We start from the raw sequence: 55,372 nt of genomic DNA, 5'->3' as shown, positions 1-55,372 counted from the left end.
CTCGACGTAGGTGCGCACCAGGGTGTCGGTCTCGGCGGCCGAGAGCGGGTGCGCCCAGCCGCGCAGAGCCTGCAGGCCCAGCACGAGGTTCTCGCGGAGGGAGAGGTCGCCGATGATCCCGTCCTCGCGGCGGTTCTCGCTCGAGTGGGCGATGCGGTGGCGCAGGCCCGACACCGGGTCGGAGATGTGCGCGGGCTGGCCGTCGATCAGCACCTCGCCGGTGTCCGGCTTCTCGACCCCGCTCACCAGCGACGCCAGCTCGGTGCGCCCCGAGCCGCGCAGGCCCGCGAAGCCCACGATCTCGCCGCGGTGCAGCTCCAGATCGGTCGGGCCCACGGCGCCGCGGCGGCCGATCCCGTGCGCGCGGTAGATCGCCGGGCCGACCGGCTGGCGGCGGTGCTCGCGGCGGTCGGAGCCGATCTGCCGCAGCGCATCGATGTCCTTGCCGATCATCTTCGCGATCAGCTCGGCGCGGTCCATGGTGTGCGCCGGGTACTCGCCGACGGTGCCGCCGTCGCGGAGCACCGTCAGCCGGTCGCTGAGGGTGAGGACCTGCTCGAGGAAGTGCGAGACGAACAGGATCGCGACGCCCTGGTCGCGCAGCCTCCGCAGCACCGTGAAGAGGCGGGCCACGTCGCTGAGGTCGAGGCTGGAGGTGGGCTCGTCGAGCACGAGCACGCGCGGACGGTCGACCATCGCGCGGCTGATCGCGACAAGCTGGCGGATCGCCGGCGAGAGCGAGCGCAGCGGCAGGTGCGGGTCGAGGTCCTCCAGGCCCAGCTCGGCGAGCATCTCGGCCGCGCGGTGGTGGGTGCGCGACCAGGAGATGCCGAAGCGGCCGCGGACCTCGTGTCCGAGCATCACGTTCTCGCCGATGCTGAGGTTGTCGGTGAGGCGCTCGTCCTGGAACACGGCCGTGATGCCCGCTGCCTTCGCCTCCGCCGGACCGCTGAAGCGCCGGGCGACGCCGTCGACGAGGATCTCGCCCGCGTCGGGCTGGTGGATGCCGGTGAGCGTCTTGATCAGCGTGGACTTGCCCGCGCCGTTCTCGCCCATCAGTCCGTGGATCTCGCCCGGCACCAGCCGCAGGTTCCCGTCCTTCAGAGCGGGTCCGGAGGCGAAGGAGACGCGGATGCCGGTCATCTCGACGACGGGTGCCGCGGAGCTCCGGGTCGTCCTCGATGAGATCGCCACGTGCCGTCCTCGGTTCGTGTGCGGCGCGCCGTCAGGGTCCGGCGTGCCAGGGGCTGCCGCCGATGATACGCGAGCGCATGCGGCGGGACGGGAACAGGAGGGTCACGATCGGGGAGCGGCCGTGGAGGAGCGGATCACCAGCTCCGTGGGGATCCGGGTGCGCTGCGGGATCTCCTGGCCGCGGATCCTCGCGTGGATCACCTCGGCGACCGTCGTCCCGAGCTTGTCGAAGTCCTGGCGGACCGTCGTCAGCGGCGGGAGGAAGTGGCGGGCGGTGGGCAGGTCGTCGAAGCCGACGATGCTCACGTCCTCGGGCACGCGGATCCCGCGCTCGACGAGGCCGTGGATCACTCCGAGCGCCATCTCGTCGTTCGCGACGACCATCGCGGTGAAGTCGGGCACCGACTGCAGGCTCGCGGCGAAGTCGTACCCGGAGTCCGGGGTCCAGTCGCCGATGACGATGGGGCGCTCGTGCATCCCCCACGACTTCGCGCGGCTGTGGAAGGCGCGCTCGCGGGCGCGCGCGTCGAGCCAGTCGAGGGGGCCGGAGAGGTGCAGCACGTCGCGGTGGCCGAGGTTCCCCAGGTGGTCGACGGCCTGGAACATGCCGGCCTGCTGGTCGACCGAGACGGTGAGGAAGCTCGGATCCTTGTCGCTCTTCACCACGAGCGTCGGCACGCCGATCTCGACGGTGCGGAGGGTCGCCACGGAGGAGGAGCGCGGCGCGATCACGCAGAGCGCGTCGATCCCGAGGCCCATCAGGTGGGCGATCGCGTCGGTGGGGGTCATCTCGAGGTCCGGCCGCAGCGCGACGGAGGTGATCGAGTACCCCTTCTCGCGGGCGGCGCGCTCGATCGCGCGGAGGGTGCTCGACGGCCCGTACTCGGCGCCGCTCTCGATCATCACGCCGATGCGGTCGGTGCGCTGCGTGACGAGGGAGCGGGCGGCGATGTTCGGCCTGTAGTTGAGCTCGTCGACCGCCTCGAGGACCTTCTGGCGGGTCGACTCCTTGATGTTGGGGTGCCCGCTGAGCACGCGCGACACGGTCATGTGCGAGACGCCCGCGACCGCCGCGACATGGCGGAGGTTCGGCCGATCGGCCATGAGAGGACCTCCTCCGCTCCCCGGGCGGGTGAGCCGCGCCACCCCGGCGCGGACGAGGCTCAGAAGGCTCGGCTGCCGGGGGTGGCACCAGCATAGTCAGGCGGGGCCGACCTCCCGGTGGGCGCCTCCTGAGCGGGCGGGCATCGTCCGATCCGCTGCGGCATCCGCCGTGGCGCGGGGCGGGCGGGACCGTCCCGGACGCGTCGCTCTCACTGCGGTCCTCGATGATCGAGGGGGCTCCGGGGCGTCGTGAGCCCTCGCCAGAACACGTCGTGCAGGGAATGCTCGGCGACGAGCTCCGGAAGGATCGGGGCCGCGTCCGCTCCTCGTAGGAGGATGTCGTCCAACGAAGCGATGACGTCCACGACCGAGCGCGGAGTGAACTGCCCGGCGAGACGTTTCGCCTTCGCACGGACGTTGTTGGGCGTGGGGCCCGCATCGATCACGGAGTGGTTCCAGAGCCGGCTGTGGTGAGCGCACCGGTTGCGCAGGTAGACGAGTGCGCGGACCCGGTAGGCGAAACCGGCTCGGGCGACTCCCAGACCGGACGCGACGTCCCCCGCAAGCGATCCTCGTGCCCCTCGCTCGATGCATCTCGACAGAGTTCCGAAGGACCAGGCCTCGACGGCCGACCACACCGGTAGCTCGCCGAAGGCGGCCGCGCCCCTGCCGCCGGGGAGCTCCGTGAAGCGGAGGACATGCCGTTCCCTGCTGCGCTCGATGTCGCGGAGGCACGAATCGACTGTCGACTCCGCGTTCGGAGACTCGGAGTAGAAGCTCTTCTCGAGAGAGCACTCGTACGGGCCGTGCTCACGAGCGATGACATGAGCCGTACGGCTGCGGAGAAGGATCTCGGCACGGGCCAGTCGAGCACGCAGGCTCTGCCGCAGCGCTTCATCTGCGTCGCAGACCGCTCGGACGTCCTCGAACGAGACTCCGTCCGCGAACGAGTCGTCCCCGTCGTGCGGAGCCCGCTGGAACTAGCGGGCGTACCCGGAGAAGCGGTAGTGGTTCTGCGCGGCCAGGTAGCTCGTGCAGGCCTCCCCGTCGGCGATGCCGAGCCCGCGGTCACGGAGGAGCTGGACCTGCTGCTTCCACGACAGGCTCGGTTTCCGTGCCATCGCAGTACCTCGGTGCCGAAGAAAAAGGCCCCTCCCATGTGAGCATCGCGGAGAGGCTTGGGAGGGGGTCGATCGGATCGAATCTACCAGGCGTCCCTCAGCCGTGGTCCCTGCGGCGCCACCCGACCAGCAGGTGGCACGAGTGCTGATCGGACCATCGCCGCAGGACGGAGAGGGCCGACCGCCGCGGCGCCGAACGCTGCGGGTCTTCGAAGGCGCGGGGCGGGCGAGTACTCTCGGGAGCCTCATGGCACGCGACAACGAACCGACCGTCACCCTCACCGATCCGCTCGAGGAGCGCCTGCGCGCGCAGGTCGCCCGCGAGGGGGAGCGCAACGTCGCTCTGCGATCCGCGGCCCTGCTCACCGGCGGGTACGAGGGCGAGTCCTTCCTCCTCACCGTGGGCGGCGAGCACGCCGACGGGATCCTCAAGGGAGCGCCCTCCCTCTACTGGCCCGAGCTCTGGGGTGCCCGCGCGCTCCTCTACGTCTGGGACGACGACGCCGCCGACGCGGTGACCGCCGGACTCGCGAACCCCTCCTGGCGCGTCCGCGAGATGTGCGCCCGCGTCTGCGCCGAGCGCGTGCTGGGCGGGCAGAAGAAGCTGTCCCGCCTGACCACCGACGAGCACCCCCGGGTCCGCGCGGCCGGAGCGCGCGCTCTCGTGGCGGCCGCTCTGGCGGGGATCTCCTCCGGTCGCGACGCGAAGGGCGAGTTCGCGGCGAGCGTCGAGGCTGTCCTGACGGGCATGCTCCGCGACCCGGACCGCGACGTCCGCCGCGCCGCGCAGCAGTCGGCCGATGCGCTGCGGGACGCCCGCTCGGCCTGAGCGGACCGCCCGCCGGCGGTCGAGGCGTCGCGAAGGGCCGCCTCCCGGCTCCGATGACGACCGTTCGTGACGCCTCGGAGCCCCGGGGGCTCAGCCGACCAGGTGCGTCGCGCGCTCGAAGGCGCGCTTCAGCTCGTCGCGCTTGCGGGGCTGGCTCATCGCCCGCTGGCCGGGGCTCCACGAGTCGATGACCGTCGGGCCGTCGACTAGGTACGGCTCGATGTTCTTCTTCCAGCCGCTGGTCGGCGCGGTCCCGGCGTTGACGACGACCCGCAGGTCGGGGAGCAGCGGCAGGAGCCGGCGCAGCTCCATCGCGCCCTGCCGCACCTCGTCCGCGTCGGGGGCGCCGTCGAGCTGCCACGGCACGATGTTCCAGACCAGGGTGCGGGCGTGCAGTCCGACCTCGTCGCGGAGGGTCCAGGTCGAGGCGGCGGTCGCGTCGTCGTTGTCGACCGAGACGAAGCCGGAGCCGTCGGGGCCGGTCGACATCGGTCCCGGGGCCTCCAGCACGATGAGCGCGCGCGCCTCGACGCCGGCCTCGGCCGGGTCGAAGTCGGGCACCACGGCACCCGGATGCCTGCGCATGCGCCGGGCGAGGAGCTCCTCGCGGAACGCCCGGAGGGGCTGCACCGAGGGCTCGTCCTCGAGCAGGGCCCGGCGCTCGTCGAGGGCGGAGCGGTCGCGGAAGCCGTACGGCTCGGTCAGGAACACCCTCCGAGGCTAGTCGCGATCGGCGCCGCCGCGGGAGGCGGGCCTGCGGGCGCCCTCCTGGGTGACCCCGGCAGGGCCTGGCTCGTGCCGCCCCCGGCTCCTACGGTCTGACTGCAGTCGAGAATCTGGACCGGAGGGGGTCACCGTGTCGGACGAGCCGTCAGTGAGCATCGGGGTTCCGTACGTCGAAGGGGGGTCGTCGCCGCAGGTGCTGGACGTGTACAGCAGGTCGGTGTCCCCGGCCGAGGACGCCGCTCGGCCGGCCGTCGTGCTGATCCACGGCGGCGGGTGGTTCCGGGGGGACAAGAGCAAGGAGCGGGCGCTCGCGACGATGCTGGTCGACGCCGGCTACCTCGTGTTCGCGGCGGACTACCGCGAGGCTCCGGACTCGGTCTTCCCGGCCAGCAGGGACGACGTGCTCGCCGCGGAGCGGTGGGCGGTCGCGTCCGAGTGGGCGTTCGACCGGAGCAGACTGGCGTTCTTCGGCGGATCGGCGGGCGGGAACCTGGTCGTGGAGGCCGCGATCGCCACCGGCCGGCCCGCCGTCAGCTGGTCGGGGATGTTCGACCTCCTCGGCATCGTCGAGGCGACCGACGACCTCCCGGCCACGCCGACGACGCAGGACCTCGACGCCATGAAGAGCGCCGACATCAACCAGACCGGCCGGAACGACGCCTTCCTGCGCTGGACGATCCTCAACGAGGTCGGGGGCGACCGCGGGCTGCTCACCGCCGCCTCCACGACGCGCCACGCCTCCCCGGACGGCGGGCCGGTGTTCCTGGCCAACTCGCTCGGCGAGTTCGTCCCCGTGAGCGACGCGCAGGCCATGCAGGCGGCGCTCTCCGCGGTCGGAGTCGCCAGCACGCTGCAGCTGATCCCGGGCACCCGTCACGCCGAGGGGTACACGGAGGCGGCCATCGGCCCCTCGCTCGCCTTCCTCCGCGACGCCCTCCCGCCGGCCCGAGCATGACGACGACGGAGTTCGCCGGAGTCGGAAACGTCTTCTACTTCGTCGACGACCTCGACGCCGCGATCGACTGGTACTCGGCGCGGCTCGGGCGCGAGCCCGTCGTCCGCGGCGAGGCGCTCGTGGCCTACGACCTGGACGGCACCCGCCTGACGCTGCACGAGCGGGACGAGCTGAACCGGCCCGGACCCGACGGCACGAGCCCGTACTGGACGGTCCCCGACGTCGACGCCGTCGTCGCCGACTGGACGGCGAACGGCGCCGTCGCCCACCGCGGTCCGAAGACGGTGTTCACGGGGGAGCGGCTGTGCCAGCTGCTGGACCCGTTCGGCAACCTCTTCTCGGTGCGGCAGGCCGTGCCCCGTGACTGAGGACGTCGCTCCGGCTCCCGCCGCCCCGGCGCAGACGTCCGCGCCGGCGCAGCCGTCGGCCTGGGCGCCCATGGCGATCACCGCCTTCCGCGTGCTGTGGTTCGCCCAGCTGGGCAGCAACATCGGCACCTGGATGCAGACCGTCGGAGCCCAGTGGTACCTGGTCGAGGCGGCCGCGGGCGCGGCGGTCGTCGCGCTCGTGCAGACGGCCAGCCTGGCGCCCTCGATCCTCGTCGCCCTCCCCGCGGGCGTGCTGGCCGACTCGCTCGACCGGCGGCGGCTGCTCATCTGGGGGTCGTCGGCCAGCGCGCTGCTGGCGGCGGCTCTGACGGTCGTGGCGGCGGTCGGTGCGCTGACGCCGTGGACGATCCTGGCCTTCACCTTCCTCCTCGGCATCACCTCCACCCTGACCTCGCCCGCCTGGCAGGCGATCCAGCCGGAGCTCGTGCCCCGGAACCTGATCGCGGCGTCGTCGGCCCTCGGAGGGGTGACGGTGAACGGCGCGCGCGCGGTCGGCCCGGCCCTGGCGGGCGTCGTCCTCTCGGCGTTCGGCGCTCCGGTGGTCTTCGGCATCAATGCCCTGAGCTTCATCGGCGCGGCGCTCGCTCTGCTCTGGTGGAAGCGGCCGGCGCAGACCGGCCTCGACGACCGCGAGCAGTTCGGCGCCGCGCTGAAGGGAGGGATCCGGTACGTCGCCTCCGCGCACCTCGTCCGCCGGATCCTCCTCCGCTCCGCGCTCTTCGCCCTGCCGGCCAGTGCGCTCTGGGCGCTGCTGCCGCTCACCGCGAAGCGCCTCCAGCTCGACTCCAGCGGCTACGGCTTCCTCCTCGGGGCCCTCGGTGCCGGTGCCGTGCTCGGCGTCTTCGCCCTGCCGCTCGCCCGCCGGAAGCTCTCGGACGACGTCGTCATCGGGGCGAGCGCCGTGCTGTTCGCGGCGGGGACGCTCGCGGCGGCCTTCCTGCCCCTCGTCCCGGCGCTGCTGCTGCTGGTCCTCGCGGGGCTGGCCTGGATCGGCACCCTCACCGTGCTGAACGCGGCACTGCAGCTCACACTGCCGCAGTGGGTGCGGTCCCGCGGAGCCTCGATCTACATCCTGGTCTTCATGGGGACCATGGCGGTCGGCTCGATCGGCTGGGGCCTGGCCGCGCAGGTGCTCGGCACCGCGCCCGCGTACGCCGCGGCGGCCGCTCTGCTCCTCCTCGTGGCGGCCAGCGTGCGGGTACTGCCGCTGCTGCCGGGGACGGGCACCGTCGACCGCAGCATCTCGATGTCGTGGCCGACGCCCACGCTGGTGTTCGAGCCGGAGCCGACGGACGGGCCGGTGATGGTGCAGATCTCGTGGACGGTCCGCCCCGACTCCCTCGCGGACTTCCGATCGGCCATGCGGCTGCTGGAGAGCTCCCGCCGCCGGACCGGCGCCTCGCGGTGGGCGCTCTACCGGAGCGGGGAGGAGGCCGACGTGCAGCTGGAGACGTTCATGGTGCCCTCGTGGGGCGAGTTCCGGCGGCAGGAGACCCAGCGGCTCACCGGCCGCGACCGCGAGATCCGCGCGGCGGCGCTGACCCACGCCGACGGCGATCCCGTCGAGCGGCACTTCTTCCCGAGCGCGACGCCCTCCTCCTGAGAGAGGGAGCGGCGGCGAGCCGTCCCCGTGATCGACGAGACGGCCGGCGTGCGAGCGGTGTCTCGGCGGATGTCTCGCCCCGCGTCCCGGGCGCGAGGGCGGAGGTGCGCTGCGGTCAGCCGCCGACGGTGGAGCCGAAGCCGGACTTGCCGGAGGAGCCGAAGCCGCCGGAGAGGGTCGCCTTCGAGCCGACGGTCGAGCCGGCCGGCGCGCGCTGCACGACGTCGGGCTGGGTCGCTCCGCGGGCCGCGAAGCCGCCGGACGCGACGGGCGCCCAGCTGGTCGCCCGCGTCGAGTTCCAGCGCGAGGACGCGAAGATCAGCGGGCCGAGCCAGAAGCCGCCGGCGTAGTGCCCGCGGTACTCGTCGGTCGCCTCGCACAGCTGCTCGGGGTCGTCGCCGACCTCCTCGCCCTGCGCCTGGAGCTGGGCGATCTGCTCCCGCACGTCGGCGAGGCAGTCCTCGCGGCTCGCGTAGACGGGGCGCTCGGCGTTCTCGGGGATGACGTAGTCCTGGCCGTCCGCTCCCGTGGCGACGACGCCGTCGGTCGAGGGGCCGCCGTTCGCGAGGGCGACGGCGAGGCCGACCGCGCCGACCGCGACCGCGCCGCCGATGAGCAGGCCGCGGCGGTTCTTCGCGATGCCGCTGATGCCGACGCTCCGGGAGCGGTGGGGAGCGGTGCGGGTGGCGCCGTCGCCGCGGCCGGTGCCGCCGCTCGAGCCGCCGCTCGGCGTGCCGGAGCCCGCCTCGGGCTCGCGGCTGCCCCAGTCGTTCCCGGAGCTCGGCGTCCCGGAATCGCCGGGGGTGCGGTCGTCGTCCGTCATCGGGTCTCCTCGTCCTGCGGGCGGGCCGCGCGGGTGTCCTGCGGCCGGTCGTGCTCGGGGGCGCCGTACTCGGGCGCGGGGGTGCCGGGCGCGGGAGCGCCGTAGGCGGGGGTGGAGGCGTGCCCGGGGCGGGAGGCGGCCGACGCGGCGTCCGCGGCCCCGTCGCTCCGTCCGCCCTCGATGTAGTGGGGCACGAACTCCGCCAGGTCGCCGGTGATCAGGCCGCTCGTCTCGCGCACGTCGATGCCGGCCGGGGTCTCGCCGACGATCCAGCTGCCGATGACGACGGTCTTCCCGTCGACCCGGGCCAGTTCGGCGCGCTCCTGGTGGATGAAGCCCTCGGCGCCGTAGCTCCCGCCGTTCTCGGCGACGACCGAGCCGTCGGCGTCGAGGACCGTCACGTTCGCGCCCTCCCGGCCCAGGCGCGGCTTGCGCACCTGGGCGGTGCCGGGCAGCGGATGCACGGAGGCGGGCAGCAGGTTCGGGTGGCCGCGGAACATCTCCCACAGCACCACCAGCAGCTGCTTGTTGCTGAGCAGGAGCTTCCACGCCGGCTCGACCCAGCGGGTGCGCTCGCGCCGGTCGAGGAGGAGGCCGCCGAACTGCTCGCCGAGCATCCACTCCCACGGGTACAGCTTGAAGACGTGGCGGATCGGCTCGCCGTCGCCGTCGAGGAAGCCGGCGCCGTCGAGCTCGTAGCGGATGTCCTCGACGAAGGTCAGCTTGGGGTCGAAGCCGGCCTGCGCCGCGGTCTCGGCCATGTAGGCGACGGTGTCGGCGTCCTCGACGATCAGCTCGCCGTCTCCGGAGTCGTGCAGCGACGCGAGGTGCAGCCGGGCGCCCTCGTCGAGGCTCCAGCGCTCGAGGCGGAGGTGGCGCCACTGCTCGACGAGCTGCTCGTGCAGGCTGTTGAACTGGTCGGCGTCGGGCCCCTTCGTCTCGACGAGCCACTGCCACTGGGCCGCGGCGGTCTCGACCAGCGAGGTCGGGGTGTCGGCGTTGAACTCGAGCAGCTTCACTGCGCCCGCGCCGTCGTAGGCGAGATCGAAGCGGCCGTAGACCGTGGGGTCGTCCTCGTCCCACGAGGTGCGCACCAGCTCGTGGAAGCGGGGCGGGATGCCGAACTCGGCGAAGCGGCCCTTCCGCACCACGAGCTCGCACGCCTCCATGCAGAGGTCGAAGAGCTCCGAGGTCGTGCGCTCGAGCAGGTCGATCTCGGCGGGCTCGAAGGAGTACGCCGCGGACTCGTTCCAGTAGGGGCGGCCGCCCTCGGAGGGGAGGTCGTAGAAGCTGAAGCCGATCTCGTCGCAGCGGGCTCGCCAGTCCGGTCGCGGAGTGAGGGTGTGTCTGCGCATGATGTCCGGCAAGTGTAGGTCGGGCGTCCGCGTGAGGGCAGGGGGTGGCGCCGTCCTCCGCGCTAGCCTCGACGGGAGCGAAAGGCCGTGCCATGACCGCACCCCTCCCGCTCGCGGGCGTCCGCGTCCTCGAGCTCGGCAACTTCATCGCGGCGCCCACCGCGGGCCGGCTGCTCGCCGACTTCGGCGCCGAGGTGATCAAGGTGGAGCGGCCCGGCACGGGGGACGAGCTGCGCCGCTGGCGGCTGCACGAGGGGTCCGAGACCTCGCTCCTCTTCCACACGATCAACCGCAACAAGCGCTCGATCGCGCTCGACCTGCGCACGGACGAGGGGCGGGACGCCGTCCGCCGCCTGGTCGCCGAGTGCGACGTGGTGCTCGAGAACTTCCGGCCCGGCACGCTCGAGCGCTGGGGGATCGGGCCGGACGTGCTCGACGAGGCCCGGCCCGGCATCGTGATCGGCCGCATCTCCGCGTTCGGGCAGACCGGCCCGCTGTCGGCCCGGCCCGGGTTCGCGGCGGTCGCGGAGGCGATGGGCGGGTTCCGCGAGCTGGTCGGCGACCCGGACCGGCCGCCCGTGCGCGTCGGCGTCTCGATCGGCGACTCGATCGCCGGGCTGTACGCGGGCTACGGAGTGATGATGGCGCTGTTCCAGCGCGAGACCCGCCGCTCCGCGGGGCTGGATCCGGCACCGCTGGCGGAGCGGGTCGTCGACGTGGCGCTGCACGAGGCGATGTTCTCGATGACGGAGTCGCTGATCCCCGACTTCCAGGCGCACGGCATCGTCCGGGAGCGCGTAGGCGGGCGGATGGAGGGCATCGCCCCGACCAACGCCTACACCTGCGCCGACGGGGCGAGCATCGTGATAGCGGGGAACGCGGACGCGATCTTCCAGCGGCTGATGGCGGTGATCGGCCGCGCCGACCTGGGCGAGGACCCGGCGCTCGCCTCGAACGAGCAGCGCTGGGCCCGGCGCGACGAGCTGGACGCGGTGATCGGCGCGTGGACGGCGGGCCGCACCGCCGCCGAGGCGCTCGCGGTCCTCGACGACGAGGGCGTCCCCTCCGGCCCGATCTACACGGCCGCCGACATCAGCGCGAGCGAGCAGTACGCGGCGCGCGACATGATCCAGGCCTTCGACGTCGAGGACGCCGGCGGCACTCTGCGCGGCGTGGGCTTCCCGGGGATCGTGCCGGTGCTCGGCGGCCGCTCCCTCCCCATCCGCTCGCTCGCGCCCGACCTGGGCCAGGACACCGAGGAGGTGCTGGGGGTGCTCCGGCGCACCGGTCCCGCTGCTCCCTCCGCCGGCGGGGCTCCTGCCGCTCCCTCCGCCGCCGCTGCCGAGGAGGCCGGCCGGTGACCGCGCTCGCCTCCGCGCGCCTGCGAGACGTCACCCTCCGCGACGGCCTGCAGCTCACCGGCAAGCTCCTGACGACCGAGCGCAAGGTCGACCTCGCGCGCACGCTGCTCGCCGCGGGAGTGCCCGAGCTCGAGATCGGCTCGCTCGCGCGCGGCGACCTCGTCCCTCCGATGGCCGACACCCTCGACGTGATCGCCGCGCTCACTCCCGAGGAGCTGGAGCGGTGCTGGGTGTGGGTCGCGACTCCGCGCCACGTCGAGCGTGCGGCCGCCGCGGGGGCGCGCCGCTTCCAGTACTGCTTCTCGGCGTCCGACTCGCACAACCTCGCCAACGTCGGCAGGTCGACCGAGGCGAGCCTGGCCGCGATGCCGGAGGCGGTCGCGCTCGCCGAGAGCGTCGGCGGGCGGATCCAGCTGTGCATCGCCACCTCCTTCACCTGCCCGTTCGAGGGCCCGGTCGACCCGGAGCGCGTGCTCGCGATCGCGCGCGACCCGCGGGCGGAGGGAGCGGCCGACGTGGTCGTCTGCGACACGCTCGGGCAGGCGCACGCCGGCCAGGTGGCGTCGCTCGTCTCGCGCGTGGCGGCGGAGACCCCGCCTCGCGAGATCGTGTTCCACGGGCACGACACCTGGGGCTCGGGCGTCGCGAACGCGATCGCCGCCGTGCAGGCCGGGGCCTCGGTGGTCGACGGCGCGCTCGGCGGCCTCGGCGGCTGCCCCTTCGCACCGGGCGCCAGCGGCAACACGGCGACCGAGGACCTCCTGTTCGCCCTGCGCCCCGACTGGTTCACGCCCGGCGCGCTCGCGGTCCTCGTCGGCGAGTCGGAGGCGCTGCTCGCCGAGCTCGGCGAGCCCGGCCGCTCGAAGGCCGCGCAGGGCGCCCGCTCGAACGCCCCCGCGTTCCCCTGGGCGCTCTGAGCGGATCGTCCCCCGCCCGCCGGTCCGAAGCGTCGCGAACGGCCGCCTCCCGCCGCGGAGGACGACCGTTCGCGACGCCTCGACAGCGTCATGCGGGGTCAGCGCGCGAGCAGCGCGCCGAGGCGTGCGCGCTCGGCGCGGAGGACGTCGACCAGGAGGGACCCCTCGGGTGCGGCGAGCCAGCGCTCCAGGGCGAGGTCGAAGAGGGCGGAGGCCGCGAGGGCGGCGAGGGCCGCGTCCTCCGGCGCGACTCCGGCGTCGACGAGGGCGGCGCGCATGCTCTCGGCGAGGGCGGCCGACTTCAGGAGCTCGCGCTCGCGCAGCTGCGGCTCGGAGCGCACGACGGCACGGCGGGCGGCGATCGGAGCGCGCCAGGTCTGGAGGTCGCCCGAGGCGGCAGCCTCGAGGCCGTGCATCACGAGGTCCATCGGCGCGAGGCCGGCGGGGGCGCCGGCGAGCAGGCGGCCGACGATCTCGGGGAACTCGCGCTCGCGGAGGAAGAGGACGTCGCGCTTGTCCGCGAAGTGGCGGAAGAAGGTGCGGGTGGTGAGCCCGGCGCGCTCCGCGATCGCGGGGACGGTGGTGCCCGCGTAGCCGTGCTCGGCGAAGAGCTCCATCGCCGCCTGCTCGAGGCGGAGGGCGGCATCGGGGGCCCAGCGTGACATCCGCCCAGGATAGCTGACGACACGACGTGTCATCAGGAGTAATGTGACGACACGTCCTGCCATCACTTCCGACTGGAGCCGCCCGTGCCCGAGAATGCCGCCGCCCTGCTGACCGCCCCGCGGGCCGACCTCGTCGTCCGCCCCGCTCCGATGCCCGTCCCCGGTCCGGGGGAGGTCCTGCTGCGCAACGGCGCCCTGGCCGTGAATCCGGTCGACGAGATGAAGCAGTGGACGGGCGATCTGATGTTCCGGTGGGTGCCGTACCCGGCGGTGCTCGGGGAGGACGTGGCGGGAGTGGTCGAGGCGGTCGGCCCTGGAGTGACGCGCTTCGCCGTCGGCGACCGGGTCGTCGCGTACGCGGTCGGGATGGAGCGCGGGCGGCGGAACCGCGACGAGGGCGCCTTCCAGGAGTACACGGTCGTGCGCGAGGACCTGGCGGCGCCGATCCCCGACCGGCTGGGCTTCGAGGAGGCGGCGGTGCTGCCGCTCGCGGTCTCGACGGCGGCGACGGCGCTGTTCCAGCGGGACCACCTCGCCCTGCCGCACCCGAGCGTGCCGGTCCGGCCGACGGGCAGGACGGTCGTGGTCTGGGGTGGGACGACGAGCGTGGGGAGCAACGCGATCCAGCTCGCCGTCGCCTCCGGGCACCGCGTCGCGACGACCGCGTCGCCCCGCAACCACGAGCGGATGCGCGAGCTGGGCGCCGAGATCGTGCTCGACTACCGCAGCCCCTCCGTCGTCGCCGACCTGGTGGCTGCGCTCGCGGGCCACGAGGTCGCGGGGGTGCTCGCGATCGGGACGGGTTCCGGTGCCCCGTCGGTGGCGGTGGCCGCGGGCACCGGAGCGCGACGGGTCGCCCTGGCCAGCCCCTCCGTCTCGTTCGGCTCGCTCCCGCGCCGGCGCGGTGTCAGCGCCGCCTTCGTGCGGACGATGCTGCGCGTGGTCGGCGGCACCGCGGCGCTGCAGATCGCGGCCCGGCGCCGCGGCATCCGCGCCCGCTTCGTCTGGGGCGGCTCGCTGATGACGAACGAGGTGGGGCCGATGCTGTGGCGCGACCACCTGCCCGCGGCGCTCGCCGAAGGCCGTCACGTCTGCGCCCCGGCGCCCGAGGTGGTGGGTGAGGGGCTCGCCGCGCTGCAGCCCGCCCTCGACCGGCTGCACGAGGGTGTGTCGGCGGTGAAGCTGGTCGTCCGGCTCTGAGGGGCGGGTCGCCGCCGCCTGCCCCGCCGGGCCGCGGATCGGCCGCTCCGCCCGCAGCTGCTCCGCCCGAGCCGCGCCGCCGAGTGGCCGTAGCGCCGGAGCCTCGGTATCGTGGCGCGCTCCGACGCGACCCGAGGAGACCCCGTGATCCGCCGCACCGCCCCCGGAGCCGCCGCGCTCCTCCTGCTCGCCCTAGCCGGCTGCTCCGCCGGGTCGTCGCCCGCGGCGTCCCCGGCCTCCACTCCGGAGCCGGTCGGCGGCCTGGGGGTCGCCGTCTCGGCGCTCTGCGAGGCCGGCTCCGATCCGCAGTGCGTCCCGGTCGGCGGGCAGGAGGTCCTCGTCGATCCCGAGGACTTCACCCGCGCGGGCGTCGCCGCGGTCGAGGCCGATCCGAGCACGGGGGTCGTCGACGTCCGGTTCGACGAGGCGGGCGCCGCCCTCCTGCGCCGCGGCTCGCAGGCGGCCATCGACGAGGGGGCCGACGCCCGGCTCCTCCTCCGCGTGGGCGACCGGGTCGAGTCTGCGCTCTCCGTCATGCAGCCGATCGAGGGCGACACCGTGCAGATCGTTCCCGCGGAGGGCGACGCGCAGGGGCTGGTCGACCGGATCCTCGCCGGCTGACGCCCGCCTAGGATCGGCGCATGGCGAAGGGTTTCCGCACGGAGCGCACGCAGGCGCTCCTCCTCGCGCAGCCCTGGGCGCTCTCGCTGGTGAGCGCCGTCTTCGTGGCGGGGATGCTCTGGCTGGCGGCGGACGCGGGCTGGGATCTCGGCGCGGTCGTCGGCGGCGGACGCCGGCACGCGCCGCTGTGGCTGGTGCTCCTGCTCGGCCTGCCGCTGTTCGGCGCCGGAGTGGTGCTCGGCGCGGTCCGGCAGGTGCGGCTCCTGCGGCGGCCGGCGGCGCCGCCCATCCCGAGTCCGGAGGCGGAGCGGCTGCGGCGCGAGGGCCCGGGCTGGCTCAGCCGGCGCGAGGACGAGCGAGCGGCGCAGGGCGGGACCGGGAGCGCGCAGGGCGGCACCGGCGGCACACCGGACGTGATCGGCAGCGCTCCCGGCGGCACGGACGACCCGCGCGACGAGGCCCGCTGACCGCGACTCAGAGGTGCAGCATCCCCCAGTCGATGATCACGGCCAGCGCCGTGTAGGCCGCGGCCACTGCTCCGACCGCCTTGCCCGCGCGGTCGAGGTCGGCCTGCGGGTCCGGACCGGCGTCGGCGACGACCCGGAGCAGCGCTCCGACCAGCGCGATCAGCGTGATCGCCAGGATCCAGACCTTCAGCGACGCGTGCGGGTCGACGTGCGCGAGCGTCAGCGCGACGACCGGCACCGCCACCACGAGCACCGACGCCAGCACCAGGAGGCAGCCGCGCCGGGTGAGGCCGGTCGGCCCGAAGGAGCCGCCGCGCATCCAGGCGCGCACGCGCTGCCTCCGCGACGCGGGCGGACCGCCGGCGGAGTCCGCGTCGGTCGAGGGCCCCCAGTCCTGCGCGGTCGTCATCGCGCGGTGCCGGAGCGGTCGGGAGTCGGGCTGGGCCGCATCGGGTCCTCCAGGAGACGAGGGGGCGCGTCGGACGGTGGTGCCGACCCCTCAGTCTCGGGAGCGCCTCCGGCAGCGGCAAGCGCCTCTTCCGGACATGTCCGGAAGAGGACGCTCAGGCCCGTCCCTGCAGGATCAGATTCCAGTACACCCACGGCAGGACGCGGCGGTCGGCGAGGTAGGTGAGGCGCCGCTCCTTCGCCAGGCCCGTCCAGAAGGGGACGGTCGGCTTCGGGCGGTAGCGGTCGTCGAACTCGGCGAACACCACGCTCGACCGCGAGACCACGAAGGGGCAGACGGAGTAGCCGTTGTACACGCGGGGGAGCGGGCGGCCCTTCTGCGCGGCGACGAGGTTCTTCGCGAGCGTGGTGGTCTGCTGGCGCAGCGCTCCTCCGGACTTCGAGTTGACCGTGGCCGCCGCGTCGCCGAGCCCCCAGACGTCGGGGAACCGCGGGTGCCGCAGGGTCAGCGGGTCGACCTCGACGAAGCCGCCCTCGTCGCCCTCGGCGGCCAGTCCGGTGCCGGCCAGCCAGTCGGGGGCCGACTGCGGGGGCACGGCGTGCAGCACGTCGTACGACAGCGTCTCGCGCGGGCCGTCGGTCGAGCGCCGCGCGCGGTCGGGGCCGGGGAGGGCGGTCGCGCGCTCGTCGACGGCGAGGACGACCCTCCGCTCGGCCGCGTCGACCTCGACCAGCTCGCGGCCGTAGCGGACCTCGATCCCGTACTCCGCCACCTTCCGCTCGAGCTCGGAGTCGATCAGCGGCATCCCGAACAGGGTGGGGGTCGGCACGACGAGCACGACGCGGATGCGGTCGAGGACGCCGGTCGCGCGCCAGTAGTCGCAGGCGAGGTACATCGGCTTCTGCGAGGCGCCGGAGCAGGTGCCGGGGCCGCCGGGCTGCGTGAAGACGACGGTGCCGGAGCGGACCTCGCGGAGCACCTGCGACGCCTTGCGGGCGTACTCGTACTCGTAGTTGGACACTCCGAACGGCGAGTCCATCGCCTCCTGGAGCCCGGGGACCGCGGCCCAGTCCTTCTGGATCCCGGGGCAGACGACGAGCTGCCCGTAGCCGACGGTGCGGCCGGAGAGGAGGGTGACCGTGTGCGCGACCGGGTCGATCGTCTCGACGCGGTCCTGGATCCAGACGACCCCCTTCGGCGTCACCGAGCCCTGGGGCCGGGTCGCCGCGGAGGCGGGTGCTGTGCCGCCCGCGACGTGGGAGAGCATCGGCTGGTAGACGTGAGTCGACCGGGGCTCGATCACCGCGACGTCGTCCACTCCGTAGCGCCGCAGCCGCCCCGCGGTCGAGAGTCCGGCGTTGCCGCCGCCGATGATGAGGACGTCGTGGCGGGCCGCGCCGGGATCGGTCATGGCCTCACCCTAGAGGCGCGCCGGGGCGAGCGGACGGGCTTGCGCAGACCCGCGGAAGGGGGGTGCGCTCGGAGTGCCCCGGGACGGTGATCCCGCACGGCCGCCCGGCTCGCGTCAGGCCGCCTCGAGCGCCTGGATCGCGGTCCTCGCGGTCGCGCAGGGGTAGGAGTCGTACCTGTCGTGGGCGTCGAAGGCGCGGCACTCGGCGCAGCGCAGCCGCACTCCGGCGCCGCCCTCGAGGACGCGCTCGGGGCGGTGCCCGTGCAGGATGACGGCGAGGCTCGCGACGAGGGGGTCGCTGCTCACCAGCGCGCTCCGCAGCGCCTCCGACCGGCGGCGGAGGTAGTCGTCCGCCACGGCGTCGATCGACTGCTCGGGGAGGTCCGGCTCGGGCCAGGAGGCGGGCCGCTCGACGGGCAGGTCGAGCTCGTCGAAGCCCATCGACCAGTCCGGGAAGCGGCGCTGCTCGTGCACGCTGGTCCAGACGGTGACCACTCCCTCGTGCCGCGGGTCGGCGAGGATCCGCGCGTAGAGCGAGCGCACGTCGGACTCCTCGCCCTCGAGCAGCTGCATCACGCGGCGGCCGCGGAAGACGAGCATCCCCGAGACGCCGTGCTCGACGTTGTTGCGGCGGCTCGTCTCGAGCAGCCGGCGGATCTCCCCCGAGCCCAGGTCGCGGTCGAGGGTGCTGACGTAGACGACGGTGAAGACGAGGGAGTCGCGCCGCGGCGAGTGCTCGACGAGGTGGAGCGTCGCGGGGGAGTGGGCGCCGGTCTCGGGGTCCATCAGGGCCGCGACCTCCGGGAACTCGAGCCAGATCAGGTCCTCCGGAGCGCTCGGCTCCACGGCGGTGACCGCCGGGACCGCGTCCAGCCACTGCGTCCGCTGGCGGAGGTCGGCGGCGACCGCCTTCTCGTCGAGCCCGGGCAGGAGGCCTGCGGCGCCGGAGACGAAGAGGCTCGTCGCGGAGTTGAGCAGCAGCGTCACGACCGTCGCGTGGCCGTCGCCGCCGAGCACGGGGAGCTCGACACTGTCGGTGCGGCCGTGGGCGGCGAGCCCGGAGGCGTAGGAGACGAGTGCGTCGGCGACCGCGTCCCCCACCTGGAAGGTCGCGCCGGCGTACTGGATCTGCTTCATGGCTCCACGATGCGCCTGCGGCGGATCCGCGGGTAGGGGTACCGGTGCCGAGTGGAGCGTGCAGGGGTCGCGGCTACTCCCGCCCGAGGAGCACGGAGCGGCGGGACCGCGCCCAGTCGGCCGTCGAGCGGGCCGGCGTCCCCGTGATCCGCTCGACCTCGTCGGTGAGCACGTCGACGCCGTCCAGGCCGCGGCGGGCGACGACGCCGAACTGCCGGCGGAGCCCCTCCGCCTGCCACGCGGACATGCCGGCGAGGCGCAGGAGCCCAGCGAACACGCGGCTGGGCAGGTGCAGGTAGCGGACGCGCCGCCCCAGGCCCGCGGTCAGCTCGCGGGCGGCGCCGGGTCCGTCGAGCAGGGCCGGTCCGGTGAGGACGGGCTCCGCGCCGGCGTGCCCTCCCGCCTCGAGGACGCGCGCGGCGACCCGGGCGATGTCGGCGGTGTCGATCCACGGGATGACGCCGCGCCCCATCGTCTGCGGGAGCAGACCGCGCGAGATCGCGGGCGCCGAGGGCTCGAGGTTCGTCAGGAAGCCCGAGGCGTGGAGGATCGTCGCGGGCAGCCCGGAGGCGCGCACCCGCTCGTCGGTCCGCCAGATCGCGCGGCCCCAGGGGAGCGGCGAGTGCTCGGCCGCATCGCCGCCGGAGAGCTGCACGAGCGCGCGGACGCCCGCCTCCTGGGCGGCGCGGACGGCGGTGGCGCCGTGCTCGGCCTGGCGCGGGGTGGCGGCGGTGACCAGGAAGAGCTGGTCGGCGCCCCGGAGGGCGGCGGTCAGTGCGGCCCCGTCGCCGAGGTCGGCGATCCGCGCGTCGAGGCCGCGGGCCGCGAGGGCCGCCGCCTGCTCGGGCCGGCGGACGATCGCGCGGACGGGCGCGCCGGCCGCCACGAGCCGCTCGAAGGTCTTGCCGCCGACGTCGCCGGTGACTCCGGTGATCGCGATCACGTCGCTCATGATTCCTCCTAGGTATCAACTAACTGATACTCGAAGACTACGCCGCTACGCTCGGTCCATGTCCTCGGAGTTCTCCCTGACCCGCGACGACGTCGACGCGATCGCCGCCTGGACGGTCATCCGCGCCGCCCGCGACCTGGCGAGGCGGGTCGGCGACGCGCTCGCGCCGGTCGGGCTCAGCCCGGTCGAGTTCGGCGTGCTGGCGCAGCTCTCGGCGGCCGACGGGCTGACGCAGGCCGACCTCGCCCGCGCCGTCGGCGTCCGCCCGCAGAGCATGACGGCCCTGGTCGCCGGGCTGGCGGAGCGGGGCCTGCTCGACCGGGGCGCCGAGCGCGGCCGCGGCCGTCACTCCCGGATCGCCCTGACCCCGGCGGGGCGCGACCTCCTCGCGGCCGCCTACCCGCTCGTGCGGGCCGGCAACGCGTGGTTCGGCGGCGAGGAGCGCGCCGACGCCGTCGCGACCGCGCTGCGCCCGCTGCTCGGCGGGCAGCCGGGCCCGGGGCACGAGGTCCCCTGAGTGGAGGGGGCGGGGAGGCGCGGCAGCGGGAGAGGCGGCTCCTCCTCCGAGCGCTCGTGCACACCCGGCCCCCTCGCGGGTGCCACCGGTACCCTGGTGCGGTGCCCCTGACCCTCCCTCCGCTGAGCCGCGCCCGCGCGCGCGCCGCCGCGGCGTACCCCACCCGGCAGCTGCTGACCAAGCGCGCCTCGGGCACGAACGGATGGCTCAGCTCGTGGGGGACGAACGCGCACGGCGAGATCGCCGGCTGCCCGCCGCCGCGCGGCTGACCCGCGACCGCCCCTCCTCCGGAGCCCGCGGCCGCGTTCCCGCGCTCACCCACCCCTCCGGACGGAACCCCTCATGCCGCACGAGCCCCTGCCCGCCGATCAGGCCCCCCACTCGATCTGGCGGGGACTCCGCCAGACCCTCCAGAAGGACACGGTCGGCGGAGCGTTCCTGCTCACCGCGACCCTCCTCGCCCTGATCGTCGCCAACAGCCCCGCGTCCGCGCTCTACAGCGCGGTCCGCGACTTCCGCTTCGGCCCCGAGGCCCTGCACCTCGAGCTGAGCGTCGGGTCGTGGGCGGCCGACGGCCTGCTCGCGATCTTCTTCTTCGTCGTCGGGCTCGAGCTCAAGGAGGAGTTCGTCGCCGGCAAGCTCCGCGACCCCAAGACGGCGCTCGTGCCGATCGTCGCGGCCGTCGGCGGCGTGGCCGTCCCCGCCCTGATCTTCACCGCGGTGAACCTGCCCCGCGGAGGAGCCGCGCTGGACGGCTGGGCGATCCCCGCCGCCACCGACATCGCCTTCGCCGTCGCGGTGATCGCCGTGGTCGGCCGCTTCCTCCCGCCGGCGCTGCGGACGTTCCTCCTCACGCTCGCCGTGGTGGACGATCTCATCGCGATCACGATCATCGCCGTCTTCTACACCGCCGGCATCGACGTGCTGATGCTCCTGCTCGCGCTGGTGCCGCTGGCGGTCTTCGCGGTCTGCGTGCAGCGCGGCGTGCGCGCCTGGTGGGTGCTGATCCCGCTCGGAGTAGCGACGTGGGCGCTCGTGCACGCCTCGGGCATCCACGCGACGGTCGCGGGCGTGCTGCTCGGCTTCACCGTGCCGGTCGTCGCGTCGAGGCGCGCCCGGGTGCGGGTGGGGTCGGACGCGGAGGGGCGCCCGGTCTACGACGGCCTCGCCGCGCACTTCGCCGATCGCTGGAGCGTCCTCTCGACCGCGGTCGCGGTGCCGGTCTTCGCGTTCTTCTCGGCCGGAGTGACGGTCGGCGGAGTCGCGGGCCTGGTCGACTCGTTCCAGGACTCGATCGCCGTGGGCATCATCGCAGGCCTCGTGCTCGGCAAGCCGCTCGGCATCGCCGGGAGCACCTTCCTCCTGACGCGGTTCCGCGGCATCGGCCTGGATCCGTCGCTCCGCTGGGTGGACGTGATCGGCATGGCGTTCGTGGCCGGCATCGGATTCACGGTGTCGCTGCTCGTCGGCGAGCTCTCGTTCGGCGCGGGCAGCGAGTCCGACGACCACGTGAAGGTCGGCGTCCTGGCCGGCTCGTTCCTCGCGGCGGTGATCGGAGGCGCGATCCTCTCGGTCCGCAACCGCCACTACCGCCGCCTGCAGGGCTGACGCCCGGCGGGATCTCGCGGCGCCTGCTGCCCGGGCTGCTCGATCAGCACGCGCCTCCTGCTGGTCGAGCAGCCGTCGCAGGCGGCGCATCGAGATCCCGCGCGGCTCAGCCGTGCAGGCCGTGGACGACCGCGTGGCCGCGGCCGCGGGAGATGAGCAGGCGGTTCACCGGGGTCGTGACGACGAAGGCCAGGGCCAGGGCGCCGGCGAGCGAGCCCCAGAAGAGGCCGGACGAGAGGCCCGCGTCCATCGCACCGGGGATCGCGAGCACCACCGTGTTGTCGACGACCTCCATCACGGCGATCGAGACGGTGTCGGCCGCCAGCGCGATGCCGACGGCGGCGCGCCACATCACTCCGGAGCGGAGCACGCCCCGCAGCGTGAGCGCGTAGCCGAACACGAAGGCGAGGACGATCGAGAGGGCGACCGTCGCCAGGGCGGGCAGCCCCAGGGCGGAGCCGATCACCATGCCGAGGACCTCGCCGATCGCGCAGCCGGTCAGGCAGTGCAGGGTCGCGAGGGCGGCGGCGCGCCAGGTGGTCGGGTGGTGGTGGGCGTGGTCGGTCATGGTGTCTCCTCCGGTTCGGTCCAGGGGGGTGCAACATACCCCCGGGGGGTATATTTCCGACCCGGCCGTCGGAGTCTCCTCCGGCTCCGCAGGCGCGCGAGCCGTTCGCCCGGGCGCGCTACCCTCGCCCCGTGCTCCTCCGAGCACCGCCCCTCGACACCAGGAGCCCCGATGGCCGCCCCCACCGTCCTCTTCGTCTGCATCCACAACGCCGGCCGCTCGCAGATGGCCGCCGGCTACCTCCGCGCCCTCTCCGGCGGCGCCGTCGAGGTCCGCTCCGGCGGCTCCGAGCCCGGCGACAGCATCAACCCGATCGCGATCGAGGCGATGGCGGAGGAGGGCATCGACATCTCGCAGGCCGTCCCGCAGCTGATGACCACCGAGCAGGTCCAGGCCTCCGACGTCGTGATCACGATGGGCTGCGGCGACGTCTGCCCCGTCTTCCCCGGCAAGCGCTACGAGGACTGGGACCTCGCCGACCCGAAGGGCCGACCCCTCGAGGAGGTCCGCTCGATCCGCGACGACATCAGGGCCCGCGTGCAGGCGCTCGTCGCGGAGCTGCTGCCCGCCTGAGCCGGTCGATCCCGTCCGGCCGCGTCAGCGTTCGGCGGGAGGCGGGAACATCCGCCCGACCGGAGGCGGGCCCGCCGGGAGCGCCGCGCGCGCCCGGTGCAGGAAGACGGCGGTCATGACGACCCGGGCGCGGGCCGGCGACGAGTCGAGCGGGCCGATCAGCTCCTCGATCCGCGCGAGCCGGTCGTAGAGGGTCTGCCGGCCGATGCCGAGCGCGGCGGCCGTCGCCGTCTTGCTCCCCCACAGCGACGCGAAGGCCTCGAGGGTGGCGAGCAGCTCGCCGCGCTGGGCGCGCAGGGGCCCGAGCACCTCCTCGACGAGGTCGTCCGCCTCCGGATCGTCCTGCAGAGAGCTCGCGAACCGCTCCAGGCGGTACTGGCGCGAGTCGACGACTCCGCCTGCGGGCGCCCACTCGAGCGCGCCGCGCACCTCCGCCAGCTCCCGGGGCACCCGCTCCTGCCCGCCGAGCCCGCTTCCGACGCAGAGCAGAGCGTCCGAGTCGAGGGCGGCGCCGAGGCGCAGGAGCTCCGTCCGGCCCTCCTCCATCGCGGCGGCGGTGGCGAACGGCAGCAGCGCCAGCAGCTCGGAGCCGACCACGCAGAGCACCGGGCCGGGATCCGCTCCCGCGCCCGTCAGGAGGCGGAGCAGAGCGCGGAGCCGCCGGTCGTCGTGACCGGTGTCGGCCCGGACGCCGAGGTAGCGCTCCCGGGATCCGGCGCCGAGGCGGCCGAGGAAGGCGTCGATCTGGAGGTCGGCCGCCGGGTCCGCGCGCTCGACGGATGCGATCGCGAAGAGCTGGGCGGTCAGCCGCTCGGTGACCGACGGCGGGCGGTGCCGGAGCACGGCGATCGCGAGGACGTCCGGCGCCCGGTCGAGCGCGACGGCGACGGCGTGGAGGTCGGCGTCGGCGTGGGCCCGCAGATGCAGGGTGCCCAAAAGGGAATCGCCCGCGTGCAGCACGTTCGAGAACGTCCCGGCCGTCGGCTCCGTGTCGACGCCCGGCCCGGGCGAGGCGCGGGCGATCTCGTCGCCCGTGAGCGAGACGAGCGAGGCGGAGGCGCCCGTCGCGGAGGCGACGACCTGCAGGAGCTCGTCGACACCGGCGTCCCCGGAGGCCGCGTCGGCCAGGAGACCGGACACTCTGTCCGCCAGTCGGATGCTCCGGAACTTCTGCTCGGTGAGGTGGGTGTTGATGCTCTCGCAGACCTGCACGAAGGGGACGCGCCGGGGCAGGGCGAGCACGGGGAGGCCGAGCTCGTCGGCCGCCGCGACGATCGGCGGCGGCACCGCGGGCAGGCGCGGCGAGAGCTCGAGAGCGAGGGCGCCGACTCCCGCATCCACCAGAGACCGCACGTACTCGCGGCACTCCGCCCCGTCCTGGTCGGTCGAGAGGAGCGCGCCCTCCATCAGGAGCAGCTCGCCTCCGAGGAGGAGGGGCGCGATGTCGAGCTGCTCGCTCGTGTGGGCCCAGCGGATCACGGCGCGCTCGGCGGCCGCGTGCCCGGCGGCCACCACCGGGAGCATGGCGGCGAGGCGCGGATCCCGCATCGCGTCCGACAGCAGGTAGGCCATACAGAACGTCCTCTCCCGTCATGGCGAATTTACACGCGGACGCGCCGCCCGAAACGGGTCCGCACGAGAGTGGAGCCTCACCGGGCGCCCCGCCCTCCCCTTCATCCCCCTCCCCGAGAGGATCCGCCATGAGCACCGACACCCTGCACGGCACCGCCGACGCCGAGGACGCGCTGAGTCCCCTGCCCGACTCCCGGCGCACCGCCCGGCTCGACGGGCAGTTCTGGATCTGGGCCGGCGCCAACATCGCCCCCATCAACTGGGTGCTCGGCGCCCTCGGCGTGAACATGGGCCTCGGCCTGGCGGACACCGTCACCGTCCTCGTGCTCGGCAACGTGGTCGGGATGGCGGTGTTCGGCTTCTTCGTCCTCCTCGGCCAGCGGACGGGGGCGACCGGAATGCTCGTGGGACGGGCGATCTTCGGTCGGCGCGGCAACTACGTCCCGGCCGCGATCCAGGCCGTGGTCGTGATCGGCTGGTGCGCCATCAACACCTGGATCGTCCTCGACCTGGTCATCGCGCTCCTCGGCTCCGTCGGCGTCGTCGACCCGGAGCAGGCGAACGTCGGCTGGAAGATCGCGGTGGCCGCGGTGATCATGGCGGTGCAGGTCGCGATCTCCTTCCTCGGCTACCGCGCGATCGCCGCCTTCGAGCGCTGGACCGTGCCGCCGACCCTCCTGGTGCTGGCGATCATGTCGGTCGTCGCCTGGTTCTTCCTCGACATCGACTGGTCCTACGCCGGCCCCGCGGAGGGCGCGCTCACCGGAGGCGACCGCATCGCGGCCATGTCCATCGTGATGACCGCCATCGGCATCGGCTGGGGCCTCACCTGGCTCGCCTACGCCGGCGACTACTCCCGCTTCGTCGGACCCCGCTCCTCGAAGCGGGGGCTCTACCTCGCCAGCGTCCTCGGCCAGTTCATCCCGGTGGTCTGGCTCGGCGTCCTCGGCGCGACCCTCGCGACGAAGAACGGCTCCGTGGATCCCGGGGAGCTGATCGTCGAGAACTTCGGCGCCCTCGCGATCCCCGTGCTGCTCCTGGTGGTGCACGGTCCGATCGCGACCAACGTCCTCAACATCTACTCGTTCGGCATGGCGACCCAGGCCCTCGACATCAGGCTCGGGCGCCGCGCGCTCAGCCTCATCGTCGGCGTGCTGGCCTTCGCGGCCGCGGTGTTCTTCGTGTTCCAGGACGACCTCGCCACCACGCTCGACGCGTGGCTGGTCGGCCTCGTCGGCTGGGTCGCCCCGTGGGGTGCGATCGTGCTGGTGCACTACGCGGTGTTCGAGCCGCGCGTCCGCTCCTTCGGGCACCTGTTCGCCCCCGTCGGCTCGCCGCTGCTGCCGGACGTCCGCTGGCGGGCGCTGCTCTCCTTCGCGATCGGCGCGACCCTGACCTGGCTGTTCATGAACGGCTCGGTGCCCGCCCTGCAGGGTCCGGCCGCGACCGCCCTCGGCGGCGTCGACGTCTCGTGGCTCGCGGGCGGAGTCTCGGCCGGCATCGCCTACCTCCTGCTCGGCCGGGACGCTCCCGCCTGGGTCGAGCGCCGGGAGTCGGCCGCGCCGGTCGCCGCGGAGCCCGAGCCCGTCCGCGGCTGAGCCCGAGCCCCTCCGCGGGCCGGCCCCCTCGCGAGCCGGCCCGCCCCGTCCCACCCCGCACCACGAATGGAACCGCCATGCCCCTCTTCCTCTCCGACGCCGCCGTGATCACCATGGACCCGGTCTCGGGCGCCGTCCCGATCACGGCGAGCATCCGCATCGTCGACGAGCTGATCGTCGCGATCGGCCCGGGCCTCGTTCCCGAGCCGGGCGACGAGATGATCGACGGGCGCGACCGCCTGGTCGTCCCCGGCTTCGTCAACGCCCACACCCACTCGTGGGAGTACCTCTACAAGGGCCGCTACGACAATCTGCCGCTCGAGCTGTGGATGCTGCTGTCGTACCCGATCCTCGGGAACAGCCGCGTCGCTCCGGATCTGGTGCGGCTGCGCTCGTCGCTCTTCGCCCTCGAATCGCTGAAGGCCGGGGTCACGACCCTGGTCGACGACGTGCTCGAGAACCCGGACCAGGATGTTGAGCAGCTCGCCGCGGTCTTCGACGCGTACGACGAGATCGGAGTCCGCGCCAACATCTCGGGCCACGTGATCAGCAGGCCCTTCCACGAGACGATGCCGTTCCTCGAGGAGTACGTGCCCGCGGAGATCCTCGACCAGGCGCGGTCGGCGTCGCGCCCGACGACGGAGGGCTACCTCGCCTTCAGCCGCGAGGCGTTCGCGACCCAGCACGGGAGGGGAGGCGGGCGGCTGCGCTACATGGTCGCCCCGTCCGCTCCTCAGCGCTGCGGGCCCGAGCTGCTCGTGGGGGCGACCGAGCTGGCGCTCGAGCACGGGGCGGAGTGCCACATCCACGTCCTCGAGACGAAGACGCAGCTGGTGACCGGCGAGCTGTCCTACGGCTCGACCCTGGTCGAGTACATGGAGCGGATCGGCGCGCTCTCGCCGAACACGACCTTCGCCCACGGGATCTGGCTCACCGACTCCGACATGGAGCGGATCGCCGCCGCCGGCACGTCCGTCTCGCACAACCCGATCTCGAACCTCAAGCTCGGCTCGGGCATCGCCCCGTGGCGCGCGCTGCACGACGCGGGCGTGAACCTCGGCCTCGGCACCGACGGCTGCTCGAGCAGCGACTCGCCGCGCATGCTCGACGTCGTGAAGGCCGCGGCGCTCCTGCACAAGGTCACGGATCCGGACATCGCCACCTGGCCGACCGTGTCCGAGGTGCTCACCGCGGGCACGATCGGAGGCGCGCGCAGCGCCGTGCTCGACGGCGTCACCGGCAGCATCGAGGTCGGCAAGCAGGCCGACCTCGTCGTCTACGACCTCGAGACGCTGAACTTCACCCCGCGCCAGCGGCTCGAGAACCAGCTCGTCTACTCCGAGAACGGCTCGTCGATCGACACCGTGATCGTCGCGGGCCGGGTCGTCGTCTCGAAGGGCGTCTCGACCACCGTCGACGAGGCGGCCCTCCGCGCGGATCTCGCCGCGCAGCTGGGGGAGATCGTGGCCTGGCAGGACTCGCTGGACCGGACGAACGGCGTGCTCACCGAGCCGTTCCGGCGGATGTACGAGCGGGCGATGCGGCACGACGCCCCCGTCGACCGCTTCAGCGGCCGCCGGCTGGTCTGAGGGCGGGCCGGCTCCCGGCGGACGCTCGGCCGACTCCCGGCTCGGCACACGGACGGGCGGGGGCGCGGCTCCAGTAGGTTGCGCACATGAGGTGGCGAGCGGGAGCGGTGGCGGTGCTCGTCCTCGCGCTCGCCGGGTGCACCGCGCCGGCCGACCCCGAGCCGACGACCGGGCCCACGGCCGCCCCCGTCTCCGGGCAGGTGGTCGGCGGCTACGGCGACCTGCACGTCGCGCCCGACGGGTCGATGATGTTCTGCTACTCCGACCCCGACCCCGGATTCACGGGCGTCTGGCGCGAGTGCCAGGACGGGATCCGCACCGAGGGCGTCGACCCGGCCGCGATCGACGCGACCCTCGGGGAGACGGCGACGGCCGATCCGGGCGGGCACCGCTGGGTCGGCGCGGCGGCCGGGAAGCGCACGACCGAGGACGGCACCGATGTCTACACCGTCTTCCTCGCGGGCACGCGCACGGACGACGCCTTCACCGTGACGGCGGTCGGCGAGGGCTCCTACCGCGTGCCGTCCGAGTACCAGGAGCTGCAGCCGGGAGTGCCGGGCGGGTTCCTGGTCCGGCTCGAGCCGATCGGCTGAGCGGGGGCGCCGGCGCGGGCGGAGGAGCCGAGCGGGGTGCAGCGGCCGGGAGGGGCGGAGTCGGCGGACTCGCGCACCCCCTCCGCCCGACCCTCACAGCGGGCGCGGACGGTACCGCTCGATCAGCGCGTCGAACAGGCCGTTCATCCGCTCGTCGACCACGCGGCGCGACTCGTCGGCGTCGTACCACTCCACGATCTCGCGGGCGCCGTCGCTGAAGCGCACCGAGGGGGAGTACGCCGGGACGAGGCGGCGGATCTTCGCGTTGTCGAACACCATCGAGTGCGCCTTGTCGCCGATGATCCCGGCACCGAGCTCGGGGTCGGCCGCGGCGATCGCGTCGGAGGCGACGTGCACAAGGCGCGGCTCGACTCCGGCCGCCGCGGCGAGGCGGCGGTGGATCTCGTCCCAGGTCGGCGTCTCGTCCCCGGTGATGTGGAACGCCTCGCCGATCGCGGCGGAGGCGCCGAGAAGGCCGACCAGGCCGACAGCGACGTCTTCGGCGTGCGTGAGCGTCCAGAGCGAGGTGCCGTCGCCGAGGACGACCACCTCCTGGCCGCGGCGCATCCGGTCGACGACGGTCCAGCCTCCGTCGACGGGCAGCGCGGTGCGGTCGTAGGTGTGCGAGGGGCGGACGATCGTGACCGGGAAGCCGCTCGCGCGGTACTCGGCCACGAGCAGGTCCTCGCACGCGATCTTGTCGCGGGAGTACTGCCAGTAGGGGTTCCGGAGCGGAGTCGACTCGGTGACCGGGAGGCTGCGCGGCGGCTTCTGGTAGGCCGAGGCCGAGCTGATGAAGACGTACTGGCCCGTGCGGCCGGCGAACAGGTCGATGTCCTGCTGCACGTGCTCGGGCGTGAAGGCGACGAAGTCGATCACGGCGTCGAAGGTCTTGTCGCCGAGGGCGGCGGTGACGGAGTCGCGGTCGCGGCCGTCGGCGTGCACCTCGCGGACGCCCTCGGGCAGCGGGCGGAGCGACGTCCGCCCCCGGTTCAGCACGGTCACGTCGTGGCCGAGCCGCAGCGCCTCGCGGACGCAGGCGGCGCTGATGATGCCCGTCCCGCCGATGAACAGCACGCTGAGCGACATGGATCCTCCTCCGGCGGCGCCCGCGGCGGACGCCTCCCGACCCGATTCCCCCACATCGGGACGCCGCACGCGAGTCCCTTGACCCGGCTACCGCTCGACGGGACGCCGTTGCTCGTCCTCCGGCTCGGGGGCGAGCAGCGCCTCCGGAGCGGCCGCCGCGGTCGGCACGTCGGGTGCCGTCCGCTGCTCGAGGGAGCGCCCCCAGGCCGTGCCCGCGAGGATCAGCGCGATGCCGAGGAAGCCGACCGGCGCGATCGGGTCGCGGGCGAGCGCGACTCCGACGACCGCGGCCCACACCGGCTCGGTGCCCAGCAGGAGGCTGACGCGGGAGGGGGAGGTGCGGCGGACCGCCCACGTCTGCACGAGGAAGCCGAAGACGGTGCAGACCAGGACGAGGTAGAGGAACAGGCCGGTGCCCACGGGGTCGAGCCCCGCGACGTACTCGGGGATCGGCACGCCGACGACGAGCGACGCGGCGCTGAAGACGACGGCGCAGGTGCCGAGCTGCACCGTGGTCAGGCGGAGGGAGTCCATCGGCGCCCGCGCCGAGAGGCGGTGCATCGACGTGACGTGCACGGCCCGCACGACGGCGGCGCCGAGGATCAGCAGGTCGCCGGGGGAGAGCGGGCGGAGGGCGCCGTTGCCCGCGAGCAGCGCGACTCCGATGACCGCGACGAGGCATGCGAGCAGGAAGCGGCCCGGGAGGCGGCGCTTCGAGACGGCGGAGTCGAGGATCGGCGTGATCACGATCGTCAGGCTGATGATGAGGCCCGCGTTGGTGGCGGAGGTGCCGGCGATGCCGTAGGTCTCGAGCGCGAAGATCGTCGCGAGCAGCGCCCCGATGGTCACGCCGACCCGCCACTCCGCCGCGCTGATCCGGTGCCGCCGCGCCGCGACGATCACGGCCAGGCACAGGGCGGCGAGGGTCATCCGCGAGCCGAGCAGCGCCATCACGCTGGAGTCGGTGACGAGCTCCTTCGCCGCGAAGTAGGTGGAGCCCCAGGAGGCGGCGACCACGAGCAGGAGGAGGTCGACCCGGAAGCGGGAGAGGAGAGCGCGCACGGCTCATCGTGGCGGCACGGAGACCCGAAGGACAAGACTGCATCTTCTTCGCAGACGCGTAAGTTGGAACTCATGGAACTCGGACAGCTCAGGGCTCTGCGGGAGCTCGGCGAGCGCGGGAGCATCGCCGCCGTCGCCGCCGCGATGCGGGTGTCCCCCTCCTCCGTCTCGCAGCAGATCAGCGCGCTGCAGCGCCGCACTCCGACGGCCCTGACCTTCCGCGACGGGCGCCGGACCGCGCTGACCCCCGCCGGCCGCGCTCTCGCGGCGGCCGTGGTCGAGGTGGAGGTGGCGCTCGAGCGCGCGGCCCGGGCGGTCGCGGACTTCGAGGGGGAGCCGAGCGGCACGGTCTCGGTCGCCGCGTTCCACAGCGCGGGGCTGGCGATGTTCGGTCCGCTGCTGGAGGCGCTGCGCGCACCGGGTCTGCCGGGTGTCGCGCTCGCCGACTTCGACGTGGCGCAGAGCGCCTTCGCCGGGCTGACCGCGGACCACGACCTGGTCGTCGCGCACCGGCTCGCCGGCAGCGCCGAGTGGCCCGGGACCGTGCGCTCCACGCCCCTCCTCTTCGAGCCGCTCGACCTCGCGCTGCGGCGCGACCATCCGCTCGCCGCGAAGGACGTCGTCCGCCCCGCCGACCTCCGCGACGAGGAGTGGGTCGCGGTGCACGAGGGCTTCCCCCTGGAGCGGGCGATCGACGCCATCGCGGTCCTCGCGGGCGGCGACGCGCGCATCCCGCACCGGATCAACGACTTCCTGGTCGCGGCGGCGGTCGTGTCGGCGGGCGACGGCGTCGCGCTGCTGCCGCGGTACACGACCGACCTGCGGCGCACGCCGGAGGTGGTGCTGCGGCCGCTCAAGATCCCGGGGCTCGGCCGCCACATCGACTGCCTCGCCCGGCCCGAGACGCTGGAGCGCTCGGCCGTGCGGGCCGTGCTCGAGCAGCTGACCGAGATCGCCGCGGGGCTCGCCGCCGCGCCGTAGCATCGTGCCGTGCACCGCCTGATCGAGACCACGGCCGGAGACCCGGCCGCCACGGACCTCTTCGCCCTGCAGGAGGCCGACCTCCTCGCCCGCTACGGCGGCGACGACACCGGTCCGCGCCCTCCCGCCGACGCTCCGACCCTGCTGCTCGAGGTCGACGGCGGGCTCGTCGGCTGCGTGGCGCTCGCGGTCGAGGACGGCATCGGCGAGATCAAGCGGATGTTCGTGGTGAGCGCCGCGCGGGGCCGCGGGCTCAGCCGCGTGCTGCTCGCCGGCGTCGAGCGGCTGGCGGCCCGCGAGGGCGTGGAGCTGCTCCGACTGGTCACCGGCACGGAGCAGCCGGAGGCGATGGCGCTCTACGCGAGCGCCGGCTACGACCCGATCGCGGGCTACGGCTACTGGGGCGACGAGCCGAGCGCCCGCTGCTACGCGAAGCGGCTCGACCGCGAGGCGCTGCTCGCCGACGCGGGCTGACGCCGGGCTGGCGCTGGGCTGATGCCGGGCTGATGCCGGGCTGGCCGTTCGGCCGTCGGGGCGTGACGCCGGGCTGACGCCGGGCTGCCCGTTCGGCCGTCGCGGGCCGGCGACGGACTGACGTCGGGTTCTGCGCTCGGCCGTCGCGGGCTCTCCGGGCCGCTCGGTCCGGGGTGCTCGCGAGTCGGGCCGCCCGCTCGGAGGGTCCGTGTCGGCGAGCCCGATGGGGCATCTACGACGTCGTGGACGACTGGTCGGCGGTGCGGAGAAGCTGCTGAGGATGAGGCGCGGGAGGCGCGGCGCGCCGCCTCTGGGCAGGTTCGCGCCAGAGCGGCCTCGAGCGGCGTGCCCCGTCGCGGAGCAGGCGACTCTGTCGGAGCGGCACGGGCATCCTCCCGCGCCTCTCACCCGACTCTGCCCCCGATACCCAGGGGTGCACGATGACAGAAGGACTCCGATGCAGAACGAAGACACCAGCACGCCGACCGGCGCCCCCGATCGTCTGACCCAGCGCCGAACCGTGGTGAAGGGCGCCGCATGGGCGATTCCTGTTGTGGCCGCCTCGATCGCCGCTCCGATGGCGTCGGCCTCAACCGCCCCCCAGTGCGCCCTGCAGGACGCGCAGCGCATCGACGCCACCTCGACCACCGCGCTCGCGGCCCGGACGATCCCCGTGCCCGCGGGAACCCAGTGGGTCCGCTTCACGGCGGTCGGCGGAGACGGCGGCGGCGTCCGCACCGGGTCGGACGTCACCAGCGCCGGTGCGCGGGTGACGGGCACCATCCCCGTCGACGCGCTCGGCGGAGCGTCCGAGATCGTCATCACCGCGGGCTCGGGCGGCAGCAACCAGGCCGGCGGCCGGGGGCTCGGCAACGGCGGGGCTCCGGGCACTCCGGGCTACATCGGCTCCGGAGGAGGGGGCGGGGCCAGCGGGATCACCGCCGCGGGCTCCCTGCTCGTCATCGCGGGCGGCGGCGGCGGTAGCGCAGCCGGCTTCACCTCGAACGACTTCACCCGGTCCGCCCGCGTCGGGCCGAACGCGGGGTCCGGCGGTCCCGTCGGCGGCTCCGGCTACGACAGCGCCGTCTCGCGCGCGGACAGCAGCACCGGCTCCACCGAGCAGGCCCCGAGCACCGGCGGAAGCCAGACCGGGCCGGGGCAGCCCGGTGTGACGACGGTCAACGTGACCGAGACGGTTCTCGGCAGCCCGGGCTCCGGGCGCGACGGCGGTGCCGGCGCAGCGAGGACGAACGCGAGCCGCCAGGTGACCTATGCGTCCGGTGGTGGCGGCGGCGGCTACTTCGGCGGTGCCGGCGGCGGCACCTCCCTGTGGGTGCGGGGTGGCGGCTCCTACGCGGCCAACGCGTCGACGGGCGCAGGAGGCAGCAGCTTCGCCGCGTCCGGCGTGACCGTCGAGAACTCCGACGTCGACACCCGTTCGCAGACGATGGGCTACGTGGAGGTCGCCTTCTTCGTCTGCGAGTAGCGCCTGCCCGAAGGCCAGGTGAGCCTCCGTGGTCGTCCGCTCCGGCGCGCGACCACGGAGGCTCGTCGTCGTCACCGTCCGCTCCACGTCGTCCCCGTTCTCCTGATGTCCCATCACCATATCAGTATGGGGCTGGAGGCGCCAGACCTCACTCCTCCTGCGGCTCCGCGCCGTCGTGCTGCAGGCGCACCAGGACGCGGCGGAGGTGCATGGCCGCGAGGACGCCGGGACCGAGGGTCCGGGAGGTCGCGGCGGTCCGCTCGTCGACGACCTGCACGAGGTGCCGGATCGCGCGGGCCGCGCCTCCGATCGCCCGGTGCGCGGCGGGGGAGCCGGCGTCGTCGCGGTCGATCGCGTCGGCGACCGCCCGGCAGGCCTCGCTCAGCGGCGGGCCGAGCGCCGGATCGAACGGGAGCGCGCCCGGCCGCTCCCAGATGGTGTCCGCGAGGGCGCCGCTCAGATCGCGGATGTGGAAGAGGATCGCGTCGAGCGTCTCGAGGCGGAGGTGGTCGGGTCGGGAGTCGCGCCGGTGCAGCAGCGCGCGCGGGTTGCCCTTGCGGCTCTCGTCCGCGTCCGCGAGGGCCGCGCGGACCTCCTCCGCCGTCCGGGCCAGCTCCTCGCCGTTGCGCGCCCAGGCCTCGTGCTCGGGCGGCCACGTCTCCTCGAGCGCGGCGGCAAGCTGGCGCAGGTGCTCCGCGAGCTCGCGCCGGAACGCGTCGACCCGGGCGGACGCCGCCTCGACGGTGAGCCCGGGGGCGACGACCACGTTCACCAGCAGCCCCACCACCACGCCCACCGCCATCTGCACGAGGTAGCCGAGGGAGTAGTCCTCGGCGTCGGCCCCGCCGATGATGAGCACGAAGAGGGCCGCCATCGGCACGTACTCGCGGCCCGCGCCGAACCACCCCGTCCCCGAGAGGACCACGCCGATCCCGACGACGAGCGGGATCGTCCACCAGGTCGGTCCGACGGTGACGACCACGAGGGCGGCGAGCCCGATCCCCGCCGCCAGGCCGAGCAGGGTCTGCAGTCCGGTGCGGACCGAGCCCATCAGGGTCGGGTACATGCTGACCAGGGCGCCGAGCGGCGCGTAGTACGGGTACTGCTCCGCGACTCCGGGAGCGAGCGGCGCGACGGCCCAGGCGATGCCGACCGCCAGCGCCGTCTTGAGAGCGAGCATCAGGCGCGAGCCGGTGACCGCCTCCCGCCAGGCGAGGGCGGCGCGGGACGTCCGGGTGCGGGGCATCCCGGCACCCTAGGCGAGGGGCGCGGCCCGTCTCTCCCCTCTTGACAGCGGCGGCGGAGGCCCGAGCGACGGTGGAGGGCCGAGGGCGGCGGCTCGGGACGGCGGTGCTGATCACGACTCACGACGAACGTCCGATCCGGCCCACGTCGCCTGCGCCGTTCCACGGGGCGCCGCGGATCCTTCCTCCGTGACGAAAGCGACCGCGCGGACCGCAGGCGCCGTGAAGTGATGCCACCCCCGCTCACGGGGGCCGTTGAGTTTGCGCAGACGCCCTGTTACCGTGAACAAACCGTGCAGCTGGCGGCGTCGGAGGCCTCGAGGTGGAGGTCGCGCCGGATCCTGCGAGTCACGGCGAGCTCTTCTCCGAGGTCCACCGGGCCTCTCCCCTTGGCGCCCTCCGGCGCCTCTCCGCAGCCCCCCCGCCCCCGGGGGCGCGCCGCTCACGGTGCGCCTCCGGGCCCCACGCCGCCCCTGACGATGGAGTCACGATGACGACCGCATCGACGCCCGTCGACGCCGAGCTCCCCCGATCCGCGGGGCTCCGGCGCCGCCACACGGCCGGGCTGCTGATCCTCCTCGCCGCGGTGGCTCCGCTGCCCTTCACCGCCGCCTCCCCGGCCGTCGCCCTCGGCGAGCCGACCTCCACCGACCCGATCGCGCCGGACACCGCCGACCCCGCGATCGAGTTCCACGACGGCGACTGCTCCATGGTCGCGACAGCCCGGGCAACCCCGTCGTGATGCGGAAGGCGCCCACCCTCGCGGCACTCGGCACCACCGCCCCGACCACCGGGTACACCGACACGGACCCCGGCGGCTGATCCCTCGTGCCGGTCGAGCAGCTGCCCCTCCCTGCCGGTCGAGCAGCCGCCCGGCGGCGTATCGAGCCCTTCGTGCTCCGCACACAGGCTCCGACACGCCCCTGACGGCGCTGCTCGACCCAGCAGGGCTCGGCACCCCGAGATCCTCTCCCCCTCCCTGAACCGCACCACTCCACTGAAGGAGCACCATGCCCCCCACCACCACACCCGCGCGGCGAGCGCCGCTGCGCGCCGCGCTCGCCGCGCTCGGCCTCGGAGCAGTGCTGCTCTCGGGCCTCGTCGCCCCGGCTCCGGCAGCGCAGGCGGCCGATGCCGTGATCCCGCAGCAGGGCCTCCTCGCCGACTACCGGTTCACGCAGACCACCGGCAGCACGGTCCCGAACACCGTGAGCGGAGGCGTGGGAGCCGCCACCGTCCGCAACGCGACCGACGCGCTCTGGACCGGCACGTCGCTCCGCCTCACCGGCGGCCCCAAGAGCAGCACCACCGCCCCCTGGGTGCAGCTGCCCGCGAACCTGCTGACCGGTCGCTCGTCGGCCACCGTCACGATCGAGACCCGCGCCGACGCGTCGATGCTCTCGAACTTCCACTTCCTGTGGAACATCGGCAGCGACAGCACGAACCAGTACTGGTTCGCGTCCGTCCGCGACCGGGTGCGCACCGCGATCACGACCAGCGGAGGGAACGGCGAGAACAACGCCCGCAGCGCCTCCGCCCTGACCGCCGACCGCTGGTACAGCCTCACCTCGGTGATCGACGGCAGCGCCGGCACGATCTCGTTCTTCGTCGACGGCGTCCAGGTCGCCTCGGCGCCCACCGCTCTGCGCCCCTCGTCGGTGGCGGACCAGTCGCTGAACACGATCGGCCGAGCACCGTACCCCGACCCGTTCTACACGGGCGAGGTCTCGGCGTTCCGCGTCTACGACCGCGCGCTCACCGGGGCGGAGGTGGTGGCCGTGTCGAGCGTCGACGCGAAGCCTCACGCCTCCACGTTCTCCCCGATCGCCGCCGCCGTGCTGGCCGGGGTCGCCCCGCTCACCGTCGACGACTCGACCACGAACCTGCCCGACTACGGGGGAGCGGTGACCTGGTCCTCCAGCGACCCGACCCTGCGCGTCTCGGCCGACGGCCGCACCCTCAGCGCCGACCGCCCCGCCGTGGGCCAGGCCGCGCGCGCCTCGACGCTCACCGCGACGGCGTCGATCCGCGGAATCGTGCAGACCCGCTCGATCGCCGTGACGGTCGAGCCGCAGGTCGGCGTCGACACCCCCTACGGCTACATGATGGTCCACTTCGTCGAGGACTCCCAGGGCTACGCCGAGAAGATCTACCTCGACGTCTCCCGCGGCGACGACCCGGAGAAGTGGGACCCGCTCAACGGCGCGAAGCCGATCCTGGCCTCCGACCTCGGCACCACCGGTGTCCGCGACCCGTACCTGACCTACAACCCCGACACGAAGAAGTACTACATCATCGCCACGGACCTCCGCGTCTTCGGCGGCGACCGGGGCCCCAGCACCTGCGACACCTGGTGCTACTGGACCACCAAGGGCAGCACGAAGATGAACGTCTGGGAGTCGAGCGACCTCGTGTCGTGGAGCGACGTCCGGCAGTTCGACGTGGCGCTCGACGCCGCGGGGACGAAGAAGCTCGAGGCCGGCATGATGTGGGCTCCCGAGGCCACGTGGGTGCCGGACTACGCGGGACCCGGCAAGGGCGCGTTCGTCGTCTACTGGTCCTCGACGGTCTACCCGACCGCGGCGCACACGCCGGGCACCGGATCCTCCCGCGTGCTCTGGGGAGCGACCACGGACTTCACGCAGGCCACCTACTCCTACGGCGGCACCTTCATCGACACCGGGGCCGACACGATCGACACCACGCTGATCCAGGACTCCGGCACGACCTACCGGATCTCGAAGGACAACGGCACCGGCAAGGGCATCTACATGGAGTCGACCACCTCGCCGACCTGGTGGCTGCCGACGACCTCGTGGACGCAGATCCAGTCGCGCATCGGCGCGGTGTGGTCCGGCGGCAACCCCGGTGGGGTCGAGGGCCCCGCGGTGTTCAAGGACCACGGCGAGGACACCTGGTACCTGTACGTCGACGTGATCCCCGCGACCGGCTACAAGCCGATGGTGACGAACGACCTCGACACGGGCTGGACCCAGCTCACCGACCCGGGCTTCTCGCTCGCCTCGTCGACCAAGCACGGCGGCATCGTCTCGCTGACCGCGGGGCAGTACGCCGAGGTCCGCTCGGCCGACGCCGCCTCCGCGGTCCGCTCGGACCTCGGCGAGGTGACGGTCGCCTCCGGCACCGACGCCGCGGCGGCTCTGCCCGCCCGCGCCGACGTCGTGCTCGCCTACAACCGGGGCACCGCCTCGCAGCCGGTCACCTGGAACACCTCCGCGGTGGCGACGGCGCCCGGCCGCTACTCCGTCACCGGAGTCGTCCGCACGATCGGTGCAAACGACAACCAGTGGGTGGGCGCGAACGGATCGACGGCCTACAACGCCGCCGACCGTCGGCTCTCGAGCTCCACGGCCGTCACGGTCACCGCGACCGTGGTGGTGACGGCACCGACCTCGACGCTCACCGCGTCCACCCGCTGCGTCGCGGGCAAGGTCGTCCTCACCGGAGTGGTGAAGAACACGGGCACGACGCCCCTCTCGGTCGTCATCCGCTCGCCGTTCGGCGCCTCGCAGACGCTGACCGCCGCCCCCGGCGCCAGCGCCTCGGCCGCCTTCACCACCCGTCAGGCCTCGGTCCCGGCCGCCTCGCTCACCGCGGGCGCCCTGACCGCGGCCTACCCGGCGCGCACCTGCTGACGCACGCGCGCCGGTGACGCCGAGACGGCCCGCCCCCGCCGAGACACCGCCCCACTGCGGTGCCTCGGCCGGGAGCGGGCCGTCTCGGCGTCGAGCGCCTCGGAGCTCCGCGGCGGCCGCCCCACATCCCGGCACGGCAGGCTGTACGGATGAGCGCGCCTGGAACCACCGACCCCCTCGACCACGTCCGCGTGCGCGGCGCCCGCGAGAACAACCTCCGGAGCATCGACGTCGACGTGCCGCGCGACGCCCTCGTCGCCTTCACGGGGGTCTCCGGATCGGGCAAGAGCTCGCTCGCCTTCGGCACGCTCTACGCGGAGGCGCAGCGCCGCTACTTCGAGTCGGTCGCCCCCTACGCGCGGCGGCTGATCGACCAGGTCGGCGTGCCGGACGTCGACTCGATCGAGGGCCTGCCGCCGGCCGTCGCCCTCCCGCAGCGGCGCTCCGGAGGCTCGGCCCGCTCCACGGTCGGCAGTGCGACGACGCTCTCGAGCGTGGTGCGGATGGTGTTCTCGCGCATCGGCGCCTACCCCGAGGGCGCGCCGATGCTGCTCGCGGAGGACTTCTCGGCCAACACCGTGCAGGGCGCGTGCCCCAGCTGCCACGGCATCGGCCGGGTCTACGACGTCCCCGACGAGCTGATGGTGCCGGACGACTCCCTCTCGATCCGCGACGGGGCGCTCGCCGCCTGGCCGACCGCCTGGCACGGCAAGCAACTGCGCGACAGCCTGATCTCGCTCGGACACGACATCGACGCTCCGTGGCGCGACCTGCCCGCGGAGGACCGCGACTGGATCCTGCACACTCCTGACTCCCCGCAGGTTCCCGTGTGGACCGACCGCTCTCCCGCGGAGGTGCGCGCGTCCGTGGCCGCCGGGGACGAGCCGCGCTACATGAGCACGTTCCTCGGGGTGCGCCGCTACGTGCTCGACACCTTCGCCGGCTCGAAGAGCGCCCGGATGCGCGAGCGCGCGGCCTCGTTCGTCGTCAGCGTCGCCTGCCCGGTGTGCGGCGGCCGGAGGCTGAAGCCCGACGCGCTCGCGGTCACCTTCGAGGGGCTCGACATCACCGAGCTGTCGGCGCTCCCGCTCGAGGAGCTGGTCGTCGTCGCGCGGCGCGTGCTGGAGCCCGGCTGGACCCCGGCCGACGGCGCTCCGCAGACCCGCCTGGCCGCGCAGCGGCTGGTCGAGGACCTCGTCGCCCGCCTCGCGCCGATCGTCGACCTGGGCCTCGGCCACCTCTCGCTCGACCGCTCCACGCCGACGCTCTCCTCGGGGGAGCTCCAGCGGATGCGCCTCGCGACGCAGGTGCTCTCGCGCCTCTTCGGCGTCGTCTTCGTGCTCGACGAGCCGTCCACGGGCCTGCACCCCGCCGACACGGAGGCGCTGCTCGGCATCCTGCGGACCCTGCGGGCGACCGGCAACACCGTCTTCTTCGTCGAGCACTCCCTCGACGTCATCCGCGAGGCCGACTGGATCGTCGACATCGGCCCGGGCGCGGGGTCGGGGGGCGGCACCGTCGTCTACTCCGGCCCGCTCGACGGCCTGCCGGGCGCCCGCGGCTCCGTCACCCGCCGCTACCTCTTCCCCGAGGGCGACCCGGCGCCGCTGCGCTCCCGCCGCACCGCGGAGCAGTGGATCGAGCTCGCCGGAGTCTCGCGGCACACCCTCGACGACCTCTCCGTCGCGTTCCCGGTCGGGGTGCTCACCGCGGTCACCGGTGTCTCCGGATCGGGCAAGTCGACGCTCGTGAACCAGGCGCTGCCCGATCTGCTGCGCGCCTCGCTCCGCGCCGACGTCGCCGAGGACGCGCCGGCGGAGGAGGGCGGGGAGGCGGACCCGCTGCTCGACGCGGCGGCGGCGGCGACCCGCGGCACCGCCTCCGGGCCCGCGGACCGCCTGCGCCGGGTGGTGCAGGTGACCCAGACCCCGATCGGCCGGACCTCGCGCTCGAACGTCGCGACCTACACGGGTCTGTTCGACCGGGTGCGGACGCTCTTCGCGGCCACCCCGGAGGCGAAGCGCCGCCGCTTCTCGGCGAGCCGCTTCTCCTTCAACCTGCCCAGCGGGCGCTGCCCCGTCTGCAAGGGCGAGGGCTCCGTGGAGGTGGAGCTGCTGTTCCTCCCGACCGTCGAGGCGCCCTGCACGGCGTGCGGCGGCACCCGGTACAACGACGAGACCCTCGAGGTCACCCTCGGCGGCCGGACGATCGCCGACGTCCTCGCGCTGAGCGTCGCCGACGCGCGCGAGGCCTTCGCCGAGGACCGCGAGGTCGCCCGCCACCTCGACGCTCTGGTGGACGTGGGGCTCGGCTACGTCTCGCTCGGCCAGCCGGCGCCCGAGCTGTCCGGGGGAGAGGCGCAGCGGGTGAAGCTCGCCTCGGAGCTGCGTCGCGCCCAGCGCGGGGACACGCTCTACCTGCTCGACGAGCCGACGTCGGGCCTGCACCCCGCCGACGCCGACCGCCTGCTCGAGCACCTGCAGCACCTCGTCGACGCGGGCAACACGGTGATCGTCGTCGAGCACGACATGCGCGTCGTCGCCGACGCGGACTGGGTCGTGGACCTCGGCCCGGGGGCGGGCCGGGCCGGCGGCTCGGTGGTCGCGACGGGCACTCCGGAGGAGGTCGCCGAGGCCGCGGGCAGCCGCACCGCTCCGTACCTCCGGGCGGCTCTGGACCGGCGCCGCTGAGCGCTCGAGGACCCTGTCAGTCCTCTCACCGAAACCTCACCGAAAACTATTGTTAACGGTAACATTCGAGGCGGCCCGCCCCCCTGGGCCGGATTTCTCAACGACGAGAGGCCTCACGAATGAGACGACGACTCCCCCTGGCCACCGTGGCGGTGATGGCGCTGACGGCGGGTCTCCTGTCGGTCGGCCCCACGGCCCAGGCCGCCCCCACCACCTCGCTCGACGCCGCGAAGGTGCTCGAGCTCCCGTTCGACGGGTCGCTCGCCGACACCAGCGGTCGTGGTACCGCCCTCGGGATGCAGAAGGGCACCGCCTCCTACGGCACCGGCCTGAACGGCCGGGCGTTCGAGTTCACCGGATCGAACGCGATCTCGCTCGGCACTGCGGCGGCGCTGCAGCCCGCCGACCTCACCGTCTCGTTCTGGTACAAGCCGACCAGCGCGATGACCGGTGAGCAGGTCTTCACCTGGAACAAGACCACCTACAACTCCGACGGCTGGTACCTCACCTCCGAGGGCGACGGCACTCCGCTCGCCCTCTCGATCGGCCCGTCCGGCGGTCAGCCGTACAAGGTCGCCGTCGAGACCGCCCGCTCCGGCTTCTTCCCCGCGGGGGAGTGGACGCACGTGGTCGCCACGTACGACAAGAGCACCAAGGCCGTCGCCTTCTACCGCAACGGGGTGAAGCAGACCGCCGTCGTCAAGACCGCGCCGTCCTCCTCCGCATCCGGCGTCCTCGGCTCCGAGAGCACCTCGACGAAGACCCTCGGCTTCAACGGCCCCCAGTACAACGGCGCGCACCTGCGCGGCCTGCTCGACGACTACGCGCTCTACAACGGCGTCGCGACCACCACCGACGTCGTCGCCCTGACGAAGGCCGGCAACCCCTCCTTCGACCCCGCGAGCATCGCCCGGGCCGACCTCGAGCTGGTCGCCCCGCCCGCGAGCACCAGCACCGGCTTCACCCTGCCCACCGTCGGCGCGAAGGGGTCCGCCCTCAGCTGGACCTCCTCCGACCCGGCGACCGTCGCGATCAGCGGAGGCACGGCCGCGGTCACGCCGCCCACCGGCTCCGCGACGCAGGTCGTCCTCACCGGCTCCGCCACCTACGGGGGCAGCACCGCGGTCACGAAGACCTACACTCTCCAGGTGCAGCCCCGGGGAGTGAAGACGTCGAACTACCTTCTGGAGGCCGGCCTGTCCGACGTCTCCGTGCAGGACCCCTACCTCGAGAACGGGGAGCAGCAGACCGTCGAGTACCTGCTGAGCCTCGACCCCGAGATGTTCCTCTACTCCTTCTACCGCGAGGCCGGGCTCACGCCGACCACCAGCGGCGGATACGGGGGTTGGGAGCGCGAGAACGGCACCCGGTTCCAGGGCCACTTCTTCGGCCACTACCTCTCGGCGCTCTCGCAGGCCTACGCGACCGAGGAAGACGCGGCCACCAAGGCGGCACTGCTCGCGAAGCTCACCGCTTCCGTCGACGGTCTGAAGAAGGTCCAGGACGCCTACGCGCTCAAGGACCCCGCGAACGCCGGCTACGTCTCGCCGTTCCCGACCCGCTACCTCCCCTCGGGCGGCGACGGCCTGCTCGTCCCCTTCTACAACCTGCACAAGGTGCTCGCAGGCCTCCTCGACGCCCACGACCAGGCGCCCGACGCCGTCTCGCAGAAGGCGCTCACCGTCGCCGGCGGCTTCGGCAGCTGGATCACCGCCTGGGCGGGCCGCCAGGCCAACCCCGGGCAGCTCCTGAACACGGAGTACGGCGGAATGAACGAGGCGCTCTACCGCCTGTACGAGACCACGCACGACCCGGCGCACAAGCGCGCGGCCGAGTACTTCGACGAGACCGCGCTGTTCCAGAAGCTCGCGAACAACGAGGACGTCCTCAACGGGCTGCACGCGAACACGACCGTCCCGAAGCTGATCGGCGCGCTGAAGCGCTACCGCGTCTTCACCGACGACCCGGCGCTCTACGCCACGCTCACCGCCGCGGAGAAGTCGGATCTCGACATGTACCGCCGTGCCGCCGAGAACTTCTGGCGCATGGTCGACGAGACCCACACCTACGCCAACGGCGGCAACAGCCAGTCCGAGCACTTCCACGCACCCGGCACCCTGTACGAGTACGCCACGAACGGCCAGACCACCGGCTACGGCGAGAACTCGACCTCCGAGGGCTGCAACATCTACAACATGCTCAAGCTCACCCGGGCGCTGTTCCAGGTGACCGAGGACGTGAAGTACGCCGACTTCTACGAGGAGACGTTCATCAACGGCGTCCTCTCGGTGCAGAACCCGGACACCGGCATGGTGACCTACTTCCAGCCGCAGACCGCGGGCTACGCCAAGGTCTTCGGGCACGAGCTCGACGAGTTCTGGTGCGACCACGGCTCGGGTATCGAGAGCTTCACCAAGCTCGGCGACTCGATCTACTTCGAGAAGCCGAAGACCGTCTTCGTGAACCAGTTCCGCTCCTCGGTCCTCCGCTCCTCCGCGAACAACCTCCGGCTGACCCAGACGGCGGACATCCCGAGCACGGACACGGCGACCCTGAGGGTCGAAGCGCTGGCCGGAGGAGCCGTGGCCGCGGACACGACCCTCAAGCTGCGCGTGCCGTCCTGGATCGACGGAGCGCCGACGCTCACCGTGAACGGTGCCGTCCGTGCCGTCACGGCCCAGGCCGGATACGTCTCGGTCGCCGTCGCCGCCGGTGACGTGCTGACCTGGAAGCTGCCCGCCGCGGTCAGCGCGGTCGCGGACACGGAGAACCCCGACTGGACCGCGTTCCGCTACGGACCGGTGCTGCTGGCGACCGAGCTCAACCGCTCGAACGTCGAGGCGTCCTATGTCGCCGGCGTCCTGGTGCGCATGGGCATGGCCGACAAGTCCGTGAACTCGAACGTCGTCGTCGCGGACTCCGCGGCCTGGAAGTCCGCGGTCCGCGGCAACCTGGTCCGCCTGCCCGACGGCGCGGACGGCAACGGCCGCACGACGATGCGCTTCGGCATGAAGAACGTCGACGCCGCGTCCGCCGCCCGGGTGTTCACTCCGTACTACAGCCTCTACAACGCCCGCTACGCGACCTACATGACCCTGATCGAGCCCGACTCGGCCGCGGCCCAGGAGCTGATCCGGACGCAGAAGGAGCAGCTGCGCGTCGACGAGACGACGATCGACTCCCTCACCTCCTTCGACAACAACAACAGCGAGGCCGACAAGAACTACAAGACCGCGCGGTCCTCGGTGGGGACCTGGCGCGGCGAGGGGTACCGCGACGGCGAGCGCTCGGCGGAGGCGTACTTCCAGTACGACATGATCGTCGACCCGGCTCTGCCGGCGAACTACCTCGGGGTCCGCTACTACGGCGGCGACGCGGGACGCACCTTCGACGTCTACCTCAACGACGTGAAGCTCAAGACCGAGGTGGTCTCGGGAGCGGCCGGAGCGACGAGCTGGTACGTCCAGTACGACCGGATCCCGGCGTCGATCCTCAGCGGTCTCGCCGCGAAGGACAGCTACAAGCGCGACCAGAGCGGGAAGTACGTGCTCGACGCGAAGGGGCAGAAGATCCCCGTCGTCACGGTGCGCTTCCAGGGCACCGGATCCAGCTACGTCGGCGGTGTCTTCGGGGTCTACACGACCGAGTCGACCACCTACGCTGCGGACCCGGAGCTGACGAAGCTCTCCTCCGACGTCGGGACGCTCTCGCCGGCTCTCGCCGCCGGGGTCAGGGACCACACGCTCACGGTGCCGGCCGGCACGACGAGCGTCTCGCTCGACCTGGACCCGGCCGTGCCCAGCGGCCTGGTGAAGGTCGACGGCGTGCTGATCGACGACACCGTCCGCCGCACCGTGCCGCTCGCGGCCTCGGGGACGACGAGCGTGGTCGTCGAGTCGTCGGCGCAGGACCACACGACCACCGCGACCTACCGCCTCTCCATCGTCCGCGCCTCCGCGGCGACGGTGCCGACCACCGTGACGGCCACCAGCCGCTGCGTGGCGGGCAAGGTCGTGGTGACGGTCACCGCTCGGAACGATGCGAAGGTCCCGGCGGGGATCACCCTCGGCTCCGCCTGGGGCTCGAAGGCGTTCACCGGGATCGCTCCCGGGTCGAGCGCCTCGCACGCCTTCACCACCCGCGCCGCCTCGGTGGCCGCGGGCTCGGCGACGGTGACCGCGACGGCGACCGTGGACGGAGCATCGGTGACCACCACGAAGCAGGCCGCGTACTCCGCTCTCACCTGCAAGTGACGTGACGACGACGGCCGCCGGGGATCGCCCCCGGCGGCCGTCGTCGTCAGTCGGAGGTGCGGTAGAGGCCCTGGAGCAGCCCGATGACGTCGCCCAGGAGGGGCGGCGGGTCGCTCCGGATCCACGCGGCGTGCACGGGGACCGGCGGGGCGTCGCGGACGACCCGGTAGGCGACGCCCTGCCGTCGGTACTGGCTCACCGTCGATTCCGCGGTCACTCCGCGGGCGGAGCCGCTGGTGATCACCGTGAGCCAGTCGTCGACGTCGGTCGTCGGGACGGTGATCCGCGGCCGGTCGTGCTCGGGCCAGAGGTCGAGCCGGGTGCTCCCGGTCCGGTCGTCGAGCGCGAGCGGAGCGGTCGCCACCTGGGCGAGCGTGACCGTGCGCTTCGCGGCGAGCGGGTCGTCGACGGACAGGGCGCAGTAGCGCTTCTCGGTGCCGATCAGAGCCGACTCGACGTCCGCAGCCGGAGATCCGCGCCGGAGGATCGCGAGGTCGCTGAGGCCCTCCGCGAGCCCCGCGGTGGGGGTGTTGGAGCGGATCAGCCGCAGCTCGTGGCGGGGGAGCGCCGCGGCCCAGCGGCGCTGGAACTCCTGGGTGTGCTCGCCGAGAGCCGACCAGGCGTAGCCGATCCGGATCGTGTCCGTTCCGGCCGCCGCCTCCTCGCGCAGATCGTCGACGACGGCCAGGACGCGGCGGGCGTGCCGAAGCACCCGCTCGCCCGCCGGCGCGAGCTCGACGCTGCGGGTCGTCCGGTGGAGGAGCCTTCGTCCGAGGACGGACTCGAGCGCCGCGACGTTGCGGGAGACCGCCGTCTGGGAGATGCCGAGGTCGATCCCCGCGTCGGTGAAGGTCCCGGCGTCCACGACGCCGACGAACGACCGGAGGTGGCGCAGTTCCAGATCCATGACCGCATCCTATTCATGCGGTTCCCGCATCGATCGGACCGGTTATGCATTGTGAGCCGGGGCCGGACGGCTCGCAGACTTCCGGCATGACGAAGCAGCTCCCCGGCGACGGACGGACCGTCGGCGTCGCGACCGCCCTCGCGAGCGCCCTCTCGAATCAGCTCGGGGCGGCCTCCGGGACTCTGGCCTTCCCGGTCCTGGGATCCGTCGGAGTGGTCGCCGTCCGGCAGATCGTCGCCGCGCTGATCCTCCTCCCGGTCGTGCGGCCGCGGATCCGCGACCTGACCCGCGCGCAGTGGTGGCCCGTCCTGCTCCTCGCCGTGGTGTTCGGAGCGATGAACCTCACGCTCTACGCGGCCATCGACCGCATCGGGCTGGGGCTGGCGGTGACCCTGGAGTTCTGCGGGCCGCTGGCGGTCGCGCTCCTCGGCTCCCGGAGCAGGACCAGCGCGCTCTGCGCCCTCGTCGCCGGAGCGGGCGTCCTCGCGATCGCCGGGCCGAGGCCCTCGTCCGACCAGCTGGGGATCGCGCTCGGTCTCGCGGCCGCGTGCTGCTGGGCCGCGTACATCCTGCTCAACCGGATCATCGGACTCCGGCTGCCCGGAGCGCAGGGGACCGCCACGGCGACCGGGATCTCCGCCGCCGTCTTCCTGCCCGTCGCCGTCTGGACGCTCGTCTCGACGCGCCCCGACGCGGGCACCGTGCTCCTGGCGGTCGGCGCCGGCGTCCTGGCGACGGCCGTCCCGTTCGTGGCCGACGTGATCGCGCTCCGGAGGCTCCCGGCGAGCGTGTTCGGGACGCTCATGAGCGCCAACCCCGTCCTGGCCGCCCTCATCGGCGCGGTCGTGCTCGGGCAGGACGTCGGCGCGGCCGGATGGATCGGGATCGCCCTCATCGTCACCGCGAACGCGGCGGTCCTCCGGCGGGGGCGTCGCGCGCGGTGAGGCCCGGCGGCGGCCCGAGCGAGAGGTGATCCCGTCGAGATGCCGCCGCTGTGCGTTACCTGTTCGTTATGAAAAAGGCGCCTACACGACCAAACCAGGGACACCCTGGGAAACGGCAGGTCGCGGGAGAAAACTCTCCTCCATGAACCAGACAGCGGCACCCGTGCGCGAGCATCGAGCTCTCTACTTCCTGCTCGCCGCCCTCGCGGGCATCGTCACGGGCGGAGTCCTCCTCGCCGTCGCCGAGCTCATCGCCCTCGCGGTAGCCCGCACCGCGAGCCCCGTGCTCGCGCTCGGCGCCTTCATCGTCGACATCGTCCCGCGCCCGCTCAAGGAGTTCGCGATCGAGACGTTCGGCGAGAACGACAAGACCTTCCTGCTCGGCAGCGTGGGCGCCGCGGTCGTCGTCGCCGCCGCGATCGCCGGAGTGCTCCAGCTGGTCCGCCCGCCGCTCGGCCAGGTGCTGCTCGTGATCGCCGGCGGCCTCTCGATCGCCGCCATCGTGACCCGCACCGGAGCGTCGCCGCTCGCTGCGGTGCCCACGCTGGTCGGACTCGTCGTCGCCGTCGTCGTCATGCACCTCCTCTTCACGCGCCTGCGCGGCTGGCGTGCGGCCCGGGCCTCGGAGGCCAGGGGAACATCCTCCGAGGCCCGTCCGGGCGCCCTCGAGCGCCGCGGCTTCTTCCGCATCGCGCTGATCTCCGCCGTCGGCGCGGCCGTCGTCGGCACCGGCGCCCGCCTGGTCAACGCGGCGACCTCCTCCCTCGCCGGCGTCCGCGACGCCCTGCGCCTGCCGTCCCCGCGCAGCACCGTCTCGGTCCCCGCGGGCGCCGAGCTCGACATCGAGGGCATCACCCCGCTCTACACGCCGAACGCCGACTTCTACCGCGTCGACACCGCCCTCACCGTGCCCAACCTGGACCCGTCGGCCTGGTCGCTGAAGATCACCGGCATGGTCGACCGCGAGGTGACGCTGAACCTCCAGCAGATCTTCGACATGGGCCTCGACGAGTACGGCATCACCCTCACCTGCGTCTCGAACCAGGTCGGCGGCAACCTCGTCGGCAACGCCAAGTGGCTCGGCGTCCCCCTGCGCGACGTGCTGAAGATGGCCGGCGTGCAGAGCGGAGCCGACATGCTCCTCTCCACCAGCAGCGACGGCTACACGGCGTCCACCCCGATCACCGCGGTCACGGACGAGAACCTCGACGCGATCCTCGCCGTCGGCATGAACGGCGAGCCCCTCCCGTTCGAGCACGGCTTCCCGGTGCGGATGATCGTGCCCGGCCTCTACGGCTACGTCTCGGCCACCAAGTGGCTCACCGAGCTCAAGGTCACCACCTTCGAGGCCGACCAGGCCTACTGGACCCCGCGCGGCTACTCCGCCGAGGCCCCCATCAAGATGTCCTCGCGGATCGACACCCCGCGGATCGGCGTCCCCGTCACCTCGGGCGCTCTCAAGATCGCGGGCGTCGCCTGGGCGCAGAGCATCGGCATCGAGAAGGTCGAGGTGAGCATCGACAACGGCGACTGGCAGGAGGCGACGCTCTCGACCCCGGTCAACCTCGACACCTGGGTGCAGTGGTTCGTCGACTGGGACGCCCAGCCCGGCTCGCACTACGTCGCGGTCCGCGCGGTCGACAAGAACGGCATGGTCCAGATCGAGGACCGCGCACCGGTCGCGCCCGACGGCTCCTCCGGCTGGCAGCGCACGCTCATCAACGTCACCTGACGCCCCGTGGAGGCGCCGATCCCCGTGGGTCGGCGCCTCCGGTGCGTCCGGCGTCCGTCGCGAGGACGCCCCCGCAGTGCGGACGGCCCTCGACGCGACGACGCCTCCGCGGCAGGCACCGCGGCACGTCCCGGCCCGGCGCGCAAGCCTCCGCGGCGACGCGGCCCGCGAGCAGGCGCCGCCCTAGCCTTCGAGCATGCGCTCCCGGCTCCTCCACCTCCGCGAATCCTTCTGGTTCCTCCCGGCCCTGTTCGGCGTCCTCGCCGTCGGGCTGGCGCTGGGGCTGGTCGAGGTCGACCACCTGCTGGTCCGCGCCGGCGACAGCGACATCCCCCTGATCGAGGACCTGTCGCCGACCGGCGGCCGGGCGATCCTCTCGGCGATCGGCGGGACGATGCTCGGCGTCGCCGCGACCTCGTTCTCGATCACGATCTCGGTGCTGGCGACCACGTCCTCCGCCTACGGGCCCCGGCTGGTCCGCAACTTCATGGCCGACCGCGGCAACCAGATCGTCCTGGCGGTGCTCACCTCCACGTTCCTGTACTCCCTGATCGTGCTGCGCGCGGTGCACACGGAGGAGGACGCGTCGCTGACGTTCGTGCCGGTGGTGGCCGTCTCGTTCTCGGTGCTGCTCGCGGTGGGCGACGTCGCGGTGCTCGTCTACTTCATCCACCACATCGCTCTGTCGGTGCAGGTGACGACGCTGCAGCAGCGGGTGCTCGGCGAGCTCGTCGACGTCATCGAGCGGCTGCACCCGGAGGACGGGGAGGAGCCGACGGATGCGGAGGGGGCACTGCTCGCGGAGGAGGCCCTGCCGCCGGCGGGGCGCGAGCCGGTCGTGCTGCGTGCGGTGCGCGGGGGCTACGTCGAGCAGCTCGAGGTCGAGCGGCTGGTCGCCCTGGCCCGCCGCGGCGACGCGCGGCTCCGGGTGCTCGCGCTGCCCGGCGACCACGTCCTCGTCGGCGACCCGGTGCTCGAGGTCCTGGAGGGGTCCGTCGCCCAGGAGGAGGCGGTCGCCGCGGTCGTCGTCGCCGACGCCCGCACCCCGCACCAGGACCTCCGCTACGCCGTCCAGCAGGTGGTCGAGATCGGAGTCCGCGGGCTCGCGACCGGCACCAACGACCCGTACACCGCGGTCGGCGCCGTCGAGGCCCTGACCAGCGCGCTCGTCGACCTCTGCGGCCGGCCGGAGGCGCGCGGCCGCTACTCCGACTCCGACGGAGTCGTCCGCCTGGTCGTCCCGTGGCCCCGAGCGGGTGAGCTGCTGGCCGACGTGTTCCTCGCGCTGCGCTCGTACGCGATGGAGCAGCCGCTCGTCGTCCGCGCCGGCGTGCGCCTCGCCGAGCGGCTCGCGGTCGTCGCCCGCGGCGGGACCCGCGTCGAGCTGCACCGCCAGGTCCAGGCGTTCGCCGCCGCGCACGCCGCCGCCGACGGCGACGCCCTCGAGGCGCCGGCCCTGCGCGCGTCGCTCGCCGCGCTCGAGGCGCGCCTCGCGGCCTGAAGCCGGCCTGCCGGATGCTCCGGGAAGCCGCACCGCCCATGGAGTGCTCGAATCGATTCGAGTAGGCTCGGCGCATGACAGAGAACACCACTGAGCTGCGCGTGGGGGTCGTCGGCCTCGGCTTCGCCGGCACCACCCACCTCGATGCCTTCCAGTCCCTGGCCGGCGCCCGCGTCGTCGCGCTCGCCGGCCAGGAGGAGGCGCGCCTGCACGAACTCGGCGCGACCCGCGGCGTCCCCGACCTCTACGCCGACTGGGAGGAGCTCGTCGCCCGCGACGACCTCGACGTCGTCTCCATCGGCGTCCCGAACCACCTGCACCACCCGATCGCCGTGGCCGCGCTCGCGAGCGGCAAGCACGTCTTCTGCGAGAAGCCGCTCGCCACCACCGCTGAGCTGGCGGCGGAGATGGTCGAGGCCGCCCGCACGAACGACCGGGCGCTCGAGATCGCGTACAACCACCGCCGCCGCGCCGACGTCGCCTTCCTCCGCGACTACCTCGACGACGCGCCGCTGGGCGACGTCTACCACGCCCGCGCGAGCTGGCAGCGGCGCACCGGCATCCCCGGCATCGGCTCCTGGTTCACCAGCAAGGAGCTCGCCGGCGGCGGCCCGCTCATCGACCTCGGCTCCCACGTGCTCGACATCGCGCTGCACCTGCTCGACGAGCCGCGCGTGACCAGCGTCTCGGCGGTCGCGTACGGCGAGATCGGCCGCTCCGGCCGCGGAGGGCGCCCGCACGGCGTCGCCGCCACCGGCACGCACGCGTTCGAGGTGGAGGACTTCTCGAGCGCCCTGCTGCGCCTCGACAACGGCCGCTCGCTCCAGCTCGACGCCTCCTGGGCCAGCTACTCGAAGGTCGACGAGGACATCGAGGTCGAGCTGCTCGGCTCGGCCGGGGGCGCGCGCCTCCACATCGCCGACTACGCCACGGAAGGGACTCTGACGCTCTACTCCGAGGTCGCCGGAGCGCCGACCGTCTCGCACCCCGACGTGAAGGTCCCCGCCGGACACCACCGCTCCGTCATCGCCGAGTTCCTGGAGGCCATCGCCTCGGGAGCCGACGCGCCCGCGGGCGGCCCCCGCTACTCCGGCCACTACGGCGAGTACGCGCTGCACCGCAGCCGGGTGGTCGACGCGATCTACCGCTCCGCCGCCGAGAAGCAGGAGGTGGCGGTCGCATGAGCGCCCCGATCGAGGTCCTCGTCTGGAACGAGTTCCGCCACGAGACCCGTGGCGACGAGACCGTGCTGCGCCACTACCCGGACGGCATCCACCGCGTCATCGCGGACGGGCTCGCGGAGTCGCTCGGCGACGCCGTCTCGGTCCGCACCGCGACGCTCCCCGAGCCCGAGCACGGGCTCACCGAGGAGGCGCTCGCGACGACGGACGTGCTGCTGTGGTGGGGGCACATCGCGCACGAGGAGGTGTCGGACGAGGTCGTCCAGCGCGTCCTGCGGCACGTGCAGGAGGGGATGGGGATCCTGGTCCTGCACTCGGGCCACTACTCGTCGATCTTCAAGGCGCTCATGGGCACGACCTGCTCGCTGAAGTGGCGCAACGACCGCGACCGCGAGCTGGTCTGGACGATCGCGCCCACGCATCCGATCGCCGAGGGCGTGCCCAGCCCGCTGATCATCCCCGAGCAGGAGATGTACGGCGAGTACTTCGACATCCCGGTGCCGGAGGAGACGGTGTTCCTGTCGACGTTCACCGGCGGCGAGGTGTTCCGCTCCGGCGTGACCTACACCCGCGGCCTCGGGAAGGTCTTCTACTTCTCGCCCGGCGACCAGGACTACCCCGTCTACCACCACCCGGACATCCGGCGCGTGCTGGCGAACGCCGTCCGCTGGGCCCGCCCGACCCGGCCGCGCACGCCCCTCACGGCCGACCACCACCCCCGGGGCTGGTTCGAGTCCTGACGCGAGCTCCCGCGCCCTCCCCTCCCTCTCCGCGAGATGCCGCTCCGGTACGCGACACGCCGTGCCGGGCGCACCGACGTGGCGTCTCGCGGGGAGGTACTGGGGGGATGCAGCAGTCGGAGGGGCGCGAGCCGGACGAGGTGCGCCGGTACGGGGAGGCTCCGGAGCAGATCGCGGACGTCTTCCGCGGGGCGCCCGGCGAGGCGCGCCGGCCGGTCGTGCTCGTGCACGGCGGGTTCTGGCGGGCGCGGTGGGACCGGCGGCACGCCCGGCCGCTCGCGGCGGCACTGGCCGACCGCGGGCACGACGTGCTCCTCCCCGAGTACCGGCGCACGGGCGACCCGGGAGGCGGCTGGCCGGGCACCGGCGACGACGTCCTGGCCGTGCTCGCGGCGCTCCCGGCACTGCTGCCCGGCGCCGGACCGGTCGCCCTCGTCGGCCACTCCGCCGGCGGCCACCTCGCCGTCTGGTCGCAGGCCGCCCGTCCGTCGCCGCACGTCGCCGCTGTGGTGGCGCTGGCGGGCGTGCTCGACCTGGCCGCCGCCTCCGCCGACCGCCTCAGCGACGACGCCGTGGGGGAGCTCCTCGGCGGCGACCTCGCGCTGCTCCCGGGCGCCGACCCCGCGCAGCTGCCCGCGCCGCCGCAGCCGACCACGCTGATCCACGGCGTACTCGACGAGGACGTCCCCGACGCCTACAGCCGCCGATACGCCGACCGGCACCCCGCCGTGCAGCTCCACGAGCTCGCCGACGCCGACCACATGGCGCTCGTCGATCCGACGACGCCCGCCTTCGCGATCCTCCTCGCCGCGCTCGCCTGACGCGGGATCGCACCCCCTCGCCCGTCGGCGTGCGCTGGGGACGGATCGCGACGCACCGCCCGCCGACGCGCGACGGAAACAGGCCCCCTACAGGACCGGCGGGTACAGGAAGAGCGGGACCTGGGCGGTGGGGAAGGTGCGGGTCACGTAGCTGTGCTTGCCGCCGTAGTTGTACTCCTCGAGGAGCACCGTGCCGTCGTCGTTGACCTTCTGCACGTACGAGACGTGGTTGTAGGTCCACCACGCGACGCAGCCGACGATCGGGACGCTGCTGGTCGCCCAGCCCTTCGCGGCCCAGTTGTCCGGCCACTCGTAGGCGCTGCCGCCGAGCGGGGTGATGTTCCCCCACGTGTACTTCCACGGCGCGGAGGTGCGACCGGCGTCGCGGTTGAGGCGCCAGGCCACGAAGTCGACGCACTCGCGGTAGTAGTAGCCGAGGGGCGAGAGTCCGCCGCCGTCGTCGTCGATGGTCTCGTAGGGCCACGGGTAGTCGTCGCCGACCGCGCGGGTCTGCACGGTCGAGAACTCGCCGCCGTTGGATCCGGAGAGCACGGCCGCCTGGCGGCTGGCCTCGTCGAGCTGCGCCTGGGTCGGGGCGGCGAAGGCGTCGCGGACGGCGGTCTGGCCGGCGGCGTCGGAGGAGACAGTGAGGTTCTGGAGGCCGACCCGGTTCGCGGCGGCGCGGCCGGTCGCGGTGGCGGAGGAGCTGCGGGCGCCGTACGCGGGGATCGCGGCCGTGGCGAAGAGGCCGCCGACCACCGAGAAGGTGCCGAAGGCGAGGGCGCGACGGCTGAGGCCACGGGCTCGGGCGGGTTCGGCGGCGCGGGGAGCGACGGGGCGGGAGGCGGACGCGCGGCGCGGTGAGGCCGGGATCGACCGGGAGGCGGGGGAGGCGACGGCGGGGACCTCGACCGAGACGGTCGGAGCGGTCGCCGCGGCCGTTGCGGCGTCGACGGCGGTGGGCGCAGTTCCGGCGGAGACGCCGTTCTCCGCAGAGGCGATCGTCTCGTCCGATCCGCTGCCCTCGACCGCGGCACCGGCGGTCGCCGCGTCCGTCTCCGTCTCGGCCCGGGCCGCACGGCGCTCGGCCTCGCGGGCCTCGCGCCGGGTCGGGGGTGCAGTGGTCGGGGTGCCGGCACTCTCCTCAGGGGTGGGAATGCCTGGCTTCGACACGCGTGCGTTCTCCTCGGATGACGGTGGTGACGGGGGGTCGGGGGCCGGTGGGGATCCGGCGACGAGCCACTCTAGCCCGAGGCCCGCGCATAACGGAACGATCACGACGGATCCGGCACGGATGCTCCGACCGCTCGCGCCCGTGCGGTGCCAGGATGGGGCGCAACCGGGAAGGAGCTCCTCATGACCGCACCCACCCCCATCGGGCCCGTCCTCGTCGGCATCGTCGACGGCCAGCGACCCGAGGTCCTGCGCACCGCCGCCCGCGTCGCCGCCGACGCCGGAGCCGCCCTGCTGCTCGTGTCCGTATCGGCCGATCCGTACCTCGTCGGCGAGTACGTCGATCCGATGACCGGCGGCATCCCGCTCGGCTTCGTCGGCGCCGCGGCCGACCGCGGCGAGGGCCCGTCCCTCCCGCCCGGGCTCCGCGAGACGGTCGAGCACGAGCTGGACGGCAGCACCGTGCAGTGGTCGCTGCGCGCGGCGCGGGGCGAGCCCGCCCTGGCGCTCGCCGAGGTCGCCGAGGAGGTCGACGCGCGGATGATCGTGGTCGGCACCCGCGACGCGGGCGTGCTCGCGAGCATCGCCGAGTTCCTCAGCGGGAGCGTCGCCGCCCACCTCGCGCACCGCCAGCACCGCCCCGTGCTCGTCGTCCCGCGCGCCGACCGCGACCCGTCGCGCCCGGCGCCCTGGGACCTCGCGGAGTGACGCGACCCCTCCACCTGCGCCCCTCCGCGATCCTCCTCGTCGCGGCGGGTGGAGCCGTCGGCACGGCTGCGCGCGCCGCGATCGGCGCCGCACTGCCCCCGTTGGGCGTCGTGCCGGTCGCGACGCTCGCCGTGAACCTGCCGGGCGCGTTCCTCCTGGGCCTCCTGCTCGAGGCGCTGGCGCGGCGCGGGCCGGACGAGGGCGGGCGCCGCACCCTGCGCCTCCTGCTCGGCACCGGCGTGCTGGGCGGATTCACGACCTACAGCACCTTCTCGCTCGACACGGTCGCGCTGCTCGAGGGCGGCCACGTCGTGGAGTACCTGCTCTACACCGGCGGCACGCTCGTGCTGGGCGTGCTCGCCGCGGCGCTGGGCATCGCGGTCGCGGGGCGGCGGAGGGCGGCGGCGTGACGCCCGGCCTGCTGCTCGCGGTCGCTCTCGCGGGCGGAGTCGGAGCGGCCGCACGGCTCGTCGTCGACGGGGTCGCGCGGTCGCTCGTGCCGGCGCGCTGGCCGGTCGGCACCGCGCTGATCAACGTCAGCGGGTCGCTGCTGCTCGGAGTCGTCACCGGGCTCGTGCTGGCCGGTGTCCTCGACCCGGTGTGGCGGGCCGTGCTCGGGACGGGCGTGCTCGGCGGCTTCACCACGTTCAGCACGGCGAGCGTCGAGACCGCGCGGCTGCTGCTCGACCGGCGCTGGGCGGCCGGCCTGGGGTACGGCGTCGGCACGGCGGCGCTCGCCGTCGCGGCGGCCGCCGCGGGCCTCGCGCTGACGGGCGTCCGGCTGTCCTGAGCGGCGTGGCGGGCACTCCGGAGCGGCGTGCGGCTCCGCTCCTCGCCGCCCTTCCCCGGAGCCCACCCCACGCCGCTCAGGAC

General features: G+C 73.8%; 50 protein-coding genes and 1 pseudogene (1 of these 51 cut by a window edge). 32 read left to right on the top strand and 19 right to left on the bottom strand.

The window, feature by feature from the left end; translation table 11 throughout:
* From C5D36_RS10590 to C5D36_RS17190, 4 genes and pseudogenes are all read right to left on the bottom strand, one after another.
* Window positions 1-1,143, bottom strand: the 5' portion of a protein-coding gene (locus C5D36_RS10590; protein WP_104227030.1) for a sugar ABC transporter ATP-binding protein. Its footprint begins 375 nt before the window's first position; only the first 1,143 of its 1,518 coding nucleotides appear in the window; the start codon lies at window positions 1,141-1,143; its stop codon lies beyond the left edge, outside the window.
* 153 nt (window positions 1,144-1,296) lie between these two features.
* Window positions 1,297-2,298: a LacI family DNA-binding transcriptional regulator gene (locus tag C5D36_RS10585; protein ID WP_104227009.1), complete on the bottom strand. Its 1,002-nt coding sequence runs from the start codon at window positions 2,296-2,298 to the stop codon at window positions 1,297-1,299.
* Between the two features lie 209 nt (window positions 2,299-2,507).
* Window positions 2,508-3,248 (bottom strand): annotated as a pseudogene (locus C5D36_RS10580) (Abi family protein); the annotation flags it as partial.
* 30 nt (window positions 3,249-3,278) lie between these two features.
* On the bottom strand, window positions 3,279-3,419 hold the full coding sequence (locus tag C5D36_RS17190) for a hypothetical protein (RefSeq protein ID WP_181068391.1): 141 nt from the start codon (window positions 3,417-3,419) through the stop codon (window positions 3,279-3,281).
* A gap of 247 nt (window positions 3,420-3,666) precedes the next feature.
* Here C5D36_RS17190 and C5D36_RS10575 point away from each other — a divergent pair, with 247 nt between their 5' ends.
* Entirely contained in the window at window positions 3,667-4,248 is a 582-nt protein-coding gene (locus tag C5D36_RS10575) for a HEAT repeat domain-containing protein (RefSeq protein ID WP_244230570.1), read from the top strand.
* 90 nt (window positions 4,249-4,338) lie between these two features.
* Here C5D36_RS10575 and C5D36_RS10570 read toward each other — a convergent pair whose 3' ends face one another.
* Entirely contained in the window at window positions 4,339-4,959 is a 621-nt protein-coding gene (locus C5D36_RS10570; RefSeq protein ID WP_104227008.1) for a hypothetical protein, read from the bottom strand.
* 232 nt (window positions 4,960-5,191) lie between these two features.
* On the opposite strand from C5D36_RS10570, the gene C5D36_RS10565 reads away from it, so the two are divergent.
* From C5D36_RS10565 to C5D36_RS10555, 3 genes are read left to right on the top strand one after another with little or no spacing between them, the layout of a single operon-like run.
* Entirely contained in the window at window positions 5,192-5,929 is a 738-nt protein-coding gene (locus tag C5D36_RS10565) for an alpha/beta hydrolase (protein WP_159940689.1), read from the top strand.
* Window positions 5,926-6,297, top strand: coding sequence for a VOC family protein (locus C5D36_RS10560; protein WP_104222402.1), 372 nt, complete (start codon window positions 5,926-5,928; stop codon window positions 6,295-6,297). Before C5D36_RS10565 ends, C5D36_RS10560 begins: the two co-directional genes overlap by 4 nt.
* Window positions 6,290-7,921, top strand: a complete 1,632-nt coding sequence (locus C5D36_RS10555) for an MFS transporter (RefSeq protein ID WP_258062917.1) — start codon at window positions 6,290-6,292, stop codon at window positions 7,919-7,921. The genes C5D36_RS10560 and C5D36_RS10555 overlap by 8 nt, the downstream gene beginning before the upstream one ends.
* 115 nt (window positions 7,922-8,036) lie before the next feature.
* Here C5D36_RS10555 and C5D36_RS10550 read toward each other — a convergent pair whose 3' ends face one another.
* Together C5D36_RS10550 and C5D36_RS10545 are read right to left on the bottom strand one after the other, a co-directional pair.
* A complete protein-coding gene (locus C5D36_RS10550) occupies window positions 8,037-8,744 on the bottom strand; it encodes a hypothetical protein (protein WP_104295792.1) in 708 nt (235 codons plus the stop codon).
* A complete protein-coding gene (locus tag C5D36_RS10545) occupies window positions 8,741-10,099 on the bottom strand; it encodes a glutathionylspermidine synthase family protein (protein ID WP_219812593.1) in 1,359 nt (452 codons plus the stop codon). The genes C5D36_RS10550 and C5D36_RS10545 overlap by 4 nt, the downstream gene beginning before the upstream one ends.
* Before the next feature lie 92 nt (window positions 10,100-10,191).
* Here C5D36_RS10545 and C5D36_RS10540 point away from each other — a divergent pair, with 92 nt between their 5' ends.
* Both C5D36_RS10540 and C5D36_RS10535 read left to right on the top strand, forming a co-directional pair.
* Window positions 10,192-11,460: a CaiB/BaiF CoA-transferase family protein gene (locus tag C5D36_RS10540; protein ID WP_104295791.1), complete on the top strand. Its 1,269-nt coding sequence runs from the start codon at window positions 10,192-10,194 to the stop codon at window positions 11,458-11,460.
* Window positions 11,457-12,377: a hydroxymethylglutaryl-CoA lyase gene (locus C5D36_RS10535; protein WP_104295790.1), complete on the top strand. Its 921-nt coding sequence runs from the start codon at window positions 11,457-11,459 to the stop codon at window positions 12,375-12,377. Before C5D36_RS10540 ends, C5D36_RS10535 begins: the two co-directional genes overlap by 4 nt.
* Window positions 12,378-12,475: 98 nt before the next feature.
* Here C5D36_RS10535 and C5D36_RS10530 read toward each other — a convergent pair whose 3' ends face one another.
* Window positions 12,476-13,042 carry a TetR/AcrR family transcriptional regulator gene (locus C5D36_RS10530; RefSeq protein ID WP_159940693.1) on the bottom strand — a complete coding sequence of 189 codons (567 nt, stop codon included), beginning with the start codon at window positions 13,040-13,042 and terminating at the stop codon, window positions 12,476-12,478.
* 84 nt (window positions 13,043-13,126) lie between these two features.
* Here C5D36_RS10530 and C5D36_RS10525 point away from each other — a divergent pair, with 84 nt between their 5' ends.
* From C5D36_RS10525 to C5D36_RS10515, 3 genes are all read left to right on the top strand, one after another.
* Window positions 13,127-14,242: a zinc-binding alcohol dehydrogenase family protein gene (locus C5D36_RS10525; protein WP_104295789.1), complete on the top strand. Its 1,116-nt coding sequence runs from the start codon at window positions 13,127-13,129 to the stop codon at window positions 14,240-14,242.
* A gap of 144 nt (window positions 14,243-14,386) precedes the next feature.
* The gene (locus C5D36_RS10520) at window positions 14,387-14,863 is read left to right on the top strand and encodes a hypothetical protein (RefSeq protein ID WP_104227001.1); all 477 of its coding nucleotides are present in this window, start codon (window positions 14,387-14,389) and stop codon (window positions 14,861-14,863) included.
* A gap of 20 nt (window positions 14,864-14,883) precedes the next feature.
* A complete protein-coding gene (locus C5D36_RS10515) occupies window positions 14,884-15,330 on the top strand; it encodes a hypothetical protein (protein WP_104295788.1) in 447 nt (148 codons plus the stop codon).
* A 7-nt stretch (window positions 15,331-15,337) separates the two neighbouring features.
* On the opposite strand, the gene C5D36_RS10510 is transcribed toward C5D36_RS10515, so the two are convergent.
* The 4 genes from C5D36_RS10510 to C5D36_RS10495 all read right to left on the bottom strand — a co-directional run bounded on the left by C5D36_RS10510 (window position 15,338) and on the right by C5D36_RS10495 (window position 19,239).
* Window positions 15,338-15,739, bottom strand: coding sequence for a hypothetical protein (locus C5D36_RS10510; protein WP_104226999.1), 402 nt, complete (start codon window positions 15,737-15,739; stop codon window positions 15,338-15,340).
* A 154-nt stretch (window positions 15,740-15,893) separates the two neighbouring features.
* A complete protein-coding gene (locus tag C5D36_RS10505; protein ID WP_104295787.1) occupies window positions 15,894-17,150 on the bottom strand; it encodes an NAD(P)/FAD-dependent oxidoreductase in 1,257 nt (418 codons plus the stop codon).
* A 114-nt stretch (window positions 17,151-17,264) separates the two neighbouring features.
* Window positions 17,265-18,287, bottom strand: a complete 1,023-nt coding sequence (locus C5D36_RS10500) for a BLUF domain-containing protein (RefSeq protein WP_104295786.1) — start codon at window positions 18,285-18,287, stop codon at window positions 17,265-17,267.
* A 73-nt stretch (window positions 18,288-18,360) separates the two neighbouring features.
* On the bottom strand, window positions 18,361-19,239 hold the full coding sequence (locus tag C5D36_RS10495) for an NAD(P)H-binding protein (protein ID WP_104295785.1): 879 nt from the start codon (window positions 19,237-19,239) through the stop codon (window positions 18,361-18,363).
* Window positions 19,240-19,297: 58 nt separating this feature from the next.
* Here C5D36_RS10495 and C5D36_RS10490 point away from each other — a divergent pair, with 58 nt between their 5' ends.
* The 3 genes from C5D36_RS10490 to nhaA all read left to right on the top strand — a co-directional run bounded on the left by C5D36_RS10490 (window position 19,298) and on the right by nhaA (window position 21,364).
* Window positions 19,298-19,756, top strand: a complete 459-nt coding sequence (locus C5D36_RS10490) for a MarR family winged helix-turn-helix transcriptional regulator (RefSeq protein ID WP_160035578.1) — start codon at window positions 19,298-19,300, stop codon at window positions 19,754-19,756.
* A 101-nt stretch (window positions 19,757-19,857) separates the two neighbouring features.
* Window positions 19,858-20,025 (top strand): hypothetical protein, encoded by a 168-nt coding sequence (locus C5D36_RS16845; RefSeq protein WP_181027217.1) that lies wholly within the window; start codon window positions 19,858-19,860, stop codon window positions 20,023-20,025.
* 73 nt (window positions 20,026-20,098) lie between these two features.
* On the top strand, window positions 20,099-21,364 hold the full coding sequence (gene nhaA / locus C5D36_RS10485; RefSeq protein WP_104295784.1) for a Na+/H+ antiporter NhaA: 1,266 nt from the start codon (window positions 20,099-20,101) through the stop codon (window positions 21,362-21,364).
* A 106-nt stretch (window positions 21,365-21,470) separates the two neighbouring features.
* On the opposite strand, the gene C5D36_RS10480 is transcribed toward nhaA, so the two are convergent.
* Entirely contained in the window at window positions 21,471-21,932 is a 462-nt protein-coding gene (locus C5D36_RS10480) for a DUF4396 domain-containing protein (RefSeq protein WP_104295783.1), read from the bottom strand.
* 171 nt (window positions 21,933-22,103) lie between these two features.
* Here C5D36_RS10480 and C5D36_RS10475 point away from each other — a divergent pair, with 171 nt between their 5' ends.
* Window positions 22,104-22,505 carry an arsenate reductase ArsC gene (locus tag C5D36_RS10475; protein WP_104222419.1) on the top strand — a complete coding sequence of 134 codons (402 nt, stop codon included), beginning with the start codon at window positions 22,104-22,106 and terminating at the stop codon, window positions 22,503-22,505.
* A gap of 24 nt (window positions 22,506-22,529) precedes the next feature.
* On the opposite strand, the gene C5D36_RS10470 is transcribed toward C5D36_RS10475, so the two are convergent.
* Window positions 22,530-24,077, bottom strand: coding sequence for a PucR family transcriptional regulator (locus C5D36_RS10470; protein ID WP_104295782.1), 1,548 nt, complete (start codon window positions 24,075-24,077; stop codon window positions 22,530-22,532).
* 128 nt (window positions 24,078-24,205) lie between these two features.
* Between C5D36_RS10470 and C5D36_RS10465 the strand changes: the two genes are divergently transcribed.
* From C5D36_RS10465 to C5D36_RS10455, 3 genes are all read left to right on the top strand, one after another.
* Window positions 24,206-25,675, top strand: a complete 1,470-nt coding sequence (locus C5D36_RS10465; protein ID WP_104295781.1) for a cytosine permease — start codon at window positions 24,206-24,208, stop codon at window positions 25,673-25,675.
* A 77-nt stretch (window positions 25,676-25,752) separates the two neighbouring features.
* Window positions 25,753-27,264: an amidohydrolase family protein gene (locus C5D36_RS10460; protein WP_104295780.1), complete on the top strand. Its 1,512-nt coding sequence runs from the start codon at window positions 25,753-25,755 to the stop codon at window positions 27,262-27,264.
* Window positions 27,265-27,350: 86 nt separating this feature from the next.
* Entirely contained in the window at window positions 27,351-27,857 is a 507-nt protein-coding gene (locus tag C5D36_RS10455) for a hypothetical protein (RefSeq protein ID WP_146083735.1), read from the top strand.
* Window positions 27,858-27,950: 93 nt separating this feature from the next.
* Here the strand turns inward: C5D36_RS10455 and C5D36_RS10450 are convergent, their stop codons facing one another.
* Both C5D36_RS10450 and C5D36_RS10445 read right to left on the bottom strand, forming a co-directional pair.
* Window positions 27,951-28,946 carry an SDR family oxidoreductase gene (locus C5D36_RS10450; protein WP_104295778.1) on the bottom strand — a complete coding sequence of 332 codons (996 nt, stop codon included), beginning with the start codon at window positions 28,944-28,946 and terminating at the stop codon, window positions 27,951-27,953.
* Between the two features lie 87 nt (window positions 28,947-29,033).
* A complete protein-coding gene (locus C5D36_RS10445; protein ID WP_219812592.1) occupies window positions 29,034-30,008 on the bottom strand; it encodes a DMT family transporter in 975 nt (324 codons plus the stop codon).
* A 72-nt stretch (window positions 30,009-30,080) separates the two neighbouring features.
* Between C5D36_RS10445 and C5D36_RS10440 the strand changes: the two genes are divergently transcribed.
* The 3 genes from C5D36_RS10440 to C5D36_RS10430 all read left to right on the top strand — a co-directional run bounded on the left by C5D36_RS10440 (window position 30,081) and on the right by C5D36_RS10430 (window position 32,949).
* Window positions 30,081-30,989, top strand: a complete 909-nt coding sequence (locus C5D36_RS10440; RefSeq protein ID WP_104295777.1) for a LysR family transcriptional regulator — start codon at window positions 30,081-30,083, stop codon at window positions 30,987-30,989.
* A gap of 9 nt (window positions 30,990-30,998) precedes the next feature.
* A complete protein-coding gene (locus tag C5D36_RS10435; RefSeq protein ID WP_104226986.1) occupies window positions 30,999-31,463 on the top strand; it encodes a GNAT family N-acetyltransferase in 465 nt (154 codons plus the stop codon).
* A gap of 457 nt (window positions 31,464-31,920) precedes the next feature.
* Entirely contained in the window at window positions 31,921-32,949 is a 1,029-nt protein-coding gene (locus C5D36_RS10430) for a hypothetical protein (RefSeq protein WP_104351504.1), read from the top strand.
* Window positions 32,950-33,097: 148 nt separating this feature from the next.
* Here C5D36_RS10430 and C5D36_RS10425 read toward each other — a convergent pair whose 3' ends face one another.
* Window positions 33,098-34,195: an aromatic acid exporter family protein gene (locus tag C5D36_RS10425; protein ID WP_104295776.1), complete on the bottom strand. Its 1,098-nt coding sequence runs from the start codon at window positions 34,193-34,195 to the stop codon at window positions 33,098-33,100.
* 488 nt (window positions 34,196-34,683) lie between these two features.
* Between C5D36_RS10425 and C5D36_RS10420 the strand changes: the two genes are divergently transcribed.
* From C5D36_RS10420 to C5D36_RS10405, 4 genes are all read left to right on the top strand, one after another.
* Window positions 34,684-34,935, top strand: coding sequence for a hypothetical protein (locus tag C5D36_RS10420; RefSeq protein WP_104226573.1), 252 nt, complete (start codon window positions 34,684-34,686; stop codon window positions 34,933-34,935).
* A 268-nt stretch (window positions 34,936-35,203) separates the two neighbouring features.
* On the top strand, window positions 35,204-37,849 hold the full coding sequence (locus C5D36_RS10415; RefSeq protein WP_104234492.1) for a LamG-like jellyroll fold domain-containing protein: 2,646 nt from the start codon (window positions 35,204-35,206) through the stop codon (window positions 37,847-37,849).
* Between the two features lie 149 nt (window positions 37,850-37,998).
* Window positions 37,999-40,539 carry an excinuclease ABC subunit UvrA gene (locus C5D36_RS10410; protein WP_104257750.1) on the top strand — a complete coding sequence of 847 codons (2,541 nt, stop codon included), beginning with the start codon at window positions 37,999-38,001 and terminating at the stop codon, window positions 40,537-40,539.
* Window positions 40,540-40,658: 119 nt separating this feature from the next.
* Complete coding sequence (locus C5D36_RS10405) at window positions 40,659-44,792, top strand: beta-L-arabinofuranosidase domain-containing protein (protein WP_104295775.1); 4,134 nt, start codon at window positions 40,659-40,661, stop codon at window positions 44,790-44,792.
* A gap of 46 nt (window positions 44,793-44,838) precedes the next feature.
* Here C5D36_RS10405 and C5D36_RS10400 read toward each other — a convergent pair whose 3' ends face one another.
* Window positions 44,839-45,699 (bottom strand): LysR family transcriptional regulator, encoded by an 861-nt coding sequence (locus C5D36_RS10400; protein ID WP_104295774.1) that lies wholly within the window; start codon window positions 45,697-45,699, stop codon window positions 44,839-44,841.
* An 86-nt stretch (window positions 45,700-45,785) separates the two neighbouring features.
* Here C5D36_RS10400 and C5D36_RS10395 point away from each other — a divergent pair, with 86 nt between their 5' ends.
* The 6 genes from C5D36_RS10395 to C5D36_RS10370 all read left to right on the top strand — a co-directional run bounded on the left by C5D36_RS10395 (window position 45,786) and on the right by C5D36_RS10370 (window position 52,618).
* The gene (locus C5D36_RS10395; protein WP_104234495.1) at window positions 45,786-46,643 is read left to right on the top strand and encodes a DMT family transporter; all 858 of its coding nucleotides are present in this window, start codon (window positions 45,786-45,788) and stop codon (window positions 46,641-46,643) included.
* Window positions 46,644-46,785: 142 nt separating this feature from the next.
* Window positions 46,786-48,375 carry a molybdopterin-dependent oxidoreductase gene (locus C5D36_RS10390; RefSeq protein ID WP_104226578.1) on the top strand — a complete coding sequence of 530 codons (1,590 nt, stop codon included), beginning with the start codon at window positions 46,786-46,788 and terminating at the stop codon, window positions 48,373-48,375.
* Between the two features lie 196 nt (window positions 48,376-48,571).
* Window positions 48,572-49,876, top strand: coding sequence for a DUF2254 domain-containing protein (locus C5D36_RS10385; protein ID WP_104295773.1), 1,305 nt, complete (start codon window positions 48,572-48,574; stop codon window positions 49,874-49,876).
* Between the two features lie 74 nt (window positions 49,877-49,950).
* Window positions 49,951-51,060 carry a Gfo/Idh/MocA family protein gene (locus C5D36_RS10380; protein WP_104295772.1) on the top strand — a complete coding sequence of 370 codons (1,110 nt, stop codon included), beginning with the start codon at window positions 49,951-49,953 and terminating at the stop codon, window positions 51,058-51,060.
* Window positions 51,057-51,797, top strand: coding sequence for a ThuA domain-containing protein (locus C5D36_RS10375; protein WP_104226581.1), 741 nt, complete (start codon window positions 51,057-51,059; stop codon window positions 51,795-51,797). The genes C5D36_RS10380 and C5D36_RS10375 overlap by 4 nt, the downstream gene beginning before the upstream one ends.
* A 107-nt stretch (window positions 51,798-51,904) precedes the next feature.
* A complete protein-coding gene (locus C5D36_RS10370) occupies window positions 51,905-52,618 on the top strand; it encodes an alpha/beta hydrolase (protein WP_104295771.1) in 714 nt (237 codons plus the stop codon).
* Window positions 52,619-52,705: 87 nt separating this feature from the next.
* Here C5D36_RS10370 and C5D36_RS10365 read toward each other — a convergent pair whose 3' ends face one another.
* On the bottom strand, window positions 52,706-53,791 hold the full coding sequence (locus C5D36_RS10365; protein ID WP_104295770.1) for a CHAP domain-containing protein: 1,086 nt from the start codon (window positions 53,789-53,791) through the stop codon (window positions 52,706-52,708).
* A gap of 183 nt (window positions 53,792-53,974) precedes the next feature.
* On the opposite strand from C5D36_RS10365, the gene C5D36_RS16840 reads away from it, so the two are divergent.
* The 3 genes from C5D36_RS16840 to C5D36_RS10355 are packed head-to-tail and all read left to right on the top strand — an operon-like array spanning window position 53,975 to window position 55,289.
* Complete coding sequence (locus C5D36_RS16840; RefSeq protein WP_181072852.1) at window positions 53,975-54,499, top strand: universal stress protein; 525 nt, start codon at window positions 53,975-53,977, stop codon at window positions 54,497-54,499.
* Window positions 54,496-54,909, top strand: coding sequence for a CrcB family protein (locus C5D36_RS16835; protein WP_104313543.1), 414 nt, complete (start codon window positions 54,496-54,498; stop codon window positions 54,907-54,909). The genes C5D36_RS16840 and C5D36_RS16835 overlap by 4 nt, the downstream gene beginning before the upstream one ends.
* A complete protein-coding gene (locus C5D36_RS10355; RefSeq protein ID WP_104226584.1) occupies window positions 54,906-55,289 on the top strand; it encodes a CrcB family protein in 384 nt (127 codons plus the stop codon). The genes C5D36_RS16835 and C5D36_RS10355 overlap by 4 nt, the downstream gene beginning before the upstream one ends.
* Window positions 55,290-55,372: the final 83 nt, after the last annotated feature.

The organism is Rathayibacter sp. AY1C6 (assembly GCF_002931535.1).
In the GTDB taxonomy this organism is placed as follows: domain Bacteria; phylum Actinomycetota; class Actinomycetes; order Actinomycetales; family Microbacteriaceae; genus Rathayibacter.
This window is presented reverse-complemented; position numbering and strand designations above follow the sequence as displayed.

What these genes read in the sequence shown, in the direction of transcription:
- C5D36_RS10585 (WP_104227009.1), bottom strand. Translation starts at nt 2,298, where the DNA reads ATGGCCGATCGGCCGAACCTCCGCCATGTCGCGGCGGTCGCGGGCGTC.
- C5D36_RS17190 (WP_181068391.1), bottom strand. Translation starts at nt 3,419, where the DNA reads ATGGCACGGAAACCGAGCCTGTCGTGGAAGCAGCAGGTCCAGCTCCTC.
- C5D36_RS10575 (WP_244230570.1), top strand. Translation starts at nt 3,667, where the DNA reads ATGGCACGCGACAACGAACCGACCGTCACCCTCACCGATCCGCTCGAG.
- C5D36_RS10560 (WP_104222402.1), top strand. Translation starts at nt 5,926, where the DNA reads ATGACGACGACGGAGTTCGCCGGAGTCGGAAACGTCTTCTACTTCGTC.
- C5D36_RS10550 (WP_104295792.1), bottom strand. Translation starts at nt 8,744, where the DNA reads ATGACGGACGACGACCGCACCCCCGGCGATTCCGGGACGCCGAGCTCC.
- C5D36_RS10545 (WP_219812593.1), bottom strand. Translation starts at nt 10,099, where the DNA reads ATGCGCAGACACACCCTCACTCCGCGACCGGACTGGCGAGCCCGCTGC.
- C5D36_RS10540 (WP_104295791.1), top strand. Translation starts at nt 10,192, where the DNA reads ATGACCGCACCCCTCCCGCTCGCGGGCGTCCGCGTCCTCGAGCTCGGC.
- C5D36_RS10530 (WP_159940693.1), bottom strand. Translation starts at nt 13,042, where the DNA reads ATGTCACGCTGGGCCCCCGATGCCGCCCTCCGCCTCGAGCAGGCGGCG.
- C5D36_RS10515 (WP_104295788.1), top strand. Translation starts at nt 14,884, where the DNA reads ATGGCGAAGGGTTTCCGCACGGAGCGCACGCAGGCGCTCCTCCTCGCG.
- C5D36_RS10510 (WP_104226999.1), bottom strand. Translation starts at nt 15,739, where the DNA reads ATGACGACCGCGCAGGACTGGGGGCCCTCGACCGACGCGGACTCCGCC.
- C5D36_RS10505 (WP_104295787.1), bottom strand. Translation starts at nt 17,150, where the DNA reads ATGACCGATCCCGGCGCGGCCCGCCACGACGTCCTCATCATCGGCGGC.
- C5D36_RS10500 (WP_104295786.1), bottom strand. Translation starts at nt 18,287, where the DNA reads ATGAAGCAGATCCAGTACGCCGGCGCGACCTTCCAGGTGGGGGACGCG.
- C5D36_RS10495 (WP_104295785.1), bottom strand. Translation starts at nt 19,239, where the DNA reads ATGAGCGACGTGATCGCGATCACCGGAGTCACCGGCGACGTCGGCGGC.
- C5D36_RS10490 (WP_160035578.1), top strand. Translation starts at nt 19,298, where the DNA reads ATGTCCTCGGAGTTCTCCCTGACCCGCGACGACGTCGACGCGATCGCC.
- nhaA (WP_104295784.1), top strand. Translation starts at nt 20,099, where the DNA reads ATGCCGCACGAGCCCCTGCCCGCCGATCAGGCCCCCCACTCGATCTGG.
- C5D36_RS10480 (WP_104295783.1), bottom strand. Translation starts at nt 21,932, where the DNA reads ATGACCGACCACGCCCACCACCACCCGACCACCTGGCGCGCCGCCGCC.
- C5D36_RS10475 (WP_104222419.1), top strand. Translation starts at nt 22,104, where the DNA reads ATGGCCGCCCCCACCGTCCTCTTCGTCTGCATCCACAACGCCGGCCGC.
- C5D36_RS10470 (WP_104295782.1), bottom strand. Translation starts at nt 24,077, where the DNA reads ATGGCCTACCTGCTGTCGGACGCGATGCGGGATCCGCGCCTCGCCGCC.
- C5D36_RS10465 (WP_104295781.1), top strand. Translation starts at nt 24,206, where the DNA reads ATGAGCACCGACACCCTGCACGGCACCGCCGACGCCGAGGACGCGCTG.
- C5D36_RS10460 (WP_104295780.1), top strand. Translation starts at nt 25,753, where the DNA reads ATGCCCCTCTTCCTCTCCGACGCCGCCGTGATCACCATGGACCCGGTC.
- C5D36_RS10455 (WP_146083735.1), top strand. Translation starts at nt 27,351, where the DNA reads ATGAGGTGGCGAGCGGGAGCGGTGGCGGTGCTCGTCCTCGCGCTCGCC.
- C5D36_RS10450 (WP_104295778.1), bottom strand. Translation starts at nt 28,946, where the DNA reads ATGTCGCTCAGCGTGCTGTTCATCGGCGGGACGGGCATCATCAGCGCC.
- C5D36_RS10440 (WP_104295777.1), top strand. Translation starts at nt 30,081, where the DNA reads ATGGAACTCGGACAGCTCAGGGCTCTGCGGGAGCTCGGCGAGCGCGGG.
- C5D36_RS10430 (WP_104351504.1), top strand. Translation starts at nt 31,921, where the DNA reads ATGCAGAACGAAGACACCAGCACGCCGACCGGCGCCCCCGATCGTCTG.
- C5D36_RS10425 (WP_104295776.1), bottom strand. Translation starts at nt 34,195, where the DNA reads ATGCCCCGCACCCGGACGTCCCGCGCCGCCCTCGCCTGGCGGGAGGCG.
- C5D36_RS10420 (WP_104226573.1), top strand. Translation starts at nt 34,684, where the DNA reads ATGACGACCGCATCGACGCCCGTCGACGCCGAGCTCCCCCGATCCGCG.
- C5D36_RS10415 (WP_104234492.1), top strand. Translation starts at nt 35,204, where the DNA reads ATGCCCCCCACCACCACACCCGCGCGGCGAGCGCCGCTGCGCGCCGCG.
- C5D36_RS10410 (WP_104257750.1), top strand. Translation starts at nt 37,999, where the DNA reads ATGAGCGCGCCTGGAACCACCGACCCCCTCGACCACGTCCGCGTGCGC.
- C5D36_RS10405 (WP_104295775.1), top strand. Translation starts at nt 40,659, where the DNA reads ATGAGACGACGACTCCCCCTGGCCACCGTGGCGGTGATGGCGCTGACG.
- C5D36_RS10400 (WP_104295774.1), bottom strand. Translation starts at nt 45,699, where the DNA reads ATGGATCTGGAACTGCGCCACCTCCGGTCGTTCGTCGGCGTCGTGGAC.
- C5D36_RS10395 (WP_104234495.1), top strand. Translation starts at nt 45,786, where the DNA reads ATGACGAAGCAGCTCCCCGGCGACGGACGGACCGTCGGCGTCGCGACC.
- C5D36_RS10390 (WP_104226578.1), top strand. Translation starts at nt 46,786, where the DNA reads ATGAACCAGACAGCGGCACCCGTGCGCGAGCATCGAGCTCTCTACTTC.
- C5D36_RS10385 (WP_104295773.1), top strand. Translation starts at nt 48,572, where the DNA reads ATGCGCTCCCGGCTCCTCCACCTCCGCGAATCCTTCTGGTTCCTCCCG.
- C5D36_RS10380 (WP_104295772.1), top strand. Translation starts at nt 49,951, where the DNA reads ATGACAGAGAACACCACTGAGCTGCGCGTGGGGGTCGTCGGCCTCGGC.
- C5D36_RS10375 (WP_104226581.1), top strand. Translation starts at nt 51,057, where the DNA reads ATGAGCGCCCCGATCGAGGTCCTCGTCTGGAACGAGTTCCGCCACGAG.
- C5D36_RS10370 (WP_104295771.1), top strand. Translation starts at nt 51,905, where the DNA reads ATGCAGCAGTCGGAGGGGCGCGAGCCGGACGAGGTGCGCCGGTACGGG.
- C5D36_RS16840 (WP_181072852.1), top strand. Translation starts at nt 53,975, where the DNA reads ATGACCGCACCCACCCCCATCGGGCCCGTCCTCGTCGGCATCGTCGAC.